Raw genomic sequence first — 56920 nt, 5'->3', positions numbered from 1 at the left:
CCTGGCTCCAGAGATAAAAAGAAAGCGATGTGCCGGGGTGAACGGTGGCACGACCGGACAGCATGGATGAAAAAGAGGTGACCGTAACAACGGGTGGCTGATAAGCGAGCGGCGCGGACTTCTGACAATAAAAAAGCAGGATGGAAGCGCCCACAAGGCCGGCGAGGTAGAGCTTTTTCATACTAGAATACGGATTTTACCGAGGGGAAGATATAAATAATTTCCAATAATATGGGGAAAAAAATAGGGTTGATCGGGACGGCCTATCCCTTGCGGGGCGGGCTTGCGGCGTACAATGAACGGCTGGTGCGGGAATTCAATTCGCTGGGGGACCAGGCGAAAATATATACGTTTTCGCTCCAGTATCCTGCCTTTCTTTTCCCCGGGCGAACACAATACTCGACCTCCCCTGCCCCACCCGACCTGGACATAAAGGTCTGCATCAATTCCATCAATCCCTTTAACTGGATCAAGGTGGGCCTGGCCCTGAGGCGGGACCGTCCCGACCTGATCGTGATCAAGTTCTGGCTGCCCTTTATGGGGGCTTGTTTTGGGACCATCCTCCGGATCGCGCGCTGGAAAAGACCCGTCAAAGTTGTTTGTATCGCGGACAACATCATCCCGCACGAAAAGCGGTTCGGCGACCGGCCGCTGACGAAGTACTTTATCAAAAGTTGCGACGCTTTTATTGCGATGAGCGACAAGGTTTTTAACGACCTGAGGCTGTTCACCACGAAACCCGCCACCAAAATCGAACACCCACTCTACGACCACTTCGGGGACCCAATCCAGATGCGCGAGGCGAGGGCAAAACTCGGGTTGCCGCAGGAGGAGCACATCGTTTTGTTCTTTGGCTTCATCCGTAAATACAAAGGGCTGGACCTGCTGCTGGAAGCGGTGCGACAAGTGCCGGACGCTCGTTTCGTGATCGCCGGCGAATATTACGAAGACGGCCAGTTCTACGAAGACCTCATCGACCGCCTGGGCATCCGGGACCGGCTGGTGCTAAAGACGGACTTTATCCCGGACGAGGACGTGAAGTATTACCTCTGCGCCGCGGACGTGCTGGTACAGCCCTACCGGGCGGCGACCCAAAGCGGCGTCACGCCCCTGGCGTATCATTTCGAGTGCCCGATGGTAGTCACCAACGTGGGCGGTCTGCCGGACCTGGTGCCAGATGGCAAAGTAGGCATCGTCTGCGAACCGCAGCCGGAATCGATTGCAAACGCCATAAAACAATTTTACACCCTGGGACGGGCGCATTTCCTGCCCGGACTAAGGGAGGAAAAGAAAAAGTATTCCTGGAAGCGCCTGGTAGAGGCCATCCGGGAGCTCACCAAAAACACTAATATTGCCGTATGATTTATCGTAGCAGAGCGCCCCTGCGGATAGGCCTGGCCGGTGGCGGGACCGACGTAAGCCCTTACAGCGACCTCTACGGAGGCGCAATCCTGAACGCCAGCGTCTCCTTGTATGCCCACGCGAACATCGAACCCCTGAAGGAAAATGTGATCATCCTGGAGGCCTTTGACCGGAAGGAGACATTGACCTACGAGGCCATGCCCAGCCTGCCCCTGGACGGGAAGCTGGACCTCCTCAAGGGCGTGTACAACAAGATGGTCGAGGACTATGGGATGCCGGTACAGGGGCTCCGGTTGTCCACGCTGGTGGAAGCGCCCGCGGGGTCGGGGCTGGGGACGTCATCGACCCTGGTGGTGGCCATCCTTGGCGCTTTTGCGGAGATGCTCAAACTGCCGCTGGGGGAATACGACGTGGCCCACTACGCCTACCGGATCGAACGCGAGTACCTGCAACTGGCGGGGGGGAAACAGGACCAGTACGCCGCCACCTTCGGGGGCGTCAACTATATGGAATTTTTTGCCGGGGACAAGGTCATCGTCAACCCCTTACGCATCCGCCAGGAATACCTCGACGAGCTGGAACACAACCTGGTGCTGTATTTCACGTCGACCAGCCGCGAGTCCGCCACCATCATCAAGGAGCAGCAGAAAAACGTACAGGCAAACAACTCGGCGTCCATCGAGGCCATGCACCAACTCAAGGAACAGGCCCGGATGATGAAGGAAGCCCTGCTCCGCGGCGACCTCAATGCCATCGGTGAGATCCTCGACTTCGGTTTCCAGCAAAAACGGCGCATGGCGCACAACATTTCCAACGCCCACCTGGAGGATATCTATGACCGGGCAAAAGCGGCCGGGGCCGTCGGCGGCAAGATCTCCGGGGCCGGGGGCGGCGGGTTTATGATTTTTTATTGCCCGGGGAATACACAATATCGCGTCAAGGAAACCTTAGGCGCCCTCGGCGGCGTTTGTTCCTCTTACCGGTTCGTAAAATCCGGGCTCACCACCTGGACTGCCCGTTGATATGAAGGAAGCCATTATTCTCGCAGGGGGGCTGGGCACCCGTCTGAGGAGCGCGGTCCCCGACCTCCCCAAGTGTATGGCGCCGGTGTCGGGGCGCCCCTTCCTGGCGCACGTCGTCGACTACCTGCTCGCCGAAGGCGTATACCGCCTCGTCCTCTCGCTCGGTTATAAACACGAGGTCATAGAAGCCTATATGAAAAGGGTCTACAGCATCCTCGACTTTGTTTGTGTCGTGGAAAAGGAACCCCTGGGCACCGGCGGCGCCATCCGCGAAGCCTGCAAGGCCGCGGAAGAGGCACAGGTCCTCGTCGCCAACGGGGACACGCTTTTCCAGGTCGACATACCCGCCTTGTCCGCCTTTCACAAGGAGCGGGGCGCGCTGGCCACCCTCGCCCTGAAGCCCATGCAAGACTTCGACCGCTATGGCGTGGTCGACGTCGAACCTGGGGGAAGGATTATTGGTTTTGAGGAAAAAAAGCCGCGGACATCCGGCCTCATCAACGGCGGCGTCTATGGTCTGTCCGTAAAGGAGTACCTTGCGGAAGCCCCCGCCGGGACGTTTTCCTTTGAAAAGGATTTCCTGGAACCCCGGGTATCCGGCGGCCGGCTATACGGTTACACGGACGACGCCTATTTTATCGATATAGGTATCCCGGCAGATTACGAGCGTGCGCAAAAGGATTTACTATTATGAGTCAACCTATACTTCCCCGGATCGACCGGAGTTGGACCCTTTTCCTGGACAGGGATGGGGTGATCAATGTAGAAAAGCCGATGGACTACGTGCGGACCTGGGAAGAATTCCAGTTTAACGCGGGCGTCCTGGAGGCGTTCCGGATTTTTAAAGGCCATTTTGGCCACCTTTTCGTGGTCACCAACCAAAGGGGCGTCGGCAAAGGATTGATGACCGAGGAAGACCTCCTCGACATCCACGAGCGGATGACCGCAAAGGTCGTCCTTGCCGGCGGCCACATCGACCACATCTACTACGCCCCCGACCTCAACGACGACAGCCCCCGGCGAAAACCCGGCCCCCTCATGGGTCAGGAAGCCATCCGGGACTTCGCCGGCGTCGACCCCCGTCGCAGCCTCATGGTGGGCAACACCTTTAGCGATATGGAATTCGGCCGCAACATTGGCGCCCTCACGGTGTTCCTGCCGACGACACGGGAGGAGCCGCCGATGCCGCATCCGCTCGTGGACTTTATATTCCCCGATCTCCTGGCGTTTGCCCGCGCTATCAATGCGGGCGGCCCCGGCCAGTAATTCGGCAGCGTTCCGCAATAAATGTCCCTGATTCTCAGTTATAGCCACAGATATGCGTTACCTGATCCTTGCACTGCTCTTTTTGCCCTGCGGCCTTTTGCCGGGTGGCCTTTCCGCCCAACGCCTGGCCGAGCTGCACGCCCATGAAGACTCCCTCGCCCAATCGGGAAACCTCATCGTCAATGGCACCAACGCCAGCGACCGTTTTGTGGCCGACAGCCAGTTTACGCGGACCTTGGTCCGGGCCCTGAAGATCCCCTACTCTTTCAATTATCCGTTCGACTCCGTAGAAAATGTCTCCCGCCTGTACGCCCCCGACAGCAGCTTCCGTGTCTTCACCTGGGAGATCATGATCGACCCGGACAACTATCGCCGTCACGGCGCCATTCAAATGCGCACCCCCGACGGCAGCCTCAAGCTGTACGCTCTGATCGACCGGACCGACATGATGGACCGTCCCCTGGATACCGTGACCAGCAACGACTACTGGGTCGGGAACATCTACTACAAGATCGTCCTCAAAAAATTCCAGAACCGGAAATACTATACCCTCTTAGGCTACGACGAACACAACGAGGCCTCCACCCGGAAGTGGATAGACGTCCTGACCTTTGATGAGAATAACCACCCTGTATTCGGGGGGCAATACTTTACCTTCCCCGCGGGAGACCCCGTCCACCCGTCGCCTTCCCCCGACCGGTACATGATCGAATACAAAAAAGGCGCCAACGCCCGCGTCCAGTACGACCCGGACCTCGACCTCCTCATTTTCGACCACCTTATTTCCGAAAGCAACGAGCCCGAAAAGCGCTACACCCTCGTCCCCGACGGAGACTACGAGGGCTTCCGCTGGGTAAACGGCCGGTGGGTGCACATCAACAAAGTCTTTAACCAAAAACTGCAAAACGGCCAGGCACCGGTGCCGGCGCCGTTGAAAACCCCGCCTAAGATACAGGGGAAGGGATAACCGCCCCCAGGGCGCCTCGTTAAGCGGCCCCTTACGCGCCCACGGGCAGCAGCGCCTCCAGCATCCCCCTGAAGACCCCTTCCGCCGCGTTGAACGATTCCAGCAACCGGATCTGGTTCTTCGCCCGCAACAGGTTGTGCCCCGGGTAACGGGCGCCGTAGTAGACATCCCCCTCCAGGAAGTCCGTCAGGAACCGGAGTGCCTGCATATAGATCATAAAACGCCCGGCAAAAAGAAACTGCCCCCGTTCCAGGGGCGTCAACCCGCCTTCCATCCCGCTCAGGTACCCCGCCACGATGGCCCGGAAATACTCGGGACGGACGTGGACGCTGTCCAGGTCCTGGGCTTCCTCCGAGGCCGGGGACAGGTAGGTCCGCATCATATCCCCCACGTCGCTGATAAAGTACCCGGGCATAACCGTGTCCAGGTCGATGACGCAAAGGGCCTTGTCCTGCCGGTCGAAAAGGATGTTGCTGATCTTGGTGTCGTGGTGCATGACCCGGAGCGGGAAGTCCGGGGACCGCTTCAACGCTTCGAGGTCGGATACATAGCCCGCATGGCTTTTGAGCGTCCCGATTTCCGCAACGGCCCCGGCTTTGAGGATCGCGGGTGCGTTGTCCAGCGCCTCTTCGAAAGCCCGGTAACGCCTGCTCAGGTCGTGGAAGTGCGGGAGCGTATCCCGCAGAAGCGCCGGATCCAGGTCCGCCAGCAGGTGGCTGAACCGCGCAAAGCTCCGCGCCGCCTCAAAAGCCTGCTCGGGTTTATGCACCACATCCAGCGTCCTGGAGCCCCCGATAAACGGGAAAAGACGATAGTATTCCCCCTCTTCGCTGCGCACAAACGCCTCCCCGTCCAGGGCCGGCACCGGCCGGACAAACAGGTAATCCGGGTGTCTTTTCGCCAGGTGATCCCCCACCACGCGCAGGTTGTGCGCAATGTCTTCCGGTTGTTTGAAGACTTGGCGGTTGACCTTTTGAAGGATATATTTGATGGTGCCGTTGCGGTCTTTGAGCACCCAGGTGGTATTGATCAAACCGGTTCCAAATCCGACACAATGCCAGTCCAAGGGATCGAGGCCAAAGCAGGTGAGCAATGCCTGCAAAGTAATGGGGTCAAACATAATCATCATGAACATTCGTCAAGCCTTGCTGGAAGAACACTCCCGGCAACAAACCCTCCGCATCGCAGGGTATATCGGGGACGACCCCGAACGCTTCGAGGCCCTGATGTCCATCTTTTTCGGAGACGAACCCCGTCTTATCCAGCGGTCGGCCTGGACGCTAAGTTATGTGATCAGAAAACATCCTACGCTGATCACCCCATATTTAGCGCAAACGATTGATTTATTAGGCCGCCCCGGTCTACCAACGGCCGTGCCCCGCAACATCCTCCGGATCCTCCAGGACATCACCGTCCCCATCACCCTCCAGGGCCACCTCATGGACTACTGCTTTCGCGCCGTGTCGGATCCTTCGACGCCCATCGCCGTGAAAGCCTTCTCACTAACGGTGCTGCACAACCTAAGTTTTACGTATCCGGAAATCCTCCCGGAACTCGAAACGGTCATCCACGAACGCCTGCCCTACGAAACAGCGGCCTTTCGGAGCCGCGCGCGGAAGATCCTCGCTGCGAAGCCGCCGGCTGCCCGTTCATAAAGGTCCCGGCAGGCCGAGGGTCATCTGCTCGTGCCGGTTCCTAAAGGAAAAGGCACTCGCAAATGACCCTCGGCCTGCCTCGCATGCCTATGACGCCCGCTGGCGCGTGTCTATGGTTCTCGCCGCGTGCCTCGCGTCCGGTGCCCGGTGTCCGATGTCTGATGTCTGGTGTCTGATGTCTGGTGTCTGGTGTCTGGTGCCTGGTGCCTGGTGCCTGGTGTCTGGTGCCTGGTGTCTGGTGCCTCACCCCTAAACACGCCAGGCGCCCTGCGGATCGCTTGCGAGTGCCTTTTCCTTTAGGAACCGGCACGAGCAAACGATCCGCAGGGCGCCGGGACCAAAAAATAAAACTAGTACAGCATCCGCACCTTGATGGTATTCTTAACCTCGCGGAGCAATTCCGCCGCTTTCGCGGAGATCTGCTGATCGACGTCAAGGACGACGTACCCGATTTCCTCGTTGGTCTTCAGGTACTGCGCCAGGATGTTGACCTGGTGGGTAGACAAAGCCGAGTTGATTTCGGAAAGCACGCCAGGGACGTTGCGATGGATGTGGAGGATGCGATGGGTTCCTTCCTGGGGTGGCAGGTTCAGCTCAGGCACCGTATGCGACCCGATGGTCACCCCGTTTTCCAGGTAGTGAAAGAGCTTGTCGGAAACGTCTTCGCCGATGTTGGCCTGGGCCTCTTCGGTCGACCCGCCGATATGGGGGGTGAGGATGACGTTGGACAGCCCCTGGAGCGGGGTCTCGAAGCGATCCCCGTTCTTTTCGGGTTCCCAGGGGTAGACGTCGACGGCGGCGCCGCTGATGCGGCCTTCTTTCATGGCCGTGGCCAGGGCGTCCAGGTCAACGACCTCGCCCCGGGCGTAGTTGATCAGGATAGCGCCTTTCTTGGCGTGGGCGATGACCCCGGCCGTGATCATCATCTTTGTCCGGGGGGTTTCGGGGACGTGGAGGGTGATGATGTCGGAAACGCCCATCAGCTCTTCCAGGGTATGCGCCCGGCGGGCGTTCCCCAGGGGGAGCTTGGTGAGGACGTCATAAAAGACAACCTTCATCCCCAGGGCCTCGGCCAGGACGCTGACCTGGGAGCCGATGTTGCCGTAACCAATGATTCCCAGTGTTTTACCACGAAGTTCGTAGCTGCCTTTGGATTCTTTCAGCCAGATGCCGTCGTGGGCGGCCTTGTTCTTGTCCGGGATGCGGCGGATGAGGAATATGGAGGCGGCCATGACCAGCTCGGCCACGGACCGTGTATTGGAATAGGGAGCGTTGAAAACCGTGACGCCGTGGTTGGTGGCCGATTTGAGGTCGACCTGGTTGACCCCGATACAGAAACAACCGATGGCCTGGAGCTTGGGAGCCGCTTCCAGCACGGCTTTGGAGACTTTTGTCTTGGACCGGATGCCCAGCAGGTGAACGTCTTTGATCTGTTTGATGAGTTCTTCTTCGCTCAGGGCGCCCGAAAGGCGCGTCACATGGGCATAACCGTTGTTTGTAAAGGTGTTGGCGGCTCTTTCGCTAATGTTTTCGAGAAGGAGGATGTTGATCTTTTCTTTGGGATAGCTTGTTAATTTTTTTTCAGACATTGCTCAGGACTGTATTATTTTGCAAAATTAAGAAATAGTAGGTCTTGCATGAAACATATTGCCCTGGTTATTTGTGTTGGAGGTATTTTGATCAGTTGTGGCGCCAAACAGCCGAACGATAGTAAGTCACAAACGGACGTTCGCAAAGACACCGTTGCCGTGATCAAACGTCCGAAGGTGTCCACGGAAGAGTTCAACCGCATCTATTCACTGTCTGACAACTTCTATAGCTCGCTCGAACGTTCGGGTTTCAACGGATCTTTCCTGGTGGCCAAGGACGACAGCATTATATACGAACGTTACAGGGGCTTTGAAAACCTGCGTACAAAAACGCCGCCCGTTGGCGAACACAGCGCGTTCCACCTGGCGTCGGTGTCCAAGACGTTTACCGCCATGGCTGTGTTGAAATTGATGGAGGAAAAAAAGATCGTCCTCGACAGCAGCGTACAATATTATCTGCCGGCGTTCCCCTACCCCGGCATCACGGTCAAGATGTTGCTCAACCACCGCAGCGGTCTGCCCAACTATTTGTATTGGGTAGCCACCACGAACTGGGACAAACACACCTATCTGACCAACGACAGCCTCCTGGCGTTGCTGGCGCGGTTAAAGCCGAAGGTGATGACCAGGCCCAATACGCACTTCCATTACTGCAACACCAACTATGCGATGCTGGCGCTTATCGTGGAGAAGGTTACGGGTATGCCTTTTCCTCAATACATGAAGCAAACCATTTTCGATCCCCTCGGGATGACAGACACCCACATCGTCACCTCGGCGGACCTCCAGGACGTCATGCCTTCTTACATGGGCAACGGCCGCATCGTCCCCTGGTCTTACCTCGACGGGACCTACGGCGACAAGAATGTCTATTCCACCACCCACGACCTCCTGAAATGGGACCAGGCGCTCCGCACCGACTTCCTCACCAAGGCGTCGCTCGACATGGCCTACGCTCCTTATAGCTTTGAAAAGCCCGGGATCCGCAACTACGGCCTCGGCTGGCACCTGTTCCTTTACCCCACCGAAAAGGTCATCTTTCACAACGGCTACTGGCATGGGAACAACACCGTCTTTTTCCGGCTGATCAAAGAAGGGTATACCATCATCGTCCTCGGGAACCGGTACGACCGTTATATTTATCATGTACAACCCCTGGCCGAATCCCTGACGGGCCGGAAATTTAACGCCAAGGGCGCGCCCGAGCCCGACTCGGAAGATAGCGGGGATACCGGGGACGGGGGCGGGCGCTAACGGCGGGCCCCATCCGCGCGGGGTGCTACTTCAGCGTAAAACTGTTCACGATCGTATCAAAAGCCGCCGCGCTCCGGTTGAAATATCCACGGCCCGCGGTGCAGGTAATCACGTAGCCTACCCCCTCGGACACGAGGTCATACGCCTTGTCATCCATAAGAATGCCGTTCACGGCCGACTGAAAGCGTATCCAGCGTACGCCATGTCCCTGCAACTGGCCGGCGCCCTTGTCGAGGAATTTGTAACCGCCGATTTTTTGCTCCATGGCATTGAGGTTGTCGTCTTCATAAGCGTCCAGGTCGAGTTTGGTTGACGCGGTGACAACGTTGACACTTGGATAAAACTGTCCCACCGGCTCAACGGATTGGACAAAGGTGATTTTGATCCCGCTGAAGGTTGTATCAAATTCGGTCCAGCCTTCGGGCGCGGTTATGGTGTAGTTGCCATGGCCGACATTCACACCGGGCGTTTTGGCAGCCTCCTTTAGGAGTTCTTCCGCGGTTTCGGTCTTGCGGTGACAGGCAGTAAGGAGTACGGCAGTGGTGAGGATCAGCGAGCTAAGCTTCATGGGTTTTGAGTATTTGGAGCCTAATTTACTATTTTGCGCCCATGGAAAAGGTCCTTGTCCGCATCTATAGGTATTTTGACACACACAGACCGGTTTTTCTCACCTGCTTTATCGGGAGCTTTCTCCTTCTGGGCTGGTTTGCCAGCCGCGTACACTTCGAAGAAGACATTTCCAAGGTCCTGCCCAAGGATCCCAACGTCGAAAAGCTAAACGAGGTCTTCCGGAATTCGCGGTTTACGGAGCGGCTGGTGATCATGGTGTCGATGAAGGACTCCAGCGCCCGGCCGGACAGCCTGACGGCTTATGCGGCGGACCTGGCGGACGGAATCCGGCTTAAGGTCGGTCCTTATATCTCACGGTTGACGGACAAGGTCGACGACAGCCTGACGACCTCCCTTTTTTATACCATCGGGGATCACCTCCCTGTTTTTCTGGATTCGGCCGACTTTACAGGTATCGACAGCCTGATTACCCCGGAGGGACTTTCATCTACGCTGGCTGCGAATTACAAGACCCTCTCCTCCCCCGCGGGCCTGGCGCTCAAAAGCATGATCGTACACGACCCCGTGGGGATCACCTTCCTGGGGCTCAAAAAACTGCGCCGGCTCCAGTACGATGACAATTTCGAGCTGTACGACCAATACGTCCTCACCAAGGACCACTGCTACCTGCTGATGTTCCTGACACCCCGGTACCCCGTCAACAATACGGGAATGAACGCCCGCCTGTTAAATGGGATCGACGCCATCCGCGACTCCCTGGGCGCCCGCAACGCGTCCGCCACCTACTTCGGCGCCGTCGCGGTGTCCGTGGGTAATGCGCTCCAGCTAAGAAAAGACACGATCATCACCCAAGGCGTGACCGTCATTTTCCTCATCATTTTTATCGCCCTGTATTTCCACAAGAAAAGGGCCCCCATTGTCATCCTCGTGCCCGTCCTTTTCGGTTCTCTTTTTGCCCTCGCAGCGGTATACCTTATCCGGGGCAGCATTTCGGTGATCGCGCTCGGGAGCGGTTCCGTCATTTTGGGGGTGGCGGTAAACTATTCGCTACACGTCTTTAACCACCACCGGCACCGGCGGGACACCGCCTCCGTGATCCGGGACCTGGCTTTCCCGCTGACCATCGGGAGCTTTACCACGATCGGGGGGTTCTTTTGCCTGGAGTTTGTGCAGTCGGAGATGTTGCGCGACCTGGGGTTGTTTGCGGCGTTTAGCCTGATCGGGGCGTCTTTTTGCTCGCTGGTGTTCTTACCGCATTTCCTGCCGAAGGAGCCCGCGCGGGCCCGGCGGAAGGCCGCTGAGCCCGCGCGCCCTGCGCAAGACGCCGTGGCTGACCCGGCGCCAGCCATCCACCCGGCCGCAGGAGCCGGGTCAGCGCCAGCCGGGCCGGCACAAGACGCCGAGACCGCCGGCTCCGCGCAAGACGCCGTGGCCGACGAGGCGGACGCCCGCCTCTCCTGGATCGACCGCCTCGCGACCCTGCGCCCCGAATACAACCGCTACCTCATGATCCTGATCCTTGTGGCCACGGTTGTCTTTGCCTGGCAGGCGCCAAAGGTGGGCTTTGAGGCGGATCTCAACAAAATGAACTACATGTCGCCCTCGCTCAAGGCGGCGGAGGCGACGCTCAGAAAGATCAGTGTTTTTTCCTACCAATCCGTCTATGTGGTGACGGAAGGGAAAGACCTGAACCAGGCCCTGGAAACGGGGGAAAAAGTCGACGAACAGGTGGACGACCTCGTCCGGAAGGGCGTTGTCAAAAAATATTCGGGTGTATCCTCCCTGCTCCTGTCGGATTCGCTCCAACGGCTCCGGATCGACCGCTGGAACCGCTATTGGGCACCGGCGAAAAAGGCGCTGCTCCTCAAAAACCTGGATGTCGCCGCGACGGCCCAGGGCTTTAAACCCGGCGCGTTCAACGCCTTTGCCACCGTGCTGGACACGCCCTACGCCCCCGTGGACAGGGCGACCCTGGACCAGGTTCGCCGGTCTTACTTAGACGACTATATCACGGAAACCCCGGGCAAGGCCCAGGTGGTGACCCTGGTCAAGGTTACCCCCGAAGGCCGGCAGGCGGTGTACGACCGGTTTGCGGGTACCCCCGGCGTCGCGGTGCTCGACCGGCAGTACCTGACCGCCAAGTTTATTGACCTGATTAACAACGACTTCGGAAGCATCGCCTGGATGAGTGCGCTCCTCGTTTTTACCGTGCTTTTGCTCACCTATGGCCGGATCGAGCTCACCTTGATGAGCTTTATCCCCATGGTCATCACTTTTTTGTGGATCCTGGGGATCATGGCGTTGTTAAAGGTGGACTTCAACATCATCAACATCATCATCTCCGCCTTTATCTTCGGCATGGGCGACGACTACAGCCTGTTTATCATGGACGGGTTGCTCCAGGAATACAAGACCGGGAAGAAAAACCTCGACTCGTACAAATCCTCCATTTTCCTTAGTGCCATTACCACCATGGCCGGTCTCGGCGTGTTGATCTTTGCCGGCCACCCCGCCCTGCGGTCCATCGCCATCATTTCCATTGTGGGTATGCTTTGCGTGGTGGTGCTTAGCCAGATCGTCATTCCCTTTTTGTTCAAAGTCCTCATCGCCGACCGCGTGTCCAAGGGCCGCTTCCCGTGGACGCTCTCCGGTTTTTTAAAGACGCTCGTCTCGTACACCTACTTTGTGTTGGGCAGCCTGTTGCTCACCCTGATCGGACTTATCCTCGTCAAGCTCCGCCCCTTTGGCAAACGCCGGAGCAAGTACTGTTTCCACGTCATCAAATCCGCCTTTATCCGTTCGCTCATCTACGTAATGGTCAACGTCCGGAAAAAGATCATCAATCCACTGGGCGAAGACTTCTCCAAACCCGCGCTGGTCATCGTCAACCACCAATCCTTCCTGGACAGCCTCCTGATCCAGATGCAATACCCCAAACTCCTGCTCCTCACCAACAGTTGGGTATGGCACTCCCCCGTCATGGGCGGCATCGTCCGCCTGGCCGACTACTACCCCATCATGCACGGCGCTGAGGGCAGCGTCGACCTGCTCCGCCAAAAGGTCGCCGAGGGCTACTCCATCGTCGTTTTCCCCGAGGGCTCCCGCTCCCGCGACGGCCAGATCCGCCGTTTCCACAAAGGCGCGTTCTACCTCGCCCAGGAGCTGGGGCTGGACATCCTGCCGATCATGTTGCACGGATCGGGGTATACCATTACAAAAGGGGACTTTTTGCTCAAGGATGGGCGGATTACCATCAAGTTTCTGCCGCGGATTCCGGCGGGGGCCGCGCCACCAGCGGCCATAGACCTCGGCGCCGCATCCTATAGCGACCGCGCGAAAGCCGTCGCCCGCTACTTCCGCGAACAGTTCGCCACCTTCTCCGAGGAATGCGAGCAACCGCGTTACTATCGCGAACTTTTGCTCTACAATTACATCTATAAGGGCCCCGTCCTTGAATGGTATATGCGCGTCAAGACCGCGATGGAGGACAATTACCAACTGTTTCATGACCTCCTGCCCCGCCAGGGCGACATCCTGGATATTGGATGCGGGTACGGCTTTATGAGCTACTTCCTGTCGATGTGTGCGAAAGACCGGAGGATCACGGCCTTTGACTATGACGAGGACAAGGTGGAGGTGGCGGCCCATGCTTTTTTGGCCTCGGGCGCGGTGCCCGCCGGGGGCGAGCGCACACCCGTGCGCTGGCTGCAGGCGGACGCGACGACCTACGAGTTTGACCGGTCCTACCACGGGATCGTACTGGCCGATATGTTGCACTACCTGCAACCGGACGACCGGCAGGTGCTGGTCCGCCGGTGTATCCGCCACCTCAGTCCCGGCGGCGTTTTGCTGATCCGGGACGGGGACAAGGACCTCCAAAAGCGCCACCGGGGCACGCGGTTTACGGAGTGGTTCAGCACCCGGTTCTACGGGTTTAACAAGACCACCAAGGCGGGGCTGTCGTTTTTCTCTTTTAGCGTGATCCGCGACATTGCGACGGAGATGGGGATGGAGTGCCAGCCGATCGACAATACTACCTTTACGTCAAATGTGATTTATGTCATCCGGCATCGGCAGTGAGGGGGGCGCCCGCCAGGGCGGAGGCGCCAGTGGGGACGGCACGCCCGAGGCGCACGCTCACGGCGGCGAAGCCGCCGGCCGGGGCCGCGCCTACGATGCGCTGATCATCGGCAGCGGCATCGGCGGCCTCGTCTGTGGCGGCATCCTGGCGAAAGAGGGCCTTCGGGTCTGCGTCCTCGAAAAGAACCCCCAAATCGGCGGCGCCCTTCAAACGTACGCGCGGAACAAAGTCCTTTTTGACGCAGGGGTTCACTATATGGGCGGGCTGGCGCCGGGGCAGAACCTGTACCAGATCTTCCGGTACCTGGGGATCATGGAAGAGCTGAAGCTGGCAAAGATGGACGAGGAGGCATTCGACAAGATATTGATCGGGGGGGACCCTAAGGAATATACGTTTGCGCAGGGGTATGAGCGCTTTGTGGAGGCGCTGGCAAAAGACTTCCCGAATGAAGAAAAAGGCATCCGTGCCTATACAGACCTGATCCGCGAGGTCTGCGGCCGGTTCCCGCTCTACAACCTCCGGGCGGGCGGAGTGTATGCGGAAAAAACGGGGGTGTTGGACATGGACACAAAAGCAACCATCGAAGCCTGTGTACGGGACCCGGTCCTAAGGGAGGTCCTGGCAGGGAACAACCTCTTGTATGCGGGACAGCCGGATAAGACGCCATTTTATGTGCACGCGCTGGTGTTGAACAGCTTTATCGAGAGTTCGTGGAAGTGTACGGACGGAGGCGGGCAGTTGGCAAAGCTGTTGGCAAATGTCATCCGCGAAAGAAACGGCGAAATAAAAACCCGTGCGGAGGTGACGCACATCATCGCAGGCGGCGCGCAGGTCGAAGGGGTGCAATTGAAGGATGGCACCACCCTCAAAAGCAACATCGTCGTTTCCAGCCTGCATCCCGCACAAACGATGCAACTGACGCCGGCGGCGGCCATCAAACCGGCGTTCCGCAACCGGGTGGAAAGCCTGGAAAATTCGATTTCCTGTTTTTGTGTCAACCTGGTGCTCAAGCCACAAAGGGTACATTATGTAAAGCACAACTACTATTATCATAATAAGGGGTGCGCGTGGACGATGGATGACTATACGGAGGAGGATTGGCCGCGGGGCTACGCCTTATTTTTTGCCCAAAATAGAAACCAATCCGGTTACGCCTCGTCGGTTACATTGATGACGTATATGCGATACGCGGACACGACACCATGGGCGGACACCCGTAATACGGTCGCCGAAGCGACGGAAAGGGGGCAAGCGTACGAAGCGTTTAAGCAGGACCGTTACCAGCGTCTGATGGGACGCGTCACCGAAAAGTTTCCGGAACTGAGAGAGGCTGTGGACCATTGGTACGCCTCCACTCCCCTCACCTTCCGGGACTACCTGGGCACGTCGGACGGTTCGCTGTACGGTATCGCCAAAGATTACCGGGATCCCGTGCGGACAATCATCCCCGCGCGCACGAAAGTGGGCGGTCTTTTTTTGACGGGGCAAAACCTTAATTTGCACGGCATCCTTGGTGCCGCCATCAGCAGTCTCGCGACTTGCGCGGAGGTGCTGGGCCGGGATGATTTTGTAGGAAAAATAAAATCTGCATGATTGCCCTCTTCATTATAGTCGGGTTGCTCATCGCGGGCGCCTGTTATGCCTGGTCTGTCACACGCCTCCGGCCGCCGCGCATCGACGACCGCACGGCTGACGCGCTGATCCGTGCGGAGGTCGCCCCCGGCGTCTTTACCATAGGGCCCAACTGGCTGCGAAAAAGCACCTCCGGTCTTTACGAAATGTACGTGGAGGGGCGCCCTTATGAAAGGGGCGTGGTCAACGGGAAACTGGCGGCGGAACTGGTCGTTCTCCAGGAGGACTATTTCAACGAACAGATCGTAAAGATGATCCCGGGCGAGCGCTACCTGAAATTCCTGAAATACTTCGTGGGCTGGTTTAACCGGAAGCTGCCCAGACACGTCACCACGGAGTACAAACAGGAAATCTTCGGGGTCTCACGGTCGGCTTCGGACAAATACGGGTACATCGGGACGCCGTACCAGCGGATCCTCAATTACCACGCGGCGCACGACATCGGGCACGCCTTGCAGAACCTGGCGCTGGTGGGTTGTACGTCTTTCGGGACCTGGGGAAGCCGGTCGGTGGACGGGGCGCTGATCATCGGGCGCAACTTTGACTTTTACGTGGGAGACCATTTTGCCCTGAATAAAATTGTCCAGTTCGAGGCCCCGTCGGAAGGACACCGCTTTGCCTTTGTGACCTGGGGTGGTTTTATCGGTGTGGTATCGGGGATGAACGAAAAAGGGCTCACGGTGACGATCAACGCCGCAAAGTCGGGGATCCCCATGGCTTCGGCGACCCCGGTGTCCCTGGTGGCCCGGGAAATCCTGCAATACGCGGGAACGATCGACGAAGCAGTGCGCATCGCGCGTTCGAGGCGGATGTTTGTATCGGAATCCTTTCTCATCGGCTCGGCGGCCGACGGGAAGGCGATCCTGGTGGAGAAGACGCCAAAGGCGCTGGAAGTCTACGACCCGGGCGGGGAAAGGATTCTTTGTGCGAACCACTTTCAAAGCACCGGGCTCCGCGCCCGGGATGGAGTCCGCACCCGGGATGGACTCCGCGCCCCCGACAGCGAAGGCGCCCCCGAGGGCGAAGGCACCGCGAGCCCATACCGTCAGCGCCGCCTGGAAGAGCTGCTGGACGGCCTCGGGCCCAATACGGTGGAAAAAACGATTGGCGTCCTGAGGGATGTCAAAGGGCTGGGCGGCGCGGACATCGGCCTTGGCAACGAAAAATCGGTGAACCAACTCATCGCGCACCACTCGGTGGTTTTCGAACCGCAACAACTGCGGATGTGGGTGTCGACGGCGCCCTGGCAGGAGGGGGCGTTTATGTGCTACGACCTGCGGAAGGCGTGGGCCAACCTGGATCCCCGCGAGGAGCTTTCCACGGGAGCGATTCCCCCGGACCCACTCATGGGAACCCCGGCTTTCGCCGGCTTCCTGGCATTCCGCGAACTCAAGCATCAAATGGACGCCGGTGAAACGATCGACCCGGAGGCCCTCGTCAAAGCCGACCCGGAATACTACCACGCCTACGTCCTGGCGGGCGACTATTGCTATAAGCGCGGAGAACGGGATAAAGCCCGGGCGTACTACGAAGAAGCCCTGACCAAGGAGATCGCCACAGCGAAGGAGGAAGCGTATATTCGTAAACAAATCCAGCGATGATCCACGGCCTTGGCATAGACCTCATCGAAGTGGACCGGGTGGCGGCCCGGATCGGCAAGGAGCAAGGCTTTCGCGAGCTTGTTTTCTCACCGGGCGAGATTGCCTATTGTTCCGCAAAGGCGCATCCGGCCGAACACTATGCGGCGCGTTTTGCGGCGAAGGAGGCATTTTTCAAGGCGCTGGGCACGGGTTGGGCGACGGGCACGGCTTTCAACGAGGTCGAAGTATTACCCGACCCCATGGGCGCGCCAAAACTGACACTCCTGGGAGACACTGCGGCAACCGTGGGCGACGTCAGGATCCGGGTGTCGCTTACCCACCTCAGCACCATGGCAGCGGCGGTGGTGGTCATTGAAAAATAGTTGGCAACATCCCCATATTTCACTTTTTTTGCTCCTGAGTGCTTATTAATAGTAAAATATTTTCTAATACATGATCAATATAGGAGGCCAGAGGCTTTCCGCGGACCACTTGTTTGACATCCTGTTTAACGGACAACCGGTGGCGCTGGATCCTGCCGCCGTGGATAAGGTCAGCACGAACCATCTTTTCCTTAAAAATTTCGCAAACGAAAAGCTCATTTACGGGATCAATACGGGTTTTGGTCCGATGGCGCAATACAAAGTGAGCGAAAGCAACCGTACCCAGCTTCAGTACAACCTTATCCGCAGCCATGCTTCGGGCGGCGGTAAACTAATAGAACCCTTTCTGATCCGGGCGGTTATGGTTGCCCGTTTGAACAGCCTGATGCAGGCGTATTCGGGGGTGCATCCCGACCTGGTGCATTTGCTCCGCGACATGATTAACGCGGAGGTCTACCCTTGCATCTATGAACATGGGGGCGTGGGCGCGAGCGGGGACCTGGTCCAACTGGCCCACCTGGGGCTGGCGCTGATCGGGGAAGGCTATGTAACGCATAAGGGGGACCGCAAACCCACGGCGGAGGTATTCCGGCAATTGGGGCTGACACCGTTACAGGTGCACATCCGCGAAGGCCTGGCGATCCTCAACGGGACGTCGGCCATGACGGGGATCGGGATGGTGAATATCCTCCAGGCCAAACGCCTGCTTTCTTGGTCGGTTGCCCTGAGCGCCATGACCAACGAGATCGTGGAGGCGTTTGACGACCATTTTTCCCACGAGTTAAACGTGGTCAAGCCGCACCGTGGGCAGAACCGCGTCGCGGCGATGCTCCGGGACCTGCTGGCGGGTAGCCGGATGATCCATGACCGGGCCGACCATCTGTATAACCCGGACAACATCCAGCGCGAGGTGTTTGAGGACAAAGTACAGGAGTACTACTCGCTGCGGTGTGTCACCCAGATCCTGGGGCCGATCTATGATACCATCGTAAGCGCCGAAGGGGTGGTGACCGACGAACTGAACAGCGTCAACGACAACCCGGTGGTGGACCACCGGAACAACAATATCTTTCACGGGGGGAATTTTCATGGGGACTATGTGTCCCTGGAAATGGATAAGCTAAAGGTGGCCATAACGCGTTTGTCGATGCTCTCGGAACGCCAGCTGAACTACCTCCTCAACGACAAGCTCAACCAGATCCTGCCGCCTTTCGTCAACCTGGGTGTGCTGGGCTTTAACTTCGGGATGCAGGGGATGCAGTTCACGGCGACCTCGACGGTGGCGGAGAACCAGACGTTGTCTTTTCCGATGTATGTCCACAGCATACCCAACAATAACGACAACCAGGACATCGTGAGCATGGGGTGTAACGCCGCCCTGATGACAAAACGGGTCATCGACAATTCCTTTGAAGTCCTGGCCATCCAGATGATGACCGTCCTCCAGGCGATCGACTACCTGGATGCCGCGTCGCGGTTGTCGGCCAAAACAAAGGCGATCTACACGGAGTTGCGCCACCTTTTCCCGAAATTTATCGAAGACCAGCCCAAATACGAGGACCTCAGACGCATGGCAGACCGCTTTGCGGCTGAATCCCCGGCGGGCATAACGTTCAACGCTTGAATATGAAATGTACACTCGTCACCGGTGGTTCCAGGGGGATCGGACGCGCGATCTGCGTCAAGCTCGCCGCCGAGGGAGGACACCATATCCTCATCAACTACCGGTCTAACGAGGCCGAGGCCTTGAACACGCTGGAGTTGGTCAGGGCGACGGGTGCCACAGGGGAGATCCTGAAATTCGACGTGGGGAATAAAGAGGAGGTCACCAGCGTTCTGGGTGGCTGGATCGAAAGCCATCCCGATCACTTTATCGAGGTCCTTGTCAACAACGCCGGGATTAAAGACGACGGGCTGATGATGTGGATGAAGGACGATCAGTGGGACTCCGTCATCAACGCCAGCCTCCACGGGTTTTTCTTTGTCACCCGGCTGGTCATCAATCCCATGCTGCTGAAGCGCTACGGGCGCATCATCAATATCGTCTCCCTGTCCGGTCTGAAGGGCGTACCCGGTCAGGCCAACTACTCCGCCGCCAAGGGTGGCGTCATCGGCGCCACCAAGGCCCTCGCGCAGGAAGTCGCCAAACGCAACATCACCGTCAACGCGGTCGCCCCCGGGTTTATAAAAACCGATATGACCGAAAAGGTGTCGGAAAAGGACATGAAAATGCTGATCCCCATGGGGCGCTTTGGGAATCCTGAAGAAATCGCCCATGTGGTGGCGTTCCTGGCGTCGCCAGGGGCGTCCTATCTGACCGCGGAGGTCATCAATGTCAATGGGGGGATGTACTCCTAGCGCGCCGGGCGCGCCGTGGTGCCGCCCCTGCGTTGCCTCCCCATAACGCGACGTTCACCGACAATATCCTGTCGTTCACCCCAATTATTACTACAGTCAGCGTTCCCGCGCTACTTTAGCAACAGCACATCGCAAGGTCCCCGCCGGGCCACGCGGTGACAGGGAACGAGGATGGTCGCCGGGACCATAGGAGTGCCCCGTCCCGCCGGTCCAGCGGGGCTTTTTGTTAACGGGATCTCGGTTTTTTGCGCTATTTTTCGCCCATGAACAGAGTTGCCATCACCGGCCTCGGTATTTATTCGTGTATCGGTAAAAATCGTGGGGAGGTCCGGGATTCACTATATAAAGGCCAATCAGGGATTATCTTCGACCCCGTCCGCAAAGAATTCGGTTACCGCTCCGCCCTGACCGGGTTTGTGGACAAGCCCAATCTCAAAGAATTTCTGGACAGGCGTTCCCGGTTGATGTTGCCGGAACAGGGGGAATATGCGTATATGGCGACCCTGGAAGCCTTGCAGCAGGCGGGGCTGGAGCAGGACTTTATCGCTCGTCAGGAAGTCGGCATTCTTTACGGGAATGACAGCTCGGCCAAACCGGTGATCGACGCCGTCGACCTGATGCGGTTGAAAAAAGATACGACCCTGGTAGGGTCGGCCTCTGTTTTCCAGACATTGAACTCCACGGTGACGATGAACCTGGCGACGATCTTTAAGCTCAAAGGGGTCAATTTCACCATCAGCGCCGCCTGCGCCAGCGGGTCTCATGCCGTGGGTCTCGGGTATCACTTTATAAAAACGGGGCTCCAGGACATCGTGGTCACGGGCGGCGCCCAGGAAATCAACTACCTGTCGATGGGTACCTTTGACGCGCTGTCCGCCTTTTCGGTCCGGGAATCGGAGCCCACCCGCGCGTCCAGGCCCTTTGACCGGGACCGGGACGGACTGATCCCCAGCGGGGGCGCGGCCACGGTTATTTTGGAAAACTGGGAAACCGCCAGGAAAAGGGGCGCGACCATTTTAGGCGAAGTGATCGGGTATGGGTTTTCCTCCAACGGGGAACACATTTCCAATCCCACGGTAGAAGGGCCGGTGCGGTCGCTGAGACGCGCCCTGAAAGACGCGGGGGTCGATCCCGGCAAGATCGACTATATCAACGCGCACGCCACCTCCACGCCCGCGGGTGACGCCAGCGAGGCCAAGGCACTGGCCGAGGTTTTTGGCGAAAAATGCGTCCCCATCAGTTCGACCAAGTCCATGACAGGGCATGAATGCTGGATGGCCGGGGCAAGCGAAATTGTGTACTGTATGCTGATGATGCAGGAGGGTTTTCTTGCGCCCAATATCAACTTCGAAAACCCCGATGAGGATTCCGCGAAATTGGACATTGTCACAGAGACGAGGTCTAAAAATATAGACGTATTTTTGTCAAACTCCTTTGGCTTCGGGGGTACCAATTCATCACTCATTGTTCAAAAACCTTATAATTGAGTAGCTTAACAACCCATACGCATCAAGAGATCATCACCAAGATCAACGATTTCCTGTCGGAAGAATTTGAAGTCGACCCAGCCAGGATTACCCCTGACGGAACCCTGAAAGACGTCCTGGAGCTGGACAGCCTGGATTATATCGACCTGGTGGTCGTAATCGAAAATAACTTTGCATTCAAGGTAAAGCCCGAAGACTTTACGGGTATCCACACCTTCCAGGACTTTTATGATTACATCATTTCCAAAGTCCATCCATAGTGCCTTCGTGGGAAGGAAAATCCAAGGGTAGTCCCCTGGGGTATCGCATCTTCGTTTGGGTTCTCCGGACCATGGGGGTGCGTCCCGCTTATGGACTGCTCCGGGTGGTGGCGGGGTGGTACTTTGTTTTTTCCAAACCTGTCTTGTATGGGTTCTACCGGAACCGTCTCCACTTCGGGCGCCTGAAGTCGCTCCGAAGTCTTTATTTGAACTATTATCAATTCGGCCAGACGCTGATCGACAAGGTCGTCCTCATGGGCGGTATCCCCCACCGTTTTACTTTTGACTTTGATGGAGAAGAACACCTTCACCGCATGGCGGCGGAAGGCAAGGGAGGTTTGCTGCTGAGCGCGCACATCGGGAACTGGGAGATCGCGGGCCACCTCCTCCAGCGGCTCCAGACGCGCATCCACATCCTGATGTACGACGGGGAGCACGAACGCATCAAGACCTATATGCAGGAGGTAACGGGGGAACGAACCGCACACATCATTGTCCTCAAAAAGGACCTGTCGCATATTTATGAGGTGTCGGATGCGTTGAAGGCGGGCGACCTGGTATGTATCCACGCGGACCGTTTTGTGGAGGGCGCTAAGACCCTGCACGCGGATTTTATGGGGGGCTCCGCCCGTTTTCCCCTGGGCCCCTTCCAACTCGCGGCCGCTTTTAAGGTCCCCGTTTCCTTCGTGTACGCGCTAAAGGAAGGGCCGTTGCACTATCACTTTTACGCCAGTGAGCCCCGCACATACGATTTTTCGGACCGCGCCCGGGGACTTTCGGAAATCCTGACCGGTTTTGCCGCCAGTATGGAGAAAAAAGTCCGGCAATATCCCCAACAATGGTATAATTACTTTAATTTTTGGCAGCCATGATCCCCATATTGGACCTGATTCCCCAGCGCCCCCCCTTCGTGCTGGTGGATGCATTCGTTGCCGAAGAGGATTATTCGGTTTTCCGAGTGCCGGCGGACCACGTCCTCGTTTATGACGGGGTACTGTCGGAAAGTGGCCTGGTGGAAAACATTGCCCAGACCGCTGCGGCCCGGGCGGGGTATCTGTGTATTAAGGAGGGGCGGCCCGTGCCCATAGGCTATATCGGCGCGGTGCAGCAACTCGATATATTTGAATTGCCGGCGGTGGGCGAGGAAATTCGCACAACCATCACCGTCAAACACCAGGTGTTCAATTCTACGAGCGTCACGGGGACGGCGTATTGGAAAGACAAGGTTATAGGCTCTTGCGAAATGAAAATTTTCATCGTATGAATAAGCCTATCCTGTTTATTTGCCTCTTGAGCCTGTCGGTCACCGCGCTTCGCGCACAGACCGGCGCACCGCCCGCACAGACACTCAAAGGCTTTTTTGCCAATGAAGCCGCCAAAACCGTTTGGCTGGGGCTCGACTTCAGCCAGACCCGCTGGATCAACGACCCTGCCAGCACACCGCAAGCCATGGCGAACAATGTTTTCCCCGCCCTCAACAACCTGATCGTTAAGGAGGTGAAAAGATACAATGTCGGCGAGGCTTTTCACCACGTCAACATGGACCACGACTTTACGGGGGTGGAGGAAAATTATGGTAAACTTGCCGTGGATAGCCTCCATTCGACCAATTCCGACGACGCCACCCGGTTAAAAGAGGCCGATATCCGCCGGATCGTGAGCGGGCTCAACATGGGTAACCGCACGGGGTACGGGGTGTTGCTGGTTGTCGAAGGCCTCGACAAGACCGGCAAACGCGTCACGACCTGGGCGACGATTGTCGACATGGGCACCCGTACGGTTCTCTTTACCAGGCGCGTAGAAGGAAAAGTCGGCGAAGCCTTTGGCGAACGCAATTATTGGGCCGCGGGCATCCGCAACATACTCGACGGGATCAAAGACCGCTTTTATAAAGAATGGAAAAAGAAATACAGCTAACCGACAGCACGGAGATCGTCGTGCGTTTTAATGAGGCCGACCCTCTGGGCATCGTTTGGCACGGGCATTATATTCGTTATTTCGAAGACGGAAGGGAGTCTTTTGGGAATACCCACGGGCTGCGCTACCTGGACTTTTACCGGCAGGGCGTCGTGGTTCCCGTGGTCAGCATCCAGTGTGACTATAAGCGGGCGCTGCGGTACGGGGATAGCGTGGTCGTGGAAACACTCTACCAGCCCTGCGACGCGGCCCGCCTCGAATTCTCGTACCGGCTATACAATGCCGTTACCCGGGAGCTGGTCGCCACGGGGTCCTCGGTCCAGGTTTTCCTGGACAAGGATACCAACGCCCTGCAGCTCACCAATCCGGCCTTTTATGAAGCGTGGAAGACCAAACACGGGTTGATGTAAGATGCGTGACGTTTTTGTACTATCGGACAATATTGTGTCCCCTTTGGGCGGGTCGACGGAAGAGAACTTCCGCGCCCTCGCTTCCGGCCGGACAGGCATCCGTCTGCACGAGCGGGTGGACATGTCCCGGACGCCGTTTTATGCGTCGCTGTTCGACTCGCCTATCGGCTTCGAGGAGTTGGCCGTTGCGTCGGCTTCTGCTGCGCTCGTTGAGTCCGGTCTCGACCCTTCCGACCCCCGGCTGGTTTTTATACTCTCCTCTACCAAGGGAAATATCGGGCTTTTGGAGCGTGGCGTTGACGATCCGTCGGTCTTTTCGCTGGCGTCTTCCGCCTCCCGCATCGCCGCGCGCCTCGGGTTTGTTACCCCGCCCCTGGTTGTCTCCCACGCCTGTATTTCCGGCGTGGAGGCCATGATTACCGCGCGGCGATTGCTCCGTGCGGGTCGCTTTGACCATGCTGTTGTTGCCGGCGCCGACCTCATCACGCGGTTTATCCTTTCCGGTTTTCAGTCATTCCAGGCCGTTAGCCCCGAGCCCTGCCGCCCGTTTGACGCGGGGCGCCAGGGGGTGACCCTCGGCGAGGCCGCGGGAACGGTGGTGCTTTCAGTCCGCGCCGGCGGGATTCGCCTGGCGGGGGGCGCGGTGAGCAATGACGCCAATCATATTTCGGGGCCGTCCCGCACGGGGGAAGAATTGTACATGGCCATCCGTAGGGCACTGCCCGGCGGGTCCGTCGACTTTATTTCCGCCCACGGCACCGCCACGCTATACAATGACGACATGGAGGCCCGGGCCCTGACCCTCGCGGGACTGGCCGGTGTCCCCGTCAACAGCCTGAAAGGGTTTTATGGACATACGTTGGGGGCCGCCGGTTTGGTCGAGTCCATCATATCGATGCAGTCCCTGCGGGAAAACCTTATCCTCGGCACCCCCGGCTACCGGTCACCCGGCACCGTGGTGCCCCTGCGCGTGGCCGCCGCGCCTATTCATTTACCCGTGCAACGTTGTTTGAAAACAGCCTCCGGTTTCGGGGGGTGTAACGCGGCGCTGATCCTCGAAAAAACAATATGAACTTCTATACAAAGGATACCAAAACAGCATTAGAGTCAAAAGACCTCGCCCAGTGGATCGCTTTTGGCCCCGTCGTGTTCCAGGTGGCCAAGGTCCTCAGGGATACCGGCATCCTGACGGCCGTGGAGGAAAGCGGCCTCAAAGGACTGACACAGGATGAGATCGTGGAAGCGACTACCCTTCCCCGTTACGGCGTCCGCGTCCTGCTCGAATCCGGTCTGGGGATCGGCCTCGTGATCCTGAACGACCTACGGTACACCCTGACAAAGACCGGGCACTTTATCCTGCACGATCCCCTGACAAAGGTCAACATGGATTTTGTACAGGATGTGTGTTACAAAGGCCTGTACGATCTCGAAGCCAGCATCCGTAACGGCAAGCCCGAGGGGCTGAAGGTCTTTGGCAACTGGCCCACGATCTATGAAGGTTTGTCGCAGCTGCCCGCCCCGGTACAAAAAAGCTGGTTTGCGTTTGACCACTTTTTCTCCGATACTGCTTTCCCCGCCGTGTTAAAAACCGTGTACAAAAACGGGATCCGCAACATCCTCGACATCGGCGGCAATACCGGGAAATGGGCGATCGCCAGCACCAGGCACGCGCCCGACGTACACGTCACGATCATGGACCTGCCCGGCCAGCTCAACGTCGCCAAAAACCGGATCGCCGAGCTCGGCCTCCAGGACCGCGTGTCCTTCCACCCGGCCAACCTGCTCGACGAAACACAGCCTTTTCCTACGGGTTTTGACGCCATCTGGATGAGCCAGTTTCTGGATTGTTTTTCCGAGGATGAAATCGTGTCCATCCTGAAGCGCTGTCACCAGGCCCTCGACGACAACGGGTATGTGCTCATCCTGGAAGCCTTTTGGGACCTCCAGCGTTTCGAGACCGCCGCCTTTTGCCTCCAGCAAACCTCGATTTATTTCACCGCGCTCGCCAACGGGAACAGCCAGATGTACCACTCCAAGGTCTTTACCGACTGCGTCCGGGCCGCCGGTTTCGAGATCACCCAGCAAACCGACCACATCGGTTTGAGCCATACTTTGCTCTCCTGTAAAAAGAAAATATGATCAAAGAAAAAGTAGACGTCCTCGTCATCGGAGCCGGCCCCGCCGGTACGGTCGCCGCCTCCATCGTCCACCAGGCCGGCTACAGCGTAAAAATCGTGGAAAAACAAACCTTTCCCCGTTTCGTCATCGGCGAAAGCCTCCTGCCCCGCTGTATGGAAGCCCTCGACGAAGCCAAATTCCTCGACGCCGTCCGCGCTGCCGGTTTCCAGGAAAAAGGCGGTGCCAAGTTCGAGAAGAACGGGAAGATCTGCGACTACTCCTTTGCCGAAGCGTTTACCCCCGGCTGGACCTGGACCTGGCAGGTGCCGCGTGCCGAGTTTGACAAGATCCTCGCGGATACCGTCGCGTCCATGGGGGTGCCGGTGGCTTATGAGACGACCGTTACCGGGATCGAGTTTTTGCCCGATCACTCTTCGGTGACGACTGTTGTGGATGCTTCCGGGGAGTCTTCTGTGATTTCCGCACGGTTTATCATCGACGGTAGCGGTTACGGGCGGGTCATCCCACGCTTGTTCGGGTTGGACAAGCCGTCCAGCCTGCCGCCCCGGAAGGCGATGTTCTGCCACCTCAAGGACCCCCGGCGGGCCGCCGCCGATGAGCCTAACCGGATCACGATTGTGGTGCATGAGCATGGGGTTTGGATTTGGATTATACCGTTTTCCAACGGGAATACCTCCGTTGGGTTTGTGGGCGACCCGGCGTTTTTCGACCGCATGGCGGCTGGCGCAACAGGCGGCGCGGCCGGTCAGGGCGCACAGGGCGCCGACGCAGCCGGCGCCCTGGCCGAGAATGGCGCCGCACCCAGCCCTGACGCCCTCATGCGTGCGCTGATCGCGTCTCAGCCTTATATCGCGTCCCGCCTGGAAGGCGTGGACTTCATCTGGGAACCCCGCACGCTCCAGTCCTGGTCCAGCACGACGGACCGCTTTTTCGGGGATGGGTTCGTGCTGACCGGGAACGTGACCGAGTTCCTGGACCCCGTCTTTTCCTCCGGGGTAACGCTGGCCACTGTGTCCAGCCAGATGGCCGCCCACCTCGTTATCCGGACGCTCCGGGGTGAGACCGTTGACTGGACAAAGGAATATACCGAACCCATGATGCAAGGCGTGAACACATTCCGCACCTATGTCAATACATGGTACGAGGGCGTGCTCGACACTATATTTTTTGCAGACGACCAAGACCCCCTCGTCAAAAGTCAGATCTGTTCCGTCCTCGCCGGCTATGTCTGGGACCTGGAGAACCCCTATGTAAAAAACCACGCGACCGCCCTGTATAAGCTGGAAGCGATCATCCAATTCAGGGACACCCACCGCAAAAAGACCGCCGTTGAGTAACGCTTTTATCACGAGGAGTTGTGTGATCCGGGGGGGTAAGGTGCTGGCAAACGGCCGCTTGCTCCACGAGATGGCCGCGGACACGCCAAAGGCGTTTCTGGAGGGGGTGTATGCGGCGGAGGGCATTTCGTATCCGAAGTTTTATAAGATGGATACCCTTAGCCAGTTGGGGTTTCTGGCGACGGAGGTCCTGCTGGGGGGCTCGCCGCTTTTCGGCGGCCCTGCCGCGGGGGGCTCGCCGCCCGGCAGCGGCGCCCCGGCGCCCGCCCGAGGGCTGCCCGGCGTGGGCGGCGCCGCATTTGCCGGCGCCTATGGCCCCGAAGACGTCGGGCTCGTCCTATGCAACGCCAACGCCAGCCTCGACACCGACCGGCGTTATTTCAAGACGGTGTCCGACATGCCCAGCCCCGCGCTTTTCGTGTACACCCTCCCTAACATAGTGATCGGTGAGATCTGCATCCGGCATGGGTTTAAGGGTGAAAATGCTTTTTTTGTATTCAAGGAATTCGATACTACTTTTATTCAACAATATGTCGACGGTTTGCTGGACGAAGGCGCCATCCAGGCTTGCATTTGCGGCTGGGTGGACGTGCTGGGCGCGACTTATGACGCCGCCCTTGCCCTCGTGGAAAAAACCGGAGAACAGTCCTTTACCGCCGACAACCTAAACAAAATGTATACATGGACCAGTTGATGGCCGATCTGAAGCGACAGATCATTGCGCAGTTGAACTTGAAAGACCTCCAACCGGAGAACATAGGAGACGACGAGCCGTTGTTCGTAGAAGGCCTGGGGCTCGATTCCATAGACGCCCTCGAACTCATCGTCCTGCTCCAGCAGGAATACAAAATCCGCCTGGCCAGTGCCGAAGAAGGTCCGAATGTTTTCCGGACCGTCCGGACCATGGCCCAGTACATCAAGGATCATCAAAAAGCATAATGGACGCGCCCGTTTTTATTACCGGCCTCGGGGTCATTTCGTCGATCGGCGACGACCTTTCCCAGTGCCTCGGAGCACTGGAAGCCGGTGCGGCGGGCATCGGGCCCATGCGGCGGCTGGTGTCCGCCCACCGGGACACGTTGCCCGTGGCCGAGATCCCGCACACCAACGAGGCGCTGGCCGCGATGTCGGGCTTGTCGCCCCGGGCGCCGCGTACGGCGTTGCTCAGCGCTATTGCGGTGCGAGAGGCGCTGGCGCAGGCGGGGTTCGCGCCGGGCGGTGCGGGGGCTGGTGGCGCTTCGCGCGGCGTAGCCCCGGGTGGCGCGCCCGCTGCGGGCACCGGTGCTTCGCGCACCGCGGCCGCCTCGCGCGGCGCGACTGGCCGTGGGGCGGGCGCTTCGCGCGGCGCGGCCAAGAGCGGCTCGCCCGACTGGGGCGGCCTCCGCATCGGCCTCGTCTCCGCCAATACCGTCGGCGGCATGGACCTCACGGAGGATTTCTACCCCCGCTTTTTAAAGGACCCGCGGAGCGGCCGCCTCCGGGACGTCGTCCACCACGAATGTGGGGCCGTTACAGAAATGGTGGCTGACCTGTTGGGCATACGCCATTATGTGAGCACGGTCAGCACGGCCTGTTCATCTTCGGCGAACGCCATTTTTATGGGGGCCCGGTTGATCCGGCACGGATTTCTGGATGTCGTGGTGGCCGGGGGGGCGGATGCGCTGTCCCGGTTTACGCTGAACGGCTTTAATACGCTGATGATCCTTGACAAGGAGCCCTGTCATCCGATGGACGAAAACCGGAAGGGGTTGAACCTCGGCGAGGGCGCGGGATACGTGGTCCTTGTCTCCGAAAAAGCGGCGGCGCATACACGCCCCCTGGCGACCCTGAGCGGTTATGCCAACGCCAACGACGCCTATCACCAAACCGCATCCTCCCCGGGGGGAACGGGTTCTTACCTGGCGATGAAGGGTGCCCTGGAAAAGGCGGGCCTCTCACCCAGCGACATTGGGTACATCAACCTCCACGGCACCGGTACGCAAAACAACGACATTGCAGAAGGGACCGCGGTCAAAACCCTTTTTGACCCCCATTATCCGCCCCTGAGCTCGACAAAGTCGTTTACGGGGCATACTTTGGGGGGCAGCGGTGGGATCGAAGCCGTCTTTTCGGTGTTGTCGCTCCAGGGGGGATATGTCTACCCCAACCTCCGGTTGCAAACACCCATGAAGGAGTTGCCCTTTGTTCCGGCGACGCAGTTTAGCAAGGGAGCCCACATCCGGCACGTATTGTCCAATTCGTTTGGTTTTGGGGGGAATTGTACCTCCCTTATCTTTTCGCACACATGAATGAAAAGGTTTATATCCGGTCTGCGGGGATTGTTTCGCCCCTGGGTGGGGCGGCCGGCGGGCGGCTGCGGCAGGGCGCGCCGGCGCCTGCGGATCAGCGCCTCCGCGCCGTCGAGCCCGACTATGCCCGCCTGATCGACCCCAAAGCGATCCGGCGGATGAGCCGGGTCATCCGGATGGGGGTGGCGGCGGCCCTGGAATGCCTGGAAGGCGCGGGGCTTTGGAGCCCGGGGGGCGCCCCACCGGCGAGCCCGGCAGCGGGCGGCGCGACGGCGAGCCCGGCAACGGGCAGCACGACGGCAAGCCCAGCAGCGGGCGGCGCGACGGCGAGCCCGGCAACGGGCGGCGCGACGGCGAGCCCGGCAGCGGGTGGCGCGACGGCGAGCCCGGCAACGGGCAGCACGACGGCAAGCCCAGGGGGCGGCCCCGACGCCATCCTCACCGGCACCGCCTACGGCTGTCTCGAAGACACCACCGTCTTTCTAAGGCGGATGGTGGAAAACCGGGAGGAAATGCTGACACCTACTGCCTTTATACAGTCTACCCATAATACGGTGGGGGCGCAGATCGCCCTGATGCTTCAGTGTCACGCGTACAACAATACGTTTGTCCATCGGGGGTTTTCTTTTGAGCACGCATTGTTGGATGGGATGATGTTGTTACAGGAGGGCGCGGCAAAGACGGTCCTGGTGGGGGGTGTGGACGAAATCACCGATACGTCGCATTCGATTTTAAGTCGATTTGGCCTTTATAGGAGCGGGAGGATCAATGGAGAAGGGGCAGTATTCTTTTTGCTGGATCGGGAGCCGGGGAGCGGGATTTGCCTGGAGGGGATGGATACGTTTTACCGGCCGGAGGACCCGGCAGAGCATATAAACGCATTTTTGAAGCGGCACCCGGGTGACATTGATATGGTCTTGGGCGACCAAGTGCCGGGCGAAGGGCTGAGCGCCGGGACGGGCCGCGCCGGTAGCACCACCCAACAGCTCCCGGCGGCGGAGCCGTTCCGCCACCGCTGCGGCGACTACCCCACGGCCTCCGCATTTGGCCTTTGGTTAGCTACAGAAAAAGTCAAAGCGGGGGCCCACAGTGTCCTCGTTTACAACAATTACCTGGATATCCACCACTCTCTTTTCCTTGTAAAAAAATGTTGACCCTAAAAACCACACGAATCGTTTTTTTGGCGGTGCTGGCGGCGCTGATCTACGAACGAGCCCCATGGTATGGCTATGTGGTGTGGGGGGTGCTGTTTACGCTGCCGCTGTTTTGGGGGAGCTATCATATCGGGTCCAATTTTTACATCAAGGTGATCTGCCGGGGTCCGAAAGAGAAAAAGGAGGTCGTCCTGACCTTTGATGACGGGCCGATGGAGCAGTATACCCCGGAAATCCTGGAGGTATTGGCGGAAAAAGGAGTGACAGCCACCTTTTTCCTCATTGGCAAAAACATACCCGGCCGCGAGGACCTGGTGCGGAAAATATACGACGGGGGGCACCTTATTGGGAACCATTCCGACAGCCACCATGTGCTGTTCGACCTGTTTAGTACGAGGAAGATGCGCGCGGATCTGAGGGCAATGAACGCAAAAGTCCGGGAAATCCTGGGGGTGACACCCCGGTTGTTTCGCCCGCCTTACGGGGTGACCAACCCCAACCTGGCCCGGGCGATCAGAAAAGAGGGGGTTACGCCCATCGGCTGGAATGTGCGGTCGCTGGATACGGTGATTAACGACCCCAAAGCCCTGGACCAAAGGGTGTCCAAAAAACTCAAACCGGGTTCGATCCTTCTTTTCCATGATACAAGCCGGTCGACCCTGACGATGCTACCGGGTCTGATCGACCAGATAAAATCGAAAGGTTATACCTTCACGAGCTTGGATAAAATGTGCAATTTGACTCCCTATGCGTAAGATGATCATGCTTTTATGCATCACAGCAACCCAAAGCGTACGCGCCCAGTACCCGGGCTATTCCCTGGTGGCGGACAACGGTCCTTTTAAAACCCGGTTTGCGGAGGCGTCTCAAAAGAACACGAGTTTGAAGGCGGATTTTGTCCAGGAAAAGAACCTGAGTGTCTTGAGCGAAAAGATCGTTTCGAAAGGGAAGTTTTGCTTCCGGCGGCCGGACAATGTGCGGATGGAATATACCCAGCCGTTTCAATACCTGATGATCCTGGCGAACAGCCATGTGTATATCCGGGACGGGCAAAAGGAGAATTCGGTGTCGGCGAAGTCGAATAAGCTGTTTGGGCAGATCAACCAGCTTGTGGTCGATTGCGTCCGGGGGACGGAATTGAGCAACCCGGATTTCAAGGTCCGGGTGTTTGAGGGGGAGCAGACCTACCTGGTCGAGCTGACACCGGTGTCCAAAAACCTGAAGGACCTTTTTCAGACTGTGAGCGTGGTACTGGATAAAAAGGACTTTACGGCGAACCGGATCCGGATGTTGGAGCCGTCGGGGGATAATACGGTGATCACGTTTTCGAATAAAGAATTGAATGTGCCAATTTCCGATGCGCAGTTCAGTCTTCATTAGGCGCGCGAAGAGCGCGGTTTGGGGCGCGGCCGCCCTGTGGACCGTGGCCGCCTCCTGCACCTCCGCCTACCGCGGCCTGAAACCCGCGTCAGGCGACCCCGCCTGTATCCAGCGGTTCAAACCCGCCCTGGGCACAGCCCTCTATAAAACGGAAGTGGACGCGGACAACCATCCGCTGAGCGGGCTGCTGGTCCTGAAGGCCATGCCGGACAGCAGCACCCGGGTGGTCTTTACGAGCGAAACGGGGTTGACTTTTTTCGATTTTGCGTTTGCGGCGGACGGGACGTTTACGGTCCATCACATCATCGACCAAATGAATAAAAAGGCGCTGATCAAGACGCTCCGGAAGGATTTTGAGCTGGTGCTTTTAAAACATACAACACAAGGACGGGTCCTAACCAAAGGCCACGAACTGTTTTATGCTTTTCCCCAGGAAAAAGGAACCAATTATTACATCACCGACAGCGCGTGTACACGGCTGGACCGGATAGAAAAGGCCTCCAAAAGGCGGGCGGTCGTCACCGCCTGGATGATGGACTACCGGGAAGGGGTACCGGACAGCGTCAGCATCGTCCACCACATAAAGCTCCTGGTCAAAAAGATACCCTTTACGATAGCCTTAAAACGCATTCCCTCATGACCCTTATGGACGATTTTTACCGGGTATCGGCCCATCAATTAACGGACGGTTTGCTCCAGGCCACCCTGGTCTTTGACCCGGCCCACCGGATTTTCGAAGGGCATTTCCCGGGGCAGCCCGTGGTCCCGGGGGTGTGTATGATGCAGATCGTAAAGGAATTGGTGGAAAAATATGTGTTGGGGACGCCCACGCGCTTAACGCACGCGGACGCGGCGAAGTTCCTGAGGATGATCGATCCGCGGGAGACCGCGAGCGTCGAAGCGGAAGTCCGTCACGAAAACGGGAAGGTCGTCGCGAGGCTGTATAGCGGGGACACGGTGTACTTCAAATACACCGCCACGTTCAAAACCCGGTAAACGTCAGGCTTTTTTGATAAATCTGGCCACCCCCCTGGCCGCCATGGCGTATGACTCCCCTATCCGGATACTTTCGTTGAAATCCGCCATCATCATGCGACCGGGGGCATTCATCACGGACAACCTGGCCACGACGTGGCTTGGATCGGCGGTTTCCACGATCCAGGCTTCGCCGGACACCTCGGCGTCCTTGTTCCCAAAACCCATGGGGGATTTGAAACCGGGTTCGACGTTCATGGTCTTAAATAGGATGGTATATTTCGCGTTCGGGTCGACGGTCATCCCGGATTCCTTATTAAAGACGTCGTTGAACCGGGGTTCGTAGCGGTTTTTGCGGTCGTTGACCCAGTCCTCGGCCCAGCTGTCGCCCTTGCCGGGGGTTTTGGCGTTGATTTCCGAACGGCGGCGGGTGATGTAGTCGGATTCTTTCTCCTCGTTTTTGCCGATGGTGATGTTTTCGTAGACAAACCGGGTGTTGATGGAGGTGGCGCCTTTGAGCGCGGAAAGGTCTCCTTCGATGAGCTTAACCTTTTGGGCGGACACGGCGACAAAGGCCAGCGTGCACACCAGGAATAAGAGTGATTTCATCATGGAAGCAATTAATTGCTCACAAAATTAATCATTCACTGTAGAAATCAAAATGAAGGAATGTTGAACTCCTTTATAGGTGTTGTAGAGGAGGATGCTGGCCGGCGCGGTCCCGGGGCTTTTCACCATGTGCGACGGAACGTGTTGTTTTTCAATAATTTGTTGCGCGAGCCACAACCCGGCGGCGACAGCGGTGGGGTGTTCGCCGGTCTGATGTTTGAAACGGGCAACGGGGGCGCCCAGGGCCGATTCAACGGTTTCGTAGAGGGGTTTCAGGCGGGCGTCGCCGTTTTCGCCGGTGAGCAAAAGATCCGGGGGGTCGAAGGACAAAAGACGGTTGAGCACCATGCCGGTATCCCGCGTATGGAAGGTCACGAGCTCCCGGATAGCGATGCGCGAAGGGACGCCGCTGACGCGGAAAAGCGCGGCGCTTTCCCCGGCGAGGGAGCCGGGTGTCGTGCTGTCGTACAACGCCGTGTTGGAAACGGGTTCCTGTTTGAAAGCACCGGACAGCATCTCGATATTGTTGTTGTAGCTGGAAATCTCGTCGGCGCCGCCCAGTAAAAAATATTTGTCCGGCACTTCTTCCGCAAAAAGCATGGCGTCCAGCAGGGCCTGCTCAAAGGCCAGGCCGCGGTGGACGTGGGTGATGTTGTACCCTTTGTTCCGGCTGAGGAGGCTGATCTGGGAGGCCATGGCGTTGGCGGTGCTTTGCACGAAATTGGCGGGGGTCAGCATGCCTTCCTCGTATTGGACGATCTGGTCGAGAAACTTGACGCAATCTTCCAGTCCCCCGTTCCCGGTGCCGATGATGATGCCGTCCACGGGGTCTTGCAACAAAGGGAGCGCGGCGCCCACGCTGATTTTTACGGCCTTGCCCATCCGCCTCAGCAGGCCGGGGGGAATACCGGGGTACGGGGGTTCGATCACAAAGAGCTGGTTGTCCCTGGAGGGCTGCAGGGTGTCCAGGTCGTCAGCCCGTTGGGGGGATATGCAACAAGATTGATGGAGATACAGCATGTCAGGCTTTTGAAAAGATGAGGGACGAGCAATTACCGCCAAAGCCAAAGGAGTTGGACATGACGTGTTCCAGGGGGGCGGTGCGCAGGGTTGTCAAGGGTTCCAGGGAACCGTTGGCGAACCGGAGGTTGGGATACGCTTCCCCGTGGAGCAGGCTTAACACGCTATAGATTGCTTCGACGGCACCCGCGGCACCCAGCGTATGCCCGGTATAGGCCTTGGTGGACGCAAAAGCCGGAACCTGTCCGAAGAGCCTTATCATCGCACGGCTTTCCACTTCATCATTGTTTTCGGTAGCGGTCCCATGGGCGTTGATATAACTGATGTCCGCGGGCTGGAGCCCCGCCTTTTGCAACGCGGCTTCCATGGCGAGGAAGGGGCCGTCTCCCTCTTCGGACAGCGACGACGGGTGAAAGGCGTCGTTGCTGTTCCCCCACCCCGTCAGCCGGGCGTATACCTTTTTGTCCCCGGCGTCTTCCGCCCTTTCCAGGACGAGAAAGGCCGCGCCTTCGCCGAGGTTGAGCCCTTTGCGGTCGCCGTCGAAGGGCGTACAGGGTTCGGGGGAGAGGATGTGGAGGGCGTTAAACCCGTTGATGGTAAACTTGGCAAGGGCGTCCGTACCGCCGGCGATGACCTTTTTGGCGCGTCCCTGCCGGAGCAGCCGTGCCCCGAAGGCCAAGGCATTCGCGGAGGAGGAGCAGGCGGTGTTCAGGGAATTGATCACCCCGCCCAACCCAAACCGTTCCTGGAGGTACAGGGCGACGGAGCCGCAGTCATAGCTGGTCAGGTACGCGGAATCCTTTGTCCGCATATTGGCGTCCTCGTAGAGCTCGTCGGTCAGACACATACCGCCTACGGTCGTGCCGCACACCAGGGACACGTTTTTAAAACGATCGATACCCGCGTCCGCGCACGCTTCCTCGAACGCATCCAGCGCCAGCAGCGAGGTCCGGGTGACGCCGCGTTCGCGGGCGTTCAGGCGCTCCGCCAGCGCGGCGGTGGGTTCTTTTATTTCGGCGCAGGGCAACACACCGGCGTATTTGGTAGGAAAAAGCTCCAGTTGACCGATCCCCGATCGCTCCTCCAGCAGCGCCGCGCGGTTCGCGGCGACACCGCGGCCGAGGGCCGTCGTGATGCCCATCCCGGTGATAACAATCTCACTCAAAATCGTACCCATTTAAAGGTGAATATCATGATCAGCACCAGCATAGCGTTGAGGACGCTGATGCGGGCAAAGTCTTTGAAAGGCCGGAAGTGGGTCACCCGGTTTTCCGGGTAACACACGCTGACGGGGACGGCGATGACCGGGATGCCTTTCCAGGCGGCGCGGACGAGGACTTCCACTTCAAATTCATACCGGCGCGTCCACCATGTCAGGCCTTGCAGCCTTTCCAGCGGGTACAACCGGTAGCCCGACTGCGTGTCCGGGCAACGCCGGCCCGTCTCGATACGGAACCAAAAATTGGAAAACCGGTTCCCGAAGCTGCTGGCCCCCGGCTGGCCGGCATTGGCCATATTCCTCGCGCCGATAAGGAGCGCGTCCGGGTGGCTTTTTGATGCCGTTGCAAATGTCTCCAGGTCGCGCGCGAAGTGCTGTCCGTCCGAATCGATGGTGATGGCGTACCGGTAGCCTAAGTCCCGGGCTTTTGCAAACCCCTGGCGGATCGCCCACCCTTTGCCCCGGTTGCGCGGATAGCTGACCAGGGCTACGTCCGGGAACGCTTCCAGGAGGTGCGCCGTGTCGTCCGTCGACCCGTCGTTGACCACAAGGATGTGCGGGGTATGGGTCAGCAAGCCCCGGAGCACATCCCCTAAGGTCGCCGCATTGTTATAAGTGGGAACGATGACGCATGTATCCGGTTGCCAGATCATCAGCCGCCAAAGGTAGCATTTTCCAGGTAGTGCTTCCGGTTGGGCAGCACGTTTTTCCGGCTCCATTCGATGTGCAGGTTGTAGGGCTCCTTCCGGGCGGGGCAGTTTTCGACGGTGCAGTAGTGACAGCACTCGGGCAGACAAGGGTCGGCGTGGATAAAGAACTCGACCTCCCCTTTGGTGAAGTTGTCGTTGACGATTTTCGCCAGCCGCGAGATGAGGTCGTGTACGGTTTCCAGGGTATAGTAATAGGGAAGCGTGACGTGGCAGTCGATGTGGTAGTGGGTGCCGAAGCGCTGTACGCGCATGTTGTGGATGTCGATCCACGCGGGTTCCCGATGCCTGGACAGGATGGCCACCACCTCGTCGACCACGCCCAGGTCATTTTCGTCCATCAGCCCCGAGACCGATTTGCGCAACAGGCGGTAACCGCTTACAAGGATGAGTAACCCGGCAATGATCGAAGCCAGGGGGTCGACCCATACCCACCCCGAGACCGTGATGATCCCCACGGCAATCAGCACGCCCACGCTGGAATAGCTGTCGCTCAGGATGTGCCGGCCGTTCCCTTCCAGGGTCAGGGATTCGAGTTTTTTGCCGCGTTTGACCAGCCACCAGCCGATCAACGCATTGGCCGCGCCGCTCAGGGCCACCAAACCCAGGGCCGCGTGCAGGTCGTTCAGCGGCTGCGGATGGATATAGTGTATGACGGCCGAATAGACAATCCCTACGCCCGCAAACGCGATCATCGTGCCTTCAAAGGCGATGGAGAAAAATTCAATTTTTCCGTGACCGTAGGGATGGTTGGCGTCGCTTGGGCGCGCGCTCAGCCGGATGCTGTAAAAGGCGAACAGACCCGTCACGACATTGATGATCGACTCCAGGGCATCCGAGAGGATGACCACCGACCGCGACAGGTAATACGTATAGAATTTCAACCCGCAGATCAGCGTCGCGAGGATGATAGACCATGTAATGAGCCGCAACTCCTGCTTTTTCAAAAAGATGTTTTTTAGGTATGGAAAAAGATATACGCAATCACGATGGCGCAAACCACACCGAGCAGATCCGCCAGGAGACCCGTCCATATCGCATAGCGGACCTTTTTGATCCCCACGCTCCCGAAATACATGGCGATGATCAGGAACGTCGTCTCGGCCGAGTTCTGCATGATCGATGCGAGGCTGCCCGGGAAGGAATCGGGTTTGTATCGTTTCATAACGTCCAGCATCATGCCCCGCGACCCCGAGCCGCTAAACGGGCGCATCAGCGCCACCGGGAGCGCCGGTGTAAAGTCCGTATTGATCCCGGCTTTCGCCACCACCCAGGTGATCCCCTGCACCACGTAGTCCAGGGCGCCCGAATCCCGGAACAGCCGGATGCCCACCAGCATGCCGACCAGGTAAGGCATGATCCGCACCACCACGTTCCAGCCGTCTTTGGCACCGTCGATAAAGGCGTCGAAAAGGGGGACCTTTTTGATCAGGCCCGCCGTCAGGAAGGCGACGATGAGCAGCAGCAACAGCAGGTTCCCCGAGACCTGGGAGAAGGTGTTGCGCTGGGCCTCGCCCATGCTGTTCACCAATAGGAGCAGACCCGCCACCAAAGCGGCCAGGGCGAGAAGTCCCAGGGCCAGCACCCAGTCTATTTTGATTCGCTGCACCACGGTCATCACCAGGATGCTCATAATGGTAGACGACACCGTGGCCAGGGCGCAGGGCACAAAGATGGCCGCAGGCTGCAAAGACCCCATGGACGCCCGGAAGGCAATGGCCGTCAGCGGGATCAACGTCAACCCGGAGGTATGCAACACCAGGAACATGATCTGGGCGTCGCTGGCGGTATCCTTGTCGGGGTTCAATGTTTGCAGGCTGTCCATCGCCTTGAGCGCGAAGGGCGTGGCCGCGTTGTCCAGGCCCAGCATGTTGGCGGAAAAGTTCATGACCATGTGGCCCGTGGCCGGGTGGTCTTTGGGGACGGCCGGGAATAGTCTTTGGAAAAAGGGCCCCAGCAAGCGCGACAGCCTTCGTACGATACCCGCTTTTTCGCCGATGTTGAGGAGGCCCAGGAAAAAGATCATCGCCCCCGCCAGCGGGATGGCCACGTCGGTAATGGAGGTTTTGGCCGCGTCAAAGACGCCCTCCCCCAAGACCTTGAAAATCCCCGCGTCCCCGGTCACCGCGAACTTTACACAGGCGATCCCCAGGGCTACGGCAAAAAACGCGAACCAAACGATGTTCAATGCCATGCGCAAATATAGAATATCGTACCTTTGCGGCGCAATACTTTATCTTCTATGGCATTACAAGCTGGTATCGTGGGGTTGCCCAACGTGGGAAAATCGACTCTTTTTAATGCGTTGAGCAACGCCAAGGCCCAGGCCGCAAACTTCCCGTTCTGTACGATCGAGCCCAACGTGGGCGTCATCACCGTGCCCGACGGTCGGTTGATCGAACTCGAACGCCTGGTCAAACCCCAACGCGTCGTCCCCACCACCGTGGAGATCGTTGACATCGCCGGTCTTGTCAAGGGTGCCAGCAAGGGTGAAGGCCTGGGGAACCAGTTCCTGGGCAACATCCGCAATACCGACGCCATCATCCACGTCCTGCGCTGTTTTGACGACGACAACGTCATCCACGTCGACGGGAGCGTCAACCCCGTCCGCGACAAGGAGATCATCGACATCGAGCTCCAACTCAAAGACCTCGACGGCGTAGACAAAAAGATCTCCCGGATCGAAAAGCAGGCCAAGGCCGGGGACAAGGAAGCCGCCCGTGCCTACGAGATCCTCACAGGTCTGAAGGCGTTTTTGGAGGCCGGGAAAAATGCCCGCGCCTACGAGGTGAGCCCCGAAGACAAGGAGAAATACCTGCGCGAACTCGGTTTACTCACGATCAAACCCGTGATCTACGTCTGCAACGTAGACGAAAAGTCTGTCGTGGGCGGCAACAAACACACCGCTGCCGTCATGGAGGCCATCAAGGACGAACAAGCCGAAATCCTGCTCGTCAGCGCCGCCATCGAAAGCGAGATCGCCGTCATGGAAAACTTTGAAGACCGCCAGTTGTTCCTCGAAGACATGGGCCTTAGCGAAAGCGGTGTCGCCCGCCTCATCAAATCCACCTATCATCTGCTCCACCTCATCACCTATTTCACCGCCGGCGTCCAGGAAGTCCGCGCCTGGACCATCACCCGCGGTATGCTGGCCCCCCAGGCCGCAGGGGTCATCCATACCGACTTCGAGAAAGGCTTTATCCGCGCGGAAGTCATCCGCTACGCCGATTTCATCAAATACGGCTCCGAAGCGGCCTGCCGCGACAATGGCAAACTGGGTGTACAGGGGAAAGGCTATGTCGTCGAGGATGGGGATATCATGCACTTCCTCTTCAACGTGTAGTTTTCACTGATCCACCTACCCGGTTTACTGCTCCTACCGTCATCAGACCGACCCGTGTTGCAGCGAAGTGGGGTGTCCGTTTTACTTCTTTTCCGCAGAGGTTAGAAGCGCCCGCCGTCGTTCGGGTCTTCTGCGGAAAAGAAGTAAAACGGACACCCCACTTCGCGCGCGGCGCGGTTGGGCCTAATCTTTAGAATACATTATAGCCAAAGGAGATGTAGTAGAGTCCTCCGATGGAAGGCCCGCCCAGCTCATTGACGTAGTACTTGTTAAAGATATTGGTACCCCCGATTTTGATCATGCTGTGGATTTGCGGGAGCTTCATCGAGACCTGGGCGTCCCAGGTGCCGATTTCCGGCAATGGCCCGCTGATGAACGTGTTTTCGGTTTGGGTCTTTTCCTGCCAGCGGTAGGTGACGTTGAAGCCGAACTTTTTGGCAATGGTGTAGTTGGCCAGGGAAATGTTGAATTTCCATTCGGGTGTGTTGAAGAACGTCACCAGCCCGGCCTGTACGTTGCTGAGCTTGTTGAAAAGGACGTTGCCGCCCGCGATAAAGCCACTGGGCAACAAGTAATCCAGGCTCAAACCGCTCCCGTAGGTATTGACTTTTGTATTGCTGTTGACGGCCATCTCCAGGATCTGTTGCTGGGCGGTGCTGGGATATTGCACCAGGACAGCGGTGGTGATGAAATTGGTATACTGGGCGTAAAAACCAAACAGGTCGATGAGGAGCTTGTTGTCGATCACACCCTTGTAGCCGAGTTCATAGGAGTTCACGCTTTCGGGTTTGAACGTTTGGTACTTGTAGGGAGTGAGTTGACCCGTACCGGCGGCATAGTGGTTGAGGGTGGCGGTATCAAAGGTATAGCCCCCGCTGATGTTATAGGCGTTGGCAAACTGGGGCAGGCCGCCGATCAGCCGGGCCTGGCCCGTATTGAGGTCGATGTATTGGTTCTGGGTGGACGGGAAGCGGTAGGCGGTCTGGAAGGACAACCGGATGTTCTGGTCCTTGGCCACCTTGATCAACCCGGTGACCCGGGGGGTAAAGCGGCCCTTGAAGTTTTCGTTTTTGTCATACCGCCCGGCCACCGTGATCTTAAGGAGGTCGTCGAAAAAGCCTTTCTGGATCTGGGCGTAAGCGCCTTCCTCGTTGATGGGAATGGTGCCCGCCGTGTCCGCAAACAGGGTCCCTTTGGAGTTGAGGACATAGCGTTTGTACGTCGCGCCCACGGTGATGTCGGCCCATTTGAACACGTCAGCGAAGTCGTACATGGCGTCCGCAACGTACAGGTTGGTCCGGTCCACAAACAAGGCCCCTTGCGGGATGGCGCGTCCCTTCAGCGTGTTGAAGGCCGCATCCCAACCGGCAGAGCCGGGGACCAAACGGTTGGCATCTGCCGCCGCACGGGCAGCCGCCTGGGACACCGCGTAGCTGTGACCGGTGGCCAGTTCCGTGGCATACGTATTTATATAGGTCGGCGCCCATTGGGTCTTGGTGGGCGACCAGCTTTCGTTGATGAGCTGGGCCATGACGGTGGCATTATAAGAGTCCCCCGAATTTTCCTGGGTGGTATAAGCGCGCACATAAAAATGACGCCCCTTGACCTCAGCCTTGTACTGCCCGATCTTTACATTCTTGAGGTCATAGCGATCGGAACCCGTATAGACCGTATTGGCAATACCGTAATAAGCCGTCACGCTGGCGACCGTGGTGTTGGTGATTTTATAAGACAGCACCCCGTCCAGTTTCAGGTTAAACGTATTGTAGTCGACGAGGTCCTTTTCACGATAGCCCGTGCGGCTGACAATCGAGTCCTGACCGGCCGGGATTAGCGCCCCCAGGCCATTTGCCCGCATGGCCTGGTTGACGTTAAAATTGATCTCGTCCCCGTAGTAGTTCACCCCGTTATAGGAGGACAGGCTGCGGTCACCGGGGATGATATGTCCCGCTTGTTGGGAATAATTACTATAGTCGTTGGCCTCCCAGTCGGTACCGGCGATGTATTGGCCCGAGAGTTTAAAGGCAAACCGGTTGTTGAAGGCCTGGGCATACCGGATCTGCCAGTCGTAATAGGGTTTGGCACCGACGTCCGGGTCCCCAACGTGGTTGACGCCTTGTTTGACCTGGACGCTCAGCCCCTGGTATTTAAAGGGATCTTTCCCGGTGATGAGCAGGGTGCCGTTCATGCCGCCCGATCCATACAGGGCGGAAGAGGCGCCCGACAACAATTCGACGTTGTCCACGTCCAGTTCGGTCAGACCGACGATGTTCCCCACGGAGAAGTTCAAACCGGGGGCCTGGTTGTCCATCCCGTCGGTGAGCTGGTTCATGCGGGTGTTCCCGCTGCTGTTGAACCCCCTCGTGCCGAGGCTGGTAAAGGTCATGGAGGCATTGACGACGTCCACACCGTTGAGGTGCCCCAGGGCGTCATAAAAACTGGCAGACGGTGTCTCCACGATATCCGCGTGCCCGAGGCGTTCGATCGAGACCGGCGACTCCAGTATTTTTACGGGAACACGGGTCGCCGAAACGACGACCTCCTGGCCCAGGGTCGGAGCCATGTCTAAGTTGATCGCCACAGGTTCGGAAGAGGTGACCAGGATTTCCTTGGTGGCAAAACCAACGGAAGAAATGACCAGGGTCAGGGGAAAATGACCCGGCACCGTCAACCGGAAAAAACCCCTGTCACTCGTAAAGGTCCCCGCGGAGGTACCCTTCACCGTTACCGTGACCGCCGGGACGACATCTCCGGAAGCCGCGCTGTGTATGGTTCCGCTGACGGTGACGCCTTGTGCGGCAACCGCCGCGGGCAATAATCCGATGCATGCAATAATTCCAACGATGGTGGCAAGCTTTCTCATAAACAAGCATTTGGGTATTGAACGTACATAGAAAAATAAGCAATGTTTGTGGCTTTTTTGAATATTATTTGGTTTTCCTCGTAGGTTTGCGGCATGGCTATATTTAGTTTTCCAGGACAAACGAACTTCTATAAGGGCAAGGTCAGGGACGTGTATACGATCCACGGGGACCTGTTGGTCATGGTGGCGTCCGACCGTATTTCCGCTTTTGACGTGATCCTCCCCCGCCCTATTCCTTTCAAGGGCCAGGTCTTGAACCAGATCGCGGCCTATATGCTCGAAGCCACCCGGGACATCTGCCCCAACTGGCTCCTGTCCACGCCCGCGCCCACCGTGTCCGTCGGAAAACGCTGTACGCCCTTCCGCGTGGAAATGGTGGTCCGGGGCAACCTGACCGGTCACGCCTGGAGAACATACTCGGCGGGACACCGCACCCTTTGCGGGGTATCCATGCCCGAGGGCATGAAGGAAAACGATCCTTTTCCTTCCCCTATTATCACTCCCAGTACTAAAGCCGAGGCCGGCCACGATGAAGACATCTCCCGGGAAGAAATTATCCGCCAGGGAATCGTCCCCGAAAAAGACTATGCCCAGCTTGAAAAGTACGCCCTCGCCCTTTTTGCCCGGGGCCAGGAGATTGCTGCCCGTCAAGGCCTTATCCTCGTCGACACCAAATATGAATTTGGCAAAATCGGCGACACCGTCTATTTAATGGACGAGGTCCATACGCCGGACTCCTCCCGGTATTTCTACGCAGCCGGTTTTGAGGAACGCCAACGAACCGGGGAGCGCCAACAGCAACTGTCAAAGGAATTCGTACGGGAGTGGCTCATCGCTAACAATTTCATGGGCAAGGAAGGCCAGACCGTCCCCACCATGACCGACGAATGGGTCGACACCATCAGCAACCGTTATATCGCGTTGTATGAAAAGGTGATCGGGCTTCCGTTCCGGCCGGAACCGTGGAGCGACGAAGCGGTATATGAAGCCGTCGCCGGCGTTCTCCGTTAGTGCGTTCCGTTCAAATAATAGCTCACCTTCAGGCCGTACTGGCTGAGCACCCCCTTGAAAAAATCATAAGACCTGACCGTCGTGGGCAACGCCCCCACCAGCTCTACGCCCACCTTGTTGGCCAACTGGGCGCCGACGCGAAGCTGCGGCTGCATCCAGACCTTTTCGACGGTAGCCGCGTTTTCGGTATAGGGCGTCCCGCCGCCCGCGAGCGGTTTTACGTCCTCCTGGTCCGTCGGCGTACCCGCCGACAGGTTGTATATCAGGGCCGCTGCACCGTATAGACGAAGTTTGTCCGTCCGGTAAAAGCTGTACAAAAGGGCGAGACCGGGGCTGATCACGGCCTGTTTCATGGTAAATGTATACATGGCAAAGGCGTCCGTTTTGTGACCTGTATAGGTCGCCTGCCAGTACCCGGCTTCCACGCGAAGCGCGAGGTCCCCGTTGTTCCGGGTCCGGACCAGGTCCACCCCCAGGGATACGGCGGGCACCACGGTATGGGAAAAGGAAGCGCCCACCGGGTCGTCTCCGTTGGTCCCCGAAAAGGAAAGACCGTTGGAATAGGCCGCCACGGAGCCGTGGAAGCGGAACACGGTCCCTGATTTTTTCACCGTAGCGCTGACGGAAGTGATATTGCCCGCGCCGTTCAACGCCAACACCACCTCCGTCAGGTTCTTTGCGTTGTACCCACACCGGTCTATCCGCGCGACCAGGCTGGGTTCGGCTCCGTCAGGGAGCTCCTCGACGAGCTGGTTCCGGTATTGCGTCACTTCCTGGATGTGGGTTCCATCCGCCGCCATAAAACGCTTATACATCAACTCCGTAAAATCCCCCTGGGGCGTGCGGACATAATAATGCGCCTTTGTATCGACCAATTCGTAAAGGGAAACGTGCTTTCCGCGCACCAGCGTCCGCAAAAAAACAGTATCCGTGGCCGTGGAGTCCCGGCTGCCGCTGTCAAAGTCCCCCTCCAGGATCGGTCTCATATCTTTGGTAACGACGGCCCTTTCGTAGGTGTCAAAACCCGTCACCTCCACATACCGGAGGTCCGCCACCCGGTATTCCGCCGGCGTACCCTGGGGCGTGGTGCGGAAGGTGATTTCACGGGGATTGACCCTCCATTCCTGGTAGTCGATCCACCCCGACAGGGTGTCGCCCGTATTGGGCAATATTTTCCCGGGTTGAAAATGGGACTGGGCAAGTATGGCGCTTACGGATAGGAGTAAAGGCACGGTTGCAAGCAGTGGTTTCATGGGGCGCAAGATAGCAAAAAAACACCCCCGTCACTTGACGAGGGTGATCAAACTGATGTTCCCCAAGGCAGGGTCCGCACCTGCGGCCCTCATCTGTTAGGAGGTTAAATGCTACAGTTTTGACTGCGTACTACAGTCTACCGTTTAATTTGCTGAAATTTTCGTGCCAGACTTACGTCCCAAGGCTTCGATGCCTCGACTTGTTGAAATGCAAGGGCTTCTCCATGCGCGCGGCCGTATCCAGGGAGGCGCCGTCCCGGCAGGTCTCGCTACAACAGCCTTTGTACTTTTCGGCGCAACTCCGGCACTGGATAAAAAGAAGGTGACAGCCGTCGTTGGCGCAGTTGACGTGGGTGTCGCAGGGTTCCCCGCATTGATGACAATGGGCAATGACTTCCCCACCGATGCGCTCCCCCATCCGGTTGTCAAAAACAAAGTTTTTGCCCCGGAAACGGTTGTCGAGGCCCCATTCCTTTGCTTTGTTGGCGTATTCGATGATCCCCCCTTCCAGGTGGAAGACGTTTTGGAATCCATTGTGGAGCATCCAGGCGCTGGCTTTTTCGCAACGGATACCACCGGTGCAGTACATGATGATGTTCTTGTCCTCCTGGCCTTTGAGCAGGTCCACGGCCATGGGTAGCTGCTCCCGGAAAGTATCGGAAGGCACCTCTATGGCGCCCTCGAAATGCCCCACTTCGTATTCGTAGTGATTGCGCATGTCCACCACGATGGTGTTAGGGTCCGCCGTCAGGCGGTTAAATTCTTTGGCATTGACATAGTGCCCTTTACGGTTGACCGAAAAGGTGGGGTCCTCGATGCCGTCGGCGACGATTTTATCCCTGACCTTGATTTTCAGGACCCAAAAGGACTTGCCGTCGTCTTCAACGGCCACGTTTAGCCGAAGATCCTCCAGCCCCGGGATGGCGTATAAAAAAGCCCGGCATTCCTCCAGGCGGGAGGCGGGTACGCTCGCCTGGCCATTGATCCCTTCGGCGGCTACATAGATACGGCCAAATACACGCAGCTTTTCCAACCCCATATACAGTTCGTCCCGGAAAGCGACCGGTTCGGCGATGTCCAGGTAGCGATAAAATGAGAACGTGGTCCGCGGTTCCGTTTCCGCAAACAACTTGTCCTTCATTTCCGCCTTCGAAACCCTGTTGTGGAGGAGCGCCATGGGCGCAAAATTACGAAAAAACCGCTTGCGGCGGCGCTTGCCGCGGGCTCGCCCGCGCGCGGCCCGGGTGCCTGCCCGACGCGAGTCCCGTCCGCAGGGCCCGACGCAATGCCCAACTTACGGCCCGATCTTCACCCCGATCCGGAGCCCCGTGAGCTGCGGCCCATTGTTGGGCAAGCCCCATAGGTAATCGACCCGCAAGATGTTGAGGATATTTTCGAGCCCGGCGGAGACCTCAGTATAGATTCGCCCGTCAGAAAGATAGAGGTAGTTCACCCCCCCGACGAGGTACCAGTCGAGCTGGCGGAAAAGCGGGATCTTGTTGGTCAGCAACCCGGCAAAGTGGTGCTCGACGTGCCCCTCGGCATAGAAACGGTCGGTATTGCTGTAGGCATAATACGGCAGCAACTGAAAGTTATTCATGTAGGGCGAGGCGGCCAGCGTGAGGTTGCCCTGGAAGTGGTCGTCGTCCTGGAAGGCGACGTTTCTGTCGTTTAAAAATCCGCCGATGGCGAGGTTGTACTTGAAAAGTCCGCCGATCCGGAAGTTGATGTTGTCGTGGATGGACAACCGCCATTTGTCGTAGTCGGCGGTGCTACCCAGGGGGCCGGACACGCCCTTTGTATAGCTCAGGGTGAAGATGGGATATTTGGATCCGAGGGGGACGAGGGATTCGGGATATTCGATGTACTTCATCCCCGGGTGCCAGTTGAGGGTCGCCGTGAACGACAGGGCCTTGTTCGGCGCTATGGGGCCTGCAGACGCGGGATAGTTGGGGGTAAACCCGGGTTTGCCCGACCCCTTGACCCAGTAGGTCGACGTGTCGGTGTTGGTCAGCGGGCTCCGGTCCTGGAACTCACCGCCCAAGACCAGGTTGAGCCCTGTTTTGCCCAGGTCTTTTGCATACTGCAACCGGCCGAAAGACGCTTCGTAGATCTTCATATAATTGGCCACGTCGAACAAGGTATAGGCGGTGTTCAACTGGGGCGTGATCGGGTCCGCGTTGTCGTATTGGAAAGTGGTACGGCCACCCGCCACCGTTAGTTCGGACGCATACTTTACGTTAAACCGGTATCGTGCTTCCAGGCTCCCGCCCCAGGTACGGTTGGCAAAGCCGTAGCGGATGTCGGGGTGAAGCTCCAGGGCCTGGTGGTCCCCAAAGCGTTTTTCATAGCCGAGGTTGAGGTGGCCGTACCAGCCTTCCACCGTATTAAACCCAAAGGCGGTCGTCAGGGGCGGCACGCTCATGGTCACCTTGGACCGCTGGTGCGAGATGTTGATCCCCGTCAGGAATAAACCCAGGGGTGTGATCTTGTTGTTGGCCTTGTCGACCGAGTCCATGTACCGGGGCGTCGACTGGATCTTTTCGAGGCTGTCTTTCTTATGATAGTCCCAGGCTTCCGCTGCTGTCAGGGGGACCGGCCGGATGCTGTCCCAGTAATCCGCCGTCTTTTTGTTGGAGCCTTTATCGTACTGGAGGGTGGCGTTTCCGAAATAATCTTTTGGCAGCCCTGGATGAAGCTCGAAATCGGAATAGATATTGGCGACGCTGCCGCCCCCCGCAAAACCAAAAAGGTTAAAGGCAAACTGGCCGACCTGGCTGCGCATCACCCAGGCGCCCGTGTCTCCTGCCAGGCCGTTGTCCAGCGGCGCATACAATTGCTGCATGTGAAAAGTATCGAGCAACTGGAGCTGGGCGGTCTTCAGCAGTACCAGGTCCGTGGAATGGATCCGCCACAAACCGTCCACGATGTTGATGGTGCCCGTAAAACAGGGTTCGTAAGCCCGGCGCGGCGTGACCTTGATCTGGTCGATCATCCGCCCGTCTTCGAAATAGGTACCGACGAGCTTGTACTTATAATAGTGCAGCGCCCCCGCGGCAATGGGGCTGACAAATCCCCGGGGATTCAAATTCCCCAGGTCGATGATGTTCTGGTAAAAGGACACGATATAGGGAATGGTCGCGCCGTACCCGTTGCTTTGTCCGCTGACCTTTGTAGAAAGGACTTCCACTCGTTGTTTGTCGGGGGGAGATTCCGCATAACGCGCGTACACCTCCGACATATAGAGCGTGGTATTTTTGCCGATGTAGTTGGTGTCTGTAGGAATTTTCTTACCCATAAACCTTTTGGGGGTCTCATACAAACCCGCCTTACCTTTGGAATAGACCATGCACTGGAACGATTCCAGCTCTTTGAGGTGAATGGTCCTCAGCGCAATCGTATGACGAATGATGCCATAGGCAGGGTCTTCATCTGTACTTTTGATGATCAGTTCGCTTAGGCTCAACCGTTGGGTTGTCAGTTGAAAGTCGAGTACACGATCGGCAGACAGGTCAATTTTTTTTTCGGACTTTGCATAACCCACGTGTTCACAGACAACGGTATAGGCCCCCGGTGAAAGGTGCAGGGTATACTGTCCTTCGGCATTGGCGGTCACGCCCCGGGTGGTGCCTTTGATCAGCAAGGTAGAAAAGGGTAAAACGGCGCCGCTGGAATCCCGGACAGTTCCCGAAAGTATCTGGGCGTGAAGAGCTAAGGGCAGGATAAACAGGGAGCAGATGGCTAACAACATTCTCATAACCCTAATGTAAGTTGCGATTTGTTAAAATCCACCCAACGTAATTCTTTTATTTGTATATTTTCTCATGCGATCCAGCATCCTTATGAGCATGGCCATCGGCCTGCTCCCTACCGTACCGATTACGGCTCAAACCAAGGCCGGTCTCACCTTTGCCCACGGACAGCACATGGTGATCCTGCCCTTTTATACGTCCGACCACCGCATATTTATCAAGGCAAGGGTCAACGATTCGGGTGACCTTGATTTCCTGCTCGACCCCGGAGCCCGCACCACGGGTGTACAAGTCGACCGCGCCGTCGCGGAGTCCACCAATTTTCCGTTGACCGACACCGTTGTGCTTTGGCTAAAGACATTAAAGATTGCCCGGCAGCGGATCACCTGGGTGACGCAAAAAGACCTGGAACCAGGTCATCCCTGCAGCGGGGTACTGGGGTATGGATTCCTACGTAATTTTGTGCTGCGCTTCGACGGGAAACACGGGCGATTGATCGTCACGGATCCGGGGTATTTCGAAGACAATACCCTCAAGGGAAAGGAGCCCCTCAATGGGCAGAATCTCATGCTGCTGTTGCGCGAGGGGAAAACGGTGACGTTGCATTATCCACGGAATTACATGATCGTTTCGGACTAGGGCGCGGCGTGGAGCCGCTGCGTGCGGGGCCGCGCCGGAGCCACAGGCCTATGCTGCCGTGCGCTGGCGGTGCAAAAAGCTCCCGCTGAGCGCCCCCATGGCCCCCACGAGCCCCCCGACAAACCCCGTCACCGCGATCAGGAGCAGCGGGGACGACATCTTTAACACCAGCAGGCTGATGCGGTTGGCCAGCAGGTGGTCATTAGCCTCGTCCAGGTACAGCGCCAACCCCGCCCACAACACAAAGACCGCGGCAAAGCCGCACAGGAGGGCCTTCCAGGGCGTTTGCGGAATCAGGGCGCTGACGACGAAGGCAACAATGGCGACCGACCAGAAAGGGAGGTAGATCTGTGCGCCAAGGCTGAGGAGGAGGATCAGTATAAAGGAGATCAGGAACTTCATCGTCAGGGTTTTGAAAAATTAAGCGTCCAGCGGATGCGGGGATCGGCCTGTTGATCCGGCTTCATCACCCAAAGGGTATCGTATTGGCCTTTTGCCCAGGGCATCACCATGTTGTCATAAAAGATGCTCCCCGGGTTCCCGCTTTGCCCACCGGGGTAAACGCCATAGGCCTTGATGGGGTTGCTCAGTTCGACCACCATCCGCCAGCTGGGACCGTGGTCCGGTCTGGCGGCGTTGATACTGTAGGTCCCCCCGCCGATGGGCAGGTGCAGGTCGCTCAAGGCGTCCAGGCGGAGCAGGTGTTCGACATGGGTATCCTTAAACACCGCCCAGTTCAGGGTACTGGACGTGCCCGCCTGGAGCATCACGGGATAGGCCTTTTTCCAAGCCAGGGTGGCGATCTGCCGGAGCGTTTCCGTCTGAGGGGTGCGGATGTCGTCCACAAATTTATAGGTGGAATCTTTGAGCAAGGCCTCCACCAATGTCTCATCATAAGGCATCAGCAACGGCAGGGTCGTTTGGGCGAGTTCGTCACCATAGACCGCCTCTTTGAGGGTGTCCCACCAGGTGTGGAAAATGCTGGGCGCCGTTTCCCTGGCGTCGTTGCGCAGGTTCCAATCCCTGACGGCGTGATAATAGTCCAGCTCCCCGGGATCCATGGCCGTGGTATCGATGTATTTCAGGAAAAGGGGCCGCGCCATTTCTGCAAACACATCATAGTTGTCGGTCTGGAGGTTCATCATTTCGGACGGCGTCGCCTGGGACATGGTATCCAGCTCCCGGTTGATCGCGATCCCGCGATAGGGCGGATAGTTTCCTCCCAGGTAGTAGGGATAAGATTTGACGTCGACGGGTATCTGGTTGGCGCTGGAGACATAGCCCCTGGCGGGGTTGACCATGTGCGGGTTCTCCACCTGGGGAATGGTCCCCTGCCAGGCGTAGGTAGAATCCGTACCCGGCATCACAAAGTCTCCCTGCCGGAACCATTTGGCCGGGAACGACCCCTGGTCCCAAATGGCAATGTCCCCGTCGGTGCTGGCGAATAAACAGTTTTGCCCCGGCGTGTGGATGTTTTGGATCGCCGCCAGGTAGTCGTTATAGTTATGCGCATGGTCCAGGTCGCGGAAGGCCAGGAGCTCGTTGCTCGAATCCTGTGCGGTCCATCGGCAGGCATAATACCGGCCCGTGTTGAGCGGGTCCGGGTATGAAGGGTCGTACATGACAGGCCCCCAGACGGTATACGCCACCGTATCCATAAAGTCAGGCGCGCCTTTCACCTTGATGTCCTCGACCCGGAAGGTGGTGGGCAGCCACTGGCCGTTGTATAAATATTCCTTGCGCGAATAATCCCTGAATTGTACTTCGTAATAGTCGCGGACGTCCCGCATGGCGTTGGTAAAGCCAAAGGCGCAGGAGTCGTTAAACCCGATGATCACCGCCGGCGAGCCAGGAAAGGATACCCCGTAGACATTCATATCCGGTGTATGGATCTGCAGCTCGTACCAAAGCGACGGCAGGTTCAGCCCCAGGTGGGGGTCGTTACAAAGGATGGGCGCCCCGCTCGCCGTCCGGGAACCTGCCACGGCCCAATTGTTCGAACCGTCGTCCCGGTCCGCTTTCCAGAAGTCATAGGGCAGCGGTCCCCCCTTGGTCATCATATACGCGGTATCCACGTGGGCCGGCAGGTGCAGGCGGATCCCCGGCGTATCCTTGTGCAGGTACAAGGGCGTGCCCACCGGGATAATGGGGTCTATGGAATCCTGGGTGGTGGGATACAACAGCGCGAAATCCGCCGCGCTAAACAGGCTCCGGGCGTTGGTCAGCGGGAAGTCGTTCTCCGCACCCGCCAGGTCCAGCGACATCAACTTGAGCAACAAAGCCGTTTTGAGGTTTGTCCACGGTTCCGGTTGAAAACCGAGCAATTTATATTCGAGGGGAAGGGTGCTTGCGGTAAGCGTAGACATATAGGCATTCACCCCTTCGGTATACGCGTCACAGGCCGCCTTGGTCACCGGATCGGCTTCCATCCCTTTCAATGCCTGTTCCGCCCCATAGACCATTCCCAGCCGCCTGAAGTTCCGGTCCACCCTGTTGAGCAGGTCAACGGTGCCCGTATAACGCCCCAATATCTCCGACAAACGTCCCGCGGCAAAACGCGTCTGGAAATCCATTTGCCAAAGCCGGAAACGCGCGTGAAGATAACCCTCGGCAAAAAAAGCATCCTTTTCACTTTGGGCAAAAATATGGGGGATCAGCTTGTCGTCCAGGTATACCTTCACCGGCGCCGACAACTCCTGGAAGTGCAGGTCCATCGCATAGTCCGTACCCGCGGCCTCTGCGTTTTGCCAGAATCCGATCTGTGGATCGAAAAACGGCCCCAGCGCCGGCAGCGATTTAAAGGAGGTATCGAGTACAACGACCAGGAGCCCCGTAGCCAAGGTGCTGGTGATAAAAGGCCATAGACGCATAGAGAGGTAAATGGAGAGCGGAAGATACTTAATTTTTGAGAAGGCGTCCCAGCAATTCCACCTCTTCCACGCTATTATAAGCATGCAACACGATCCTCAGCCGCTCCGTTCCCTGGGGCACCGTGGGATACTGGATGGGCCGGACGTCCAGCCCGGACGTTTGTAAAGCTGCCGCCACCCGCCGGACCTCGTCGTTCCCCGGTACGATCACCGCCTGTATGGGCGTCGCGCTTTTCAGACGGGCATAGGGCAGATCCATTGCCTGGAAGTGGGCGGCCAGCGCGTGGAGGTGTGCCCGTTCGGCCGTCATTCCGGGAAACACCCCATACGACTTACGGACGAGGTCCGCGGCCACCGGCGGCAGGGCCGTGGTATAGATCAGCGAACGCGAGAAATTGACCAGGTATTGTTTCAGGTCGGCGCTCCCCAGGACAACGGCCCCATGGCAACCCAGCGCCTTGCCAAAGGTGTGGACCCGCGCGAAACAGCGGTGCTTTTTTTGCACCAGCCCTTCGCCCCTTTCCCCGATCACCCCGGTGGCGTGGGCCTCGTCCACGATCAGCCAGGCGTCGTAGCGCCGGCAAAGCGCATCCAGTTCGTCGAGGGGGCAGCAGTCGCCGTCCATCGAGAAGAGGGTCTCCGTGACGACGTACACGGCGCCGCGGGGGCCGTCCGCGCCGGTCACCTTCTGCAACAGCCGCTCCAGGTCCGCCATATCATTATGCTGGAAGGAATACGCGCGCGCAAAGCTCAGGCGGATCCCATCCCGGATAGACGCGTGCGAGAGGCTATCGTATAATATGGTGTCCTCCTTTTGAAGGATGCTGGAGAGAAGTCCCACGTTGGCGTCATACCCTGAATTGTACATCAGCGCCGCTTCGGCTTCGTGAAAAGCGGCGATCTCACCCTCGACGATGGACAGCAAGGGGTAGTTCCCCGCCAGGAGGCGGCTGCCGGTGCTTCCGCCCGACAGCACCGGGTCGTGGGCGAGGAGGTGTCCCCGGGCGATCCCCAGGTAGTCGTTGGAACAGAAGTCCACCGACGGGGCGCTGAGCTTTAACTCGCGGAGGGCGCCCTGGGCGGCGCGGGCCTCCATTTTTTTCTGAAGAGGAAGGGGTAACATGGGCGTAAAGATATTGTGTGGCGGCGATATGCGCCGCCCATGGTACCTTTGCCCCCATGGAAAAAAGCGTATTAGGCCTACACCTGCCGACGGATCCCCGCTGGGTGGACCTGGCGGGCAAGACCCTGGAAGATATCCTGACCGATCATGCCTATTGCGAACAAAAGGCGGCCACGAGCTGTATTTCGCTCATCCAGCGGTATTCGGACCGGGAAGTGCTTGTCAACGAAGTGGCGCCCATCGTCACCGAGGAGTGGGGCCACTTCCGGTTGGTCCTCGCAGAGCTGCAACGCCGGGGGCTGCGGTTGGGGCGTCAGCGCAAAGACGAATACGTGAACGCCCTGATGGCCTTCGAGGTCAAGGGAGGAGCCGAAGAGGACAAATTGCTGGACAAATTACTGTTGTGCGCCCTGATCGAGGCACGGAGCTGCGAACGCTTCAAACGCCTGAGCGAGGGGTTGGACGACGAGTACCTGCGCCAGTTTTACCGGCGCTTTATGGAAAGCGAGGCGGGGCACTATACGCTTTTTATCGACCTGGCGCTCACCTATATCCCGGAGGACAAGGTGCGCCGCCGGTGGAAAGAGTGGCTGGCCCACGAGGCCGCCGTCATGGAGACGCTAGAGGTGCGGGGCGACCGCATGCACTAGGACGTCGGCGGCTGCGCGCCGCAGGAGGCGCTGCCAGCGAGTGCGCCGCAGGCGCGGCGACGGACGGCGCAGTAGCGTTGCGCGGCCGCCGCCAGGGGCGCCGGCGAACGGGGCCTTACATCGGTCGCAGCGACAGAAAGTCTTTTCTTTTGATATAGTACAAAAACAGAATGTACAAGACCGGCCCGAAGCTCAGCACCCCGAAAATCCACCACCGCGTCAGCATCCCCGTCAGGAAAAAGAGCATGGTCAGGGCGAGGCCGGCAATGAGCTGGCCGTCGTCCATACCGCATTCGACGCGGAAATAGTACGTATTCAGGTGATAGTATACCAGCTCCAGCGGGCGTGAGATGTGGAACCCGTCCGTCACGACGAGGACGGGGTTATTGTGGTCTACATCGATGACGACCTTTTCGTTTCCAATCGGGTAGATATCCTTACCATCGAGGACGATCCGGATCCGGGAAACGCGCAAAAGAAGCTGGGGTTTCTTGACAACGACAATATGGTAGGTCTTCTCGGGGATCGTTACCTTATTTGAGTGCGCGGATAATGGCCTCGAATTCCTTGGCGATAAGGCTGGCGCCGCCTACCAAACCACCGTCGACGTCGGGACAGGCGAAGATTTCGGCAGCATTGGCGGCCTTGACGCTTCCCCCGTATAATATGGAGATGTGGTCGGCGGTTGCGCCGTATTTTTTGGCAAGGACGGAACGCAAAAAGGCGTGCATTTCCTGGGCTTGCGCGGACGTGGCGGTTTTCCCGGTGCCGATGGCCCAGATGGGTTCATAGGCAATGACGACTTTTCGCAGTTGGGCGTCGTCCAGGTGGAAAAGGCTGTGCTCGATCTGTTTGGCCACAAAAGCATTTTGGGTGCCTGCCTCGCGGACGGTGAGGGGTTCACCGCAGCAAAAGATGGGGGTCAGGCCGTGGGCGAGGGCGATGTCCAGCTTTTTGGCGAGGACATGATCGGTTTCTCCAAAATACTCACGGCGCTCGGAGTGGCCGAGGATGACGTGGGTGACCCCGATGGACTGGAGCATTTCCGCGGAGGTCTCCCCGGTATAGGCCCCGGATTTCTCGGAATAGGCGTTTTGGGAGCTGATGTGGACTTGTGTCCGTCCGGTTGCCCGGAGCTTGGTGAGGGCCGGGTACAGGTAGGGGGCGGGAACGGCAAAGACCACTTCCTGGTGGGCTTTGGGGGTCCAGTCGATGGCCAGGACCTCATCCAGCAGTTTTTCTGCTTGTCCCAGCGTCAGGTTCATCTTCCAATTGGCGGCGGCGATCTGTTTTCTCATACGGCCGCAAAAATAGGTTGTAAAATCTGTATTTCGTCAGGCGTCAGGTGCCGGCCCTTTAGTTTTTTCCAGTTGTCGATGTCCCGGAGTGCCTTTTCCCAGTCATAACGGGTGCCGTCGAGGCCCCAGCTGAAGTCGGGAAGATAGCCGGAGACGTTTCCGCCAAAGACATTGCAGCACACCCCGACCACGGCCCCGGTATTAAACCCCGTCTGGATCGCGCAACGGGAATAGTCCCCCATAAAAAGCCCGGCCTTTAACCCGGCAACCTCCGCCCTACCCTTCGCGGGGTTCCAGACCTTGACGGGTTGTGCGTTGTTCCGGACGTTGGAACAGGAGGTGCCCCCGCCGAGGTTGCACCATTCTCCGATAAGGGAGTCGCCCAGGTAGCCGTCGTGATTTTTGTTGCTGTAGCCAATCATGATCACATTCTTCACTTCCCCGCCGGCTGCGGAGTACGGACCCAGCGTGGTGGCTCCATATGTTCGCCCCCCCATCTTTAACGTCGATCCCTCGCAAAGGGCAATGGGTCCCCTTAGGAGGCAACCATCCATGACTTCTGCATTTTTCCCAATATAGATCGGACCGGTGGACGCATTTAATACGGAGAAGGATACCTTGGCGCCTTCCTCCAAAAAGATATCGTCCGGGTTGACAACATGGTTCCCCGGGGGGACCGGTTGGGAGGTACGCCCGGCCGTTAGTAGGTCGAAGTCGATGCGCAGGGAGCGGTCGTTCCAGTGGACGAGCTCCCAGGGGTAGCGGAGGACGCGGGCAGCGCTCAACATGCGACGCTGCGTGCCCTCGCCGCCTGGCGCGCGGCGCTGCGGATCATCGCCTCCGGTCGTGCGCCGTCGCGCGTCCTCGTCGCCCAAGCTGCGGCGCACCGGGTTCTTGTCGCCGGCGTAGTAAGCCAAAGGAGTGTCGCCGTCATAAAAGGCTTCGCCCTTTTTCAGGGCAACGACTTGTGCCCAGACGTCGGGGTCGGGCATGAGGGCAGCGTTTAAAAAAAGAACGGGGCCTTCGGCGGCGGCAAAGTCGGAGGCGGCGGCCGCGCCAAAATCAAGGGCGGCGGTCGCGGCAACATCGAGCGCGTTCATTTCGTTCAGCGCGCGCACGCGTTCGCCGAACGGCGCTTCCGTATTTTTACGGAGCGCATCCCCGATGATCCTTTCCCAGGTTTCCCGGATGGTCATGATACCCTTACGAAGGGCACTTACGGGGCGGGTGCGTGTAAAGGGATATAAATCTTCCTGGTGGGAAGGTTCGAAAAGGACAACCTGCATGTCCTAAAGCTAGGACAATAACTGTTGTCTCAGCAAAAATTCCATTTTGGTATTGTTGTCTACCAGCTGCTCGGTCAGCTCTTTGTTCTGGGCCCGGAGCTCGTATAGCTCGTAGGCTTCTTCGAGGTGGCGGGTGATCTCCCCCTCGTTCCAGGGCTTTGTACAGTAGCGGAATACCTGGCCGAGGTTGATGGCGTCAATGACGGCCTGG

Annotated in this window: 55 protein-coding genes (2 of these 55 only partly in view); 34 read left to right on the top strand and 21 right to left on the bottom strand. The window is 58.1% G+C overall.

Annotated elements, in window-relative coordinates; translation table 11 throughout:
- Window positions 1-181, bottom strand: the 5' portion of a protein-coding gene (locus EDB95_RS16625) for a PKD domain-containing protein (protein WP_133994924.1). Its footprint begins 158 nt before the window's first position; only the first 181 of its 339 coding nucleotides appear in the window; its start codon is at window positions 179-181; its stop codon lies off the left edge, out of view.
- A gap of 50 nt (window positions 182-231) precedes the next feature.
- Between EDB95_RS16625 and EDB95_RS16620 the strand changes: the two genes are divergently transcribed.
- The 5 genes from EDB95_RS16620 to EDB95_RS16600 are packed head-to-tail and all read left to right on the top strand — an operon-like array spanning window position 232 to window position 4617.
- Window positions 232-1362: a glycosyltransferase gene (locus EDB95_RS16620; protein WP_133994923.1), complete on the top strand. Its 1131-nt coding sequence runs from the start codon at window positions 232-234 to the stop codon at window positions 1360-1362.
- Window positions 1359-2384: a GHMP family kinase ATP-binding protein gene (locus tag EDB95_RS16615; RefSeq protein WP_133994922.1), complete on the top strand. Its 1026-nt coding sequence runs from the start codon at window positions 1359-1361 to the stop codon at window positions 2382-2384. Before EDB95_RS16620 ends, EDB95_RS16615 begins: the two co-directional genes overlap by 4 nt.
- A gap of 1 nt (window position 2385) precedes the next feature.
- Entirely contained in the window at window positions 2386-3078 is a 693-nt protein-coding gene (locus EDB95_RS27775; RefSeq protein WP_133994921.1) for a nucleotidyltransferase family protein, read from the top strand.
- Window positions 3075-3650, top strand: coding sequence for a D-glycero-alpha-D-manno-heptose-1,7-bisphosphate 7-phosphatase (locus EDB95_RS27770; protein ID WP_133994920.1), 576 nt, complete (start codon window positions 3075-3077; stop codon window positions 3648-3650). Before EDB95_RS27775 ends, EDB95_RS27770 begins: the two co-directional genes overlap by 4 nt.
- Window positions 3651-3702: 52 nt before the next feature.
- The gene (locus EDB95_RS16600) at window positions 3703-4617 is read left to right on the top strand and encodes a hypothetical protein (RefSeq protein WP_133994919.1); all 915 of its coding nucleotides are present in this window, start codon (window positions 3703-3705) and stop codon (window positions 4615-4617) included.
- A gap of 31 nt (window positions 4618-4648) precedes the next feature.
- On the opposite strand, the gene EDB95_RS16595 is transcribed toward EDB95_RS16600, so the two are convergent.
- Complete coding sequence (locus EDB95_RS16595) at window positions 4649-5746, bottom strand: phosphotransferase enzyme family protein (protein WP_246073662.1); 1098 nt, start codon at window positions 5744-5746, stop codon at window positions 4649-4651.
- Here EDB95_RS16595 and EDB95_RS16590 point away from each other — a divergent pair.
- Window positions 5745-6272: a hypothetical protein gene (locus EDB95_RS16590; protein WP_133994918.1), complete on the top strand. Its 528-nt coding sequence runs from the start codon at window positions 5745-5747 to the stop codon at window positions 6270-6272. The two genes, EDB95_RS16595 and EDB95_RS16590, sit on opposite strands and share 2 nt — an antisense overlap.
- Window positions 6273-6622: 350 nt before the next feature.
- Here the strand turns inward: EDB95_RS16590 and serA are convergent, their stop codons facing one another.
- On the bottom strand, window positions 6623-7861 hold the full coding sequence (gene serA / locus EDB95_RS16585; RefSeq protein ID WP_133994917.1) for a phosphoglycerate dehydrogenase: 1239 nt from the start codon (window positions 7859-7861) through the stop codon (window positions 6623-6625).
- A gap of 48 nt (window positions 7862-7909) precedes the next feature.
- On the opposite strand from serA, the gene EDB95_RS16580 reads away from it, so the two are divergent.
- Complete coding sequence (locus EDB95_RS16580; RefSeq protein WP_133994916.1) at window positions 7910-9115, top strand: serine hydrolase domain-containing protein; 1206 nt, start codon at window positions 7910-7912, stop codon at window positions 9113-9115.
- 25 nt (window positions 9116-9140) lie between these two features.
- Here EDB95_RS16580 and EDB95_RS16575 read toward each other — a convergent pair whose 3' ends face one another.
- Window positions 9141-9683 (bottom strand): hypothetical protein, encoded by a 543-nt coding sequence (locus EDB95_RS16575; RefSeq protein WP_133994915.1) that lies wholly within the window; start codon window positions 9681-9683, stop codon window positions 9141-9143.
- Window positions 9684-9724: 41 nt separating this feature from the next.
- On the opposite strand from EDB95_RS16575, the gene EDB95_RS16570 reads away from it, so the two are divergent.
- The 23 genes from EDB95_RS16570 to EDB95_RS16460 all read left to right on the top strand — a co-directional run bounded on the left by EDB95_RS16570 (window position 9725) and on the right by EDB95_RS16460 (window position 33087).
- On the top strand, window positions 9725-13765 hold the full coding sequence (locus tag EDB95_RS16570) for a trifunctional MMPL family transporter/lysophospholipid acyltransferase/class I SAM-dependent methyltransferase (protein WP_133994914.1): 4041 nt from the start codon (window positions 9725-9727) through the stop codon (window positions 13763-13765).
- Window positions 13743-15359 (top strand): phytoene desaturase family protein, encoded by a 1617-nt coding sequence (locus EDB95_RS16565; protein WP_133994913.1) that lies wholly within the window; start codon window positions 13743-13745, stop codon window positions 15357-15359. Before EDB95_RS16570 ends, EDB95_RS16565 begins: the two co-directional genes overlap by 23 nt.
- Window positions 15356-16999, top strand: coding sequence for a C45 family peptidase (locus tag EDB95_RS16560; protein ID WP_133994912.1), 1644 nt, complete (start codon window positions 15356-15358; stop codon window positions 16997-16999). The genes EDB95_RS16565 and EDB95_RS16560 overlap by 4 nt, the downstream gene beginning before the upstream one ends.
- Window positions 16996-17361 (top strand): holo-ACP synthase, encoded by a 366-nt coding sequence (gene acpS / locus EDB95_RS16555; RefSeq protein WP_133994911.1) that lies wholly within the window; start codon window positions 16996-16998, stop codon window positions 17359-17361. Before EDB95_RS16560 ends, acpS begins: the two co-directional genes overlap by 4 nt.
- A 70-nt stretch (window positions 17362-17431) precedes the next feature.
- Window positions 17432-18985 carry an HAL/PAL/TAL family ammonia-lyase gene (locus EDB95_RS16550; protein WP_133994910.1) on the top strand — a complete coding sequence of 518 codons (1554 nt, stop codon included), beginning with the start codon at window positions 17432-17434 and terminating at the stop codon, window positions 18983-18985.
- A 2-nt stretch (window positions 18986-18987) separates the two neighbouring features.
- Window positions 18988-19719, top strand: a complete 732-nt coding sequence (gene fabG, locus EDB95_RS16545; protein ID WP_133994909.1) for a 3-oxoacyl-ACP reductase FabG — start codon at window positions 18988-18990, stop codon at window positions 19717-19719.
- A gap of 263 nt (window positions 19720-19982) precedes the next feature.
- The gene (locus EDB95_RS16540; protein WP_133994908.1) at window positions 19983-21206 is read left to right on the top strand and encodes a beta-ketoacyl-[acyl-carrier-protein] synthase family protein; all 1224 of its coding nucleotides are present in this window, start codon (window positions 19983-19985) and stop codon (window positions 21204-21206) included.
- The gene (locus EDB95_RS16535) at window positions 21203-21466 is read left to right on the top strand and encodes a phosphopantetheine-binding protein (protein ID WP_133994907.1); all 264 of its coding nucleotides are present in this window, start codon (window positions 21203-21205) and stop codon (window positions 21464-21466) included. The genes EDB95_RS16540 and EDB95_RS16535 overlap by 4 nt, the downstream gene beginning before the upstream one ends.
- On the top strand, window positions 21466-22338 hold the full coding sequence (locus EDB95_RS16530; protein WP_133994906.1) for an LpxL/LpxP family acyltransferase: 873 nt from the start codon (window positions 21466-21468) through the stop codon (window positions 22336-22338). The genes EDB95_RS16535 and EDB95_RS16530 overlap by 1 nt, the downstream gene beginning before the upstream one ends.
- Window positions 22335-22730 (top strand): 3-hydroxyacyl-ACP dehydratase, encoded by a 396-nt coding sequence (locus EDB95_RS16525; protein ID WP_133994905.1) that lies wholly within the window; start codon window positions 22335-22337, stop codon window positions 22728-22730. The genes EDB95_RS16530 and EDB95_RS16525 overlap by 4 nt, the downstream gene beginning before the upstream one ends.
- Window positions 22727-23383: a hypothetical protein gene (locus EDB95_RS16520; protein ID WP_133994904.1), complete on the top strand. Its 657-nt coding sequence runs from the start codon at window positions 22727-22729 to the stop codon at window positions 23381-23383. Before EDB95_RS16525 ends, EDB95_RS16520 begins: the two co-directional genes overlap by 4 nt.
- Window positions 23362-23793 carry an acyl-CoA thioesterase gene (locus EDB95_RS16515; protein WP_133994903.1) on the top strand — a complete coding sequence of 144 codons (432 nt, stop codon included), beginning with the start codon at window positions 23362-23364 and terminating at the stop codon, window positions 23791-23793. The genes EDB95_RS16520 and EDB95_RS16515 overlap by 22 nt, the downstream gene beginning before the upstream one ends.
- A gap of 1 nt (window position 23794) precedes the next feature.
- The gene (locus tag EDB95_RS16510; protein WP_133994902.1) at window positions 23795-24865 is read left to right on the top strand and encodes a beta-ketoacyl synthase N-terminal-like domain-containing protein; all 1071 of its coding nucleotides are present in this window, start codon (window positions 23795-23797) and stop codon (window positions 24863-24865) included.
- On the top strand, window positions 24862-25932 hold the full coding sequence (locus EDB95_RS16505) for a methyltransferase (RefSeq protein ID WP_133994901.1): 1071 nt from the start codon (window positions 24862-24864) through the stop codon (window positions 25930-25932). Before EDB95_RS16510 ends, EDB95_RS16505 begins: the two co-directional genes overlap by 4 nt.
- A complete protein-coding gene (locus EDB95_RS16500) occupies window positions 25929-27269 on the top strand; it encodes an NAD(P)/FAD-dependent oxidoreductase (RefSeq protein WP_133994900.1) in 1341 nt (446 codons plus the stop codon). Before EDB95_RS16505 ends, EDB95_RS16500 begins: the two co-directional genes overlap by 4 nt.
- Entirely contained in the window at window positions 27262-27963 is a 702-nt protein-coding gene (locus tag EDB95_RS16495; protein WP_133994899.1) for a hypothetical protein, read from the top strand. Before EDB95_RS16500 ends, EDB95_RS16495 begins: the two co-directional genes overlap by 8 nt.
- The gene (locus EDB95_RS16490; RefSeq protein WP_133994898.1) at window positions 27951-28208 is read left to right on the top strand and encodes a phosphopantetheine-binding protein; all 258 of its coding nucleotides are present in this window, start codon (window positions 27951-27953) and stop codon (window positions 28206-28208) included. Before EDB95_RS16495 ends, EDB95_RS16490 begins: the two co-directional genes overlap by 13 nt.
- On the top strand, window positions 28208-29557 hold the full coding sequence (locus EDB95_RS16485) for a beta-ketoacyl-[acyl-carrier-protein] synthase family protein (protein WP_246073661.1): 1350 nt from the start codon (window positions 28208-28210) through the stop codon (window positions 29555-29557). Before EDB95_RS16490 ends, EDB95_RS16485 begins: the two co-directional genes overlap by 1 nt.
- Window positions 29554-30711 carry a beta-ketoacyl synthase chain length factor gene (locus EDB95_RS16480; protein WP_133994897.1) on the top strand — a complete coding sequence of 386 codons (1158 nt, stop codon included), beginning with the start codon at window positions 29554-29556 and terminating at the stop codon, window positions 30709-30711. Before EDB95_RS16485 ends, EDB95_RS16480 begins: the two co-directional genes overlap by 4 nt.
- A complete protein-coding gene (locus EDB95_RS16475; protein WP_133994896.1) occupies window positions 30705-31466 on the top strand; it encodes a polysaccharide deacetylase family protein in 762 nt (253 codons plus the stop codon). Before EDB95_RS16480 ends, EDB95_RS16475 begins: the two co-directional genes overlap by 7 nt.
- Window positions 31459-32091: a LolA family protein gene (locus EDB95_RS16470; RefSeq protein ID WP_133994895.1), complete on the top strand. Its 633-nt coding sequence runs from the start codon at window positions 31459-31461 to the stop codon at window positions 32089-32091. Before EDB95_RS16475 ends, EDB95_RS16470 begins: the two co-directional genes overlap by 8 nt.
- Entirely contained in the window at window positions 32069-32731 is a 663-nt protein-coding gene (locus EDB95_RS16465; RefSeq protein ID WP_133994894.1) for a hypothetical protein, read from the top strand. Before EDB95_RS16470 ends, EDB95_RS16465 begins: the two co-directional genes overlap by 23 nt.
- The gene (locus tag EDB95_RS16460) at window positions 32728-33087 is read left to right on the top strand and encodes a 3-hydroxyacyl-ACP dehydratase (protein ID WP_246073659.1); all 360 of its coding nucleotides are present in this window, start codon (window positions 32728-32730) and stop codon (window positions 33085-33087) included. The genes EDB95_RS16465 and EDB95_RS16460 overlap by 4 nt, the downstream gene beginning before the upstream one ends.
- 3 nt (window positions 33088-33090) lie before the next feature.
- On the opposite strand, the gene EDB95_RS16455 is transcribed toward EDB95_RS16460, so the two are convergent.
- The 6 genes from EDB95_RS16455 to EDB95_RS16430 are packed head-to-tail and all read right to left on the bottom strand — an operon-like array spanning window position 33091 to window position 38815.
- Window positions 33091-33678, bottom strand: coding sequence for a hypothetical protein (locus EDB95_RS16455; RefSeq protein WP_133994893.1), 588 nt, complete (start codon window positions 33676-33678; stop codon window positions 33091-33093).
- 24 nt (window positions 33679-33702) lie between these two features.
- Window positions 33703-34695 carry a beta-ketoacyl synthase chain length factor gene (locus EDB95_RS16450; RefSeq protein ID WP_246073657.1) on the bottom strand — a complete coding sequence of 331 codons (993 nt, stop codon included), beginning with the start codon at window positions 34693-34695 and terminating at the stop codon, window positions 33703-33705.
- A 1-nt stretch (window position 34696) separates the two neighbouring features.
- Complete coding sequence (locus tag EDB95_RS16445; protein WP_133994892.1) at window positions 34697-35860, bottom strand: beta-ketoacyl-[acyl-carrier-protein] synthase family protein; 1164 nt, start codon at window positions 35858-35860, stop codon at window positions 34697-34699.
- Window positions 35857-36567, bottom strand: a complete 711-nt coding sequence (locus tag EDB95_RS16440; RefSeq protein ID WP_162852637.1) for a glycosyltransferase family 2 protein — start codon at window positions 36565-36567, stop codon at window positions 35857-35859. Before EDB95_RS16440 ends, EDB95_RS16445 begins: the two co-directional genes overlap by 4 nt.
- Entirely contained in the window at window positions 36567-37568 is a 1002-nt protein-coding gene (locus EDB95_RS16435; protein ID WP_133994890.1) for a cation diffusion facilitator family transporter, read from the bottom strand. Before EDB95_RS16435 ends, EDB95_RS16440 begins: the two co-directional genes overlap by 1 nt.
- An 11-nt stretch (window positions 37569-37579) precedes the next feature.
- A complete protein-coding gene (locus EDB95_RS16430; protein WP_133994889.1) occupies window positions 37580-38815 on the bottom strand; it encodes a nucleoside recognition domain-containing protein in 1236 nt (411 codons plus the stop codon).
- A 48-nt stretch (window positions 38816-38863) separates the two neighbouring features.
- On the opposite strand from EDB95_RS16430, the gene ychF reads away from it, so the two are divergent.
- On the top strand, window positions 38864-39964 hold the full coding sequence (gene ychF / locus EDB95_RS16425) for a redox-regulated ATPase YchF (RefSeq protein WP_133994888.1): 1101 nt from the start codon (window positions 38864-38866) through the stop codon (window positions 39962-39964).
- A 190-nt stretch (window positions 39965-40154) separates the two neighbouring features.
- On the opposite strand, the gene EDB95_RS16420 is transcribed toward ychF, so the two are convergent.
- Window positions 40155-42827 (bottom strand): TonB-dependent receptor, encoded by a 2673-nt coding sequence (locus tag EDB95_RS16420; RefSeq protein WP_133994887.1) that lies wholly within the window; start codon window positions 42825-42827, stop codon window positions 40155-40157.
- Between the two features lie 93 nt (window positions 42828-42920).
- Here EDB95_RS16420 and EDB95_RS16415 point away from each other — a divergent pair, with 93 nt between their 5' ends.
- On the top strand, window positions 42921-43838 hold the full coding sequence (locus EDB95_RS16415; RefSeq protein WP_133994886.1) for a phosphoribosylaminoimidazolesuccinocarboxamide synthase: 918 nt from the start codon (window positions 42921-42923) through the stop codon (window positions 43836-43838).
- Here the strand turns inward: EDB95_RS16415 and EDB95_RS16410 are convergent.
- The 3 genes from EDB95_RS16410 to EDB95_RS16400 all read right to left on the bottom strand — a co-directional run bounded on the left by EDB95_RS16410 (window position 43835) and on the right by EDB95_RS16400 (window position 48848).
- Window positions 43835-45091, bottom strand: a complete 1257-nt coding sequence (locus EDB95_RS16410; RefSeq protein WP_133994885.1) for a hypothetical protein — start codon at window positions 45089-45091, stop codon at window positions 43835-43837. The genes EDB95_RS16415 and EDB95_RS16410 overlap by 4 nt on opposite strands.
- Before the next feature lie 172 nt (window positions 45092-45263).
- On the bottom strand, window positions 45264-46268 hold the full coding sequence (gene trhO / locus EDB95_RS16405) for an oxygen-dependent tRNA uridine(34) hydroxylase TrhO (protein ID WP_133994884.1): 1005 nt from the start codon (window positions 46266-46268) through the stop codon (window positions 45264-45266).
- A gap of 117 nt (window positions 46269-46385) precedes the next feature.
- A complete protein-coding gene (locus EDB95_RS16400; RefSeq protein WP_133994883.1) occupies window positions 46386-48848 on the bottom strand; it encodes a DUF5686 and carboxypeptidase regulatory-like domain-containing protein in 2463 nt (820 codons plus the stop codon).
- Between the two features lie 67 nt (window positions 48849-48915).
- Here EDB95_RS16400 and EDB95_RS16395 point away from each other — a divergent pair, with 67 nt between their 5' ends.
- Window positions 48916-49482: a hypothetical protein gene (locus EDB95_RS16395; protein ID WP_133994882.1), complete on the top strand. Its 567-nt coding sequence runs from the start codon at window positions 48916-48918 to the stop codon at window positions 49480-49482.
- 48 nt (window positions 49483-49530) lie between these two features.
- Here EDB95_RS16395 and EDB95_RS16390 read toward each other — a convergent pair whose 3' ends face one another.
- Genes EDB95_RS16390 through EDB95_RS16380 form a run of 3 tightly spaced genes read right to left on the bottom strand, consistent with a single transcriptional unit; the run spans window position 49531 to window position 53475 of the window.
- Window positions 49531-49884: a hypothetical protein gene (locus EDB95_RS16390; protein ID WP_133994881.1), complete on the bottom strand. Its 354-nt coding sequence runs from the start codon at window positions 49882-49884 to the stop codon at window positions 49531-49533.
- A 2-nt stretch (window positions 49885-49886) separates the two neighbouring features.
- Complete coding sequence (locus EDB95_RS16385; RefSeq protein WP_133994880.1) at window positions 49887-52352, bottom strand: penicillin acylase family protein; 2466 nt, start codon at window positions 52350-52352, stop codon at window positions 49887-49889.
- 28 nt (window positions 52353-52380) lie between these two features.
- Window positions 52381-53475, bottom strand: coding sequence for an aminotransferase class I/II-fold pyridoxal phosphate-dependent enzyme (locus EDB95_RS16380; protein WP_133994879.1), 1095 nt, complete (start codon window positions 53473-53475; stop codon window positions 52381-52383).
- A gap of 56 nt (window positions 53476-53531) precedes the next feature.
- Between EDB95_RS16380 and miaE the strand changes: the two genes are divergently transcribed.
- The gene (gene miaE / locus EDB95_RS16375) at window positions 53532-54125 is read left to right on the top strand and encodes a tRNA-(ms[2]io[6]A)-hydroxylase (protein WP_133994878.1); all 594 of its coding nucleotides are present in this window, start codon (window positions 53532-53534) and stop codon (window positions 54123-54125) included.
- 115 nt (window positions 54126-54240) lie between these two features.
- Here the strand turns inward: miaE and EDB95_RS16370 are convergent, their stop codons facing one another.
- The 4 genes in view from EDB95_RS16370 to EDB95_RS16355 are tightly spaced (at most 58 nt apart) and all read right to left on the bottom strand, a layout consistent with a single transcriptional unit that may run on beyond the window.
- Window positions 54241-54600: a hypothetical protein gene (locus EDB95_RS16370; RefSeq protein WP_133994877.1), complete on the bottom strand. Its 360-nt coding sequence runs from the start codon at window positions 54598-54600 to the stop codon at window positions 54241-54243.
- Between the two features lie 58 nt (window positions 54601-54658).
- Complete coding sequence (gene tpiA, locus EDB95_RS16365; protein ID WP_133994876.1) at window positions 54659-55423, bottom strand: triose-phosphate isomerase; 765 nt, start codon at window positions 55421-55423, stop codon at window positions 54659-54661.
- Window positions 55420-56709, bottom strand: a complete 1290-nt coding sequence (locus EDB95_RS16360; RefSeq protein ID WP_133994875.1) for a putative sugar nucleotidyl transferase — start codon at window positions 56707-56709, stop codon at window positions 55420-55422. Before EDB95_RS16360 ends, tpiA begins: the two co-directional genes overlap by 4 nt.
- A gap of 9 nt (window positions 56710-56718) precedes the next feature.
- Window positions 56719-56920, bottom strand: the end of a protein-coding gene (locus tag EDB95_RS16355) for a response regulator (RefSeq protein WP_133994874.1). Its footprint extends 266 nt past the window's final position; the window shows 202 of its 468 coding nt (coding positions 267-468); the start codon falls outside the window, past its right edge — the gene reads right to left on this strand; it ends in the stop codon at window positions 56719-56721.

Origin of the sequence: Dinghuibacter silviterrae (assembly GCF_004366355.1) — a bacterium.
Lineage (GTDB): Bacteria > Bacteroidota > Bacteroidia > Chitinophagales > Chitinophagaceae > Dinghuibacter > Dinghuibacter silviterrae.
Note: the sequence above shows the minus strand (reverse complement) of the source record. Positions and strands in the feature narration are given on the sequence as shown.

Bases quoted from the DNA above. Each gene is read 5' to 3' on its own strand.
- EDB95_RS16510 (WP_133994902.1), top strand. From the start codon at position 23,795: ATGCGTGACGTTTTTGTACTATCGGACAATATTGTGTCCCCTTTGGGC.
- EDB95_RS16540 (WP_133994908.1), top strand. From the start codon at position 19,983: ATGAACAGAGTTGCCATCACCGGCCTCGGTATTTATTCGTGTATCGGT.
- EDB95_RS16455 (WP_133994893.1), bottom strand. From the start codon at position 33,678: ATGATGAAATCACTCTTATTCCTGGTGTGCACGCTGGCCTTTGTCGCC.
- EDB95_RS16380 (WP_133994879.1), bottom strand. From the start codon at position 53,475: ATGTTACCCCTTCCTCTTCAGAAAAAAATGGAGGCCCGCGCCGCCCAG.
- EDB95_RS16615 (WP_133994922.1), top strand. From the start codon at position 1,359: ATGATTTATCGTAGCAGAGCGCCCCTGCGGATAGGCCTGGCCGGTGGC.
- EDB95_RS16440 (WP_162852637.1), bottom strand. From the start codon at position 36,567: ATGATCTGGCAACCGGATACATGCGTCATCGTTCCCACTTATAACAAT.
- ychF (WP_133994888.1), top strand. From the start codon at position 38,864: ATGGCATTACAAGCTGGTATCGTGGGGTTGCCCAACGTGGGAAAATCG.
- serA (WP_133994917.1), bottom strand. From the start codon at position 7,861: ATGTCTGAAAAAAAATTAACAAGCTATCCCAAAGAAAAGATCAACATC.
- EDB95_RS16500 (WP_133994900.1), top strand. From the start codon at position 25,929: ATGATCAAAGAAAAAGTAGACGTCCTCGTCATCGGAGCCGGCCCCGCC.
- EDB95_RS16465 (WP_133994894.1), top strand. From the start codon at position 32,069: ATGCGCAGTTCAGTCTTCATTAGGCGCGCGAAGAGCGCGGTTTGGGGC.
- EDB95_RS16415 (WP_133994886.1), top strand. From the start codon at position 42,921: ATGGCTATATTTAGTTTTCCAGGACAAACGAACTTCTATAAGGGCAAG.
- EDB95_RS16600 (WP_133994919.1), top strand. From the start codon at position 3,703: ATGCGTTACCTGATCCTTGCACTGCTCTTTTTGCCCTGCGGCCTTTTG.
- EDB95_RS16525 (WP_133994905.1), top strand. From the start codon at position 22,335: ATGATCCCCATATTGGACCTGATTCCCCAGCGCCCCCCCTTCGTGCTG.
- EDB95_RS16420 (WP_133994887.1), bottom strand. From the start codon at position 42,827: ATGAGAAAGCTTGCCACCATCGTTGGAATTATTGCATGCATCGGATTA.
- EDB95_RS16410 (WP_133994885.1), bottom strand. From the start codon at position 45,091: ATGAAACCACTGCTTGCAACCGTGCCTTTACTCCTATCCGTAAGCGCC.
- EDB95_RS16520 (WP_133994904.1), top strand. From the start codon at position 22,727: ATGAATAAGCCTATCCTGTTTATTTGCCTCTTGAGCCTGTCGGTCACC.
- trhO (WP_133994884.1), bottom strand. From the start codon at position 46,268: ATGGCGCTCCTCCACAACAGGGTTTCGAAGGCGGAAATGAAGGACAAG.
- tpiA (WP_133994876.1), bottom strand. From the start codon at position 55,423: ATGAGAAAACAGATCGCCGCCGCCAATTGGAAGATGAACCTGACGCTG.
- EDB95_RS16450 (WP_246073657.1), bottom strand. From the start codon at position 34,695: ATGCTGTATCTCCATCAATCTTGTTGCATATCCCCCCAACGGGCTGAC.
- EDB95_RS27775 (WP_133994921.1), top strand. From the start codon at position 2,386: ATGAAGGAAGCCATTATTCTCGCAGGGGGGCTGGGCACCCGTCTGAGG.
- EDB95_RS16470 (WP_133994895.1), top strand. From the start codon at position 31,459: ATGCGTAAGATGATCATGCTTTTATGCATCACAGCAACCCAAAGCGTA.
- EDB95_RS16565 (WP_133994913.1), top strand. From the start codon at position 13,743: ATGTCATCCGGCATCGGCAGTGAGGGGGGCGCCCGCCAGGGCGGAGGC.
- EDB95_RS16430 (WP_133994889.1), bottom strand. From the start codon at position 38,815: ATGGCATTGAACATCGTTTGGTTCGCGTTTTTTGCCGTAGCCCTGGGG.
- EDB95_RS16480 (WP_133994897.1), top strand. From the start codon at position 29,554: ATGAATGAAAAGGTTTATATCCGGTCTGCGGGGATTGTTTCGCCCCTG.
- fabG (WP_133994909.1), top strand. From the start codon at position 18,988: ATGAAATGTACACTCGTCACCGGTGGTTCCAGGGGGATCGGACGCGCG.
- EDB95_RS16360 (WP_133994875.1), bottom strand. From the start codon at position 56,709: ATGCAGGTTGTCCTTTTCGAACCTTCCCACCAGGAAGATTTATATCCC.
- EDB95_RS16475 (WP_133994896.1), top strand. From the start codon at position 30,705: ATGTTGACCCTAAAAACCACACGAATCGTTTTTTTGGCGGTGCTGGCG.
- EDB95_RS16385 (WP_133994880.1), bottom strand. From the start codon at position 52,352: ATGCGTCTATGGCCTTTTATCACCAGCACCTTGGCTACGGGGCTCCTG.
- EDB95_RS16485 (WP_246073661.1), top strand. From the start codon at position 28,208: ATGGACGCGCCCGTTTTTATTACCGGCCTCGGGGTCATTTCGTCGATC.
- EDB95_RS16395 (WP_133994882.1), top strand. From the start codon at position 48,916: ATGCGATCCAGCATCCTTATGAGCATGGCCATCGGCCTGCTCCCTACC.
- miaE (WP_133994878.1), top strand. From the start codon at position 53,532: ATGGAAAAAAGCGTATTAGGCCTACACCTGCCGACGGATCCCCGCTGG.
- EDB95_RS16550 (WP_133994910.1), top strand. From the start codon at position 17,432: ATGATCAATATAGGAGGCCAGAGGCTTTCCGCGGACCACTTGTTTGAC.
- EDB95_RS16390 (WP_133994881.1), bottom strand. From the start codon at position 49,884: ATGAAGTTCCTGATCTCCTTTATACTGATCCTCCTCCTCAGCCTTGGC.
- EDB95_RS16490 (WP_133994898.1), top strand. From the start codon at position 27,951: ATGGACCAGTTGATGGCCGATCTGAAGCGACAGATCATTGCGCAGTTG.
- EDB95_RS16560 (WP_133994912.1), top strand. From the start codon at position 15,356: ATGATTGCCCTCTTCATTATAGTCGGGTTGCTCATCGCGGGCGCCTGT.
- EDB95_RS16505 (WP_133994901.1), top strand. From the start codon at position 24,862: ATGAACTTCTATACAAAGGATACCAAAACAGCATTAGAGTCAAAAGAC.
- acpS (WP_133994911.1), top strand. From the start codon at position 16,996: ATGATCCACGGCCTTGGCATAGACCTCATCGAAGTGGACCGGGTGGCG.
- EDB95_RS16580 (WP_133994916.1), top strand. From the start codon at position 7,910: ATGAAACATATTGCCCTGGTTATTTGTGTTGGAGGTATTTTGATCAGT.
- EDB95_RS16460 (WP_246073659.1), top strand. From the start codon at position 32,728: ATGACCCTTATGGACGATTTTTACCGGGTATCGGCCCATCAATTAACG.
- EDB95_RS16575 (WP_133994915.1), bottom strand. From the start codon at position 9,683: ATGAAGCTTAGCTCGCTGATCCTCACCACTGCCGTACTCCTTACTGCC.
- EDB95_RS16570 (WP_133994914.1), top strand. From the start codon at position 9,725: ATGGAAAAGGTCCTTGTCCGCATCTATAGGTATTTTGACACACACAGA.
- EDB95_RS16595 (WP_246073662.1), bottom strand. From the start codon at position 5,746: ATGATGATTATGTTTGACCCCATTACTTTGCAGGCATTGCTCACCTGC.
- EDB95_RS16515 (WP_133994903.1), top strand. From the start codon at position 23,362: ATGGAAAAAGAAATACAGCTAACCGACAGCACGGAGATCGTCGTGCGT.
- EDB95_RS16400 (WP_133994883.1), bottom strand. From the start codon at position 48,848: ATGAGAATGTTGTTAGCCATCTGCTCCCTGTTTATCCTGCCCTTAGCT.
- EDB95_RS27770 (WP_133994920.1), top strand. From the start codon at position 3,075: ATGAGTCAACCTATACTTCCCCGGATCGACCGGAGTTGGACCCTTTTC.
- EDB95_RS16620 (WP_133994923.1), top strand. From the start codon at position 232: ATGGGGAAAAAAATAGGGTTGATCGGGACGGCCTATCCCTTGCGGGGC.
- EDB95_RS16590 (WP_133994918.1), top strand. From the start codon at position 5,745: ATGAACATTCGTCAAGCCTTGCTGGAAGAACACTCCCGGCAACAAACC.